At 37.4% G+C, this 57,671-nt stretch carries 52 protein-coding genes and 2 pseudogenes (1 of these 54 only partly in view); 33 read left to right on the top strand and 21 right to left on the bottom strand.

Annotation, left to right across the window (positions count from 1 at the left end; translation table 11 throughout):
- The 3 genes in view from CQZ96_RS18100 to CQZ96_RS18110 are tightly spaced (at most 51 nt apart) and all read left to right on the top strand, a layout consistent with a single transcriptional unit that may run on beyond the window.
- Positions 1–25, top strand: the end of a protein-coding gene (locus tag CQZ96_RS18100; RefSeq protein WP_105714649.1) for an alpha/beta fold hydrolase. Its footprint begins 839 nt before the window's first position; 25 of the gene's 864 nt are visible here — the last part of the coding sequence; its start codon lies beyond the left edge, outside the window; its stop codon occupies positions 23–25.
- Positions 26–76: 51 nt separating this feature from the next.
- Entirely contained in the window at positions 77–463 is a 387-nt protein-coding gene (locus tag CQZ96_RS18105; RefSeq protein WP_105714648.1) for a helicase, read from the top strand.
- A 9-nt stretch (positions 464–472) separates the two neighbouring features.
- Entirely contained in the window at positions 473–1,723 is a 1,251-nt protein-coding gene (locus CQZ96_RS18110; protein WP_105714647.1) for an NADH:flavin oxidoreductase/NADH oxidase family protein, read from the top strand.
- Between the two features lie 51 nt (positions 1,724–1,774).
- Here CQZ96_RS18110 and CQZ96_RS18115 read toward each other — a convergent pair whose 3' ends face one another.
- From CQZ96_RS18115 to CQZ96_RS18130, 4 genes are all read right to left on the bottom strand, one after another.
- A complete protein-coding gene (locus tag CQZ96_RS18115) occupies positions 1,775–2,215 on the bottom strand; it encodes a winged helix-turn-helix transcriptional regulator (RefSeq protein WP_105714646.1) in 441 nt (146 codons plus the stop codon).
- A gap of 391 nt (positions 2,216–2,606) precedes the next feature.
- Positions 2,607–3,947 carry a PepSY-associated TM helix domain-containing protein gene (locus tag CQZ96_RS18120; RefSeq protein ID WP_105714645.1) on the bottom strand — a complete coding sequence of 447 codons (1,341 nt, stop codon included), beginning with the start codon at positions 3,945–3,947 and terminating at the stop codon, positions 2,607–2,609.
- A 199-nt stretch (positions 3,948–4,146) separates the two neighbouring features.
- The gene (locus CQZ96_RS18125; RefSeq protein WP_105714644.1) at positions 4,147–6,237 is read right to left on the bottom strand and encodes a TonB-dependent siderophore receptor; all 2,091 of its coding nucleotides are present in this window, start codon (positions 6,235–6,237) and stop codon (positions 4,147–4,149) included.
- A gap of 382 nt (positions 6,238–6,619) precedes the next feature.
- Entirely contained in the window at positions 6,620–7,288 is a 669-nt protein-coding gene (locus tag CQZ96_RS18130; protein WP_105714643.1) for a TetR/AcrR family transcriptional regulator, read from the bottom strand.
- Positions 7,289–7,482: 194 nt separating this feature from the next.
- Here CQZ96_RS18130 and CQZ96_RS18135 point away from each other — a divergent pair, with 194 nt between their 5' ends.
- Both CQZ96_RS18135 and CQZ96_RS18140 read left to right on the top strand, forming a co-directional pair.
- Positions 7,483–8,337 carry a metal-dependent hydrolase gene (locus CQZ96_RS18135; protein WP_178283387.1) on the top strand — a complete coding sequence of 285 codons (855 nt, stop codon included), beginning with the start codon at positions 7,483–7,485 and terminating at the stop codon, positions 8,335–8,337.
- A 19-nt stretch (positions 8,338–8,356) separates the two neighbouring features.
- Positions 8,357–8,806 (top strand): limonene-1,2-epoxide hydrolase family protein, encoded by a 450-nt coding sequence (locus CQZ96_RS18140; protein ID WP_105714806.1) that lies wholly within the window; start codon positions 8,357–8,359, stop codon positions 8,804–8,806.
- Between the two features lie 365 nt (positions 8,807–9,171).
- Here CQZ96_RS18140 and CQZ96_RS18145 read toward each other — a convergent pair whose 3' ends face one another.
- Positions 9,172–10,011, bottom strand: a complete 840-nt coding sequence (locus tag CQZ96_RS18145) for a metal-dependent hydrolase (protein ID WP_151956889.1) — start codon at positions 10,009–10,011, stop codon at positions 9,172–9,174.
- A 744-nt stretch (positions 10,012–10,755) separates the two neighbouring features.
- Positions 10,756–11,361: a DoxX family protein gene (locus tag CQZ96_RS18150; RefSeq protein ID WP_105713409.1), complete on the bottom strand. Its 606-nt coding sequence runs from the start codon at positions 11,359–11,361 to the stop codon at positions 10,756–10,758.
- 165 nt (positions 11,362–11,526) lie between these two features.
- On the opposite strand from CQZ96_RS18150, the gene CQZ96_RS18155 reads away from it, so the two are divergent.
- The 5 genes from CQZ96_RS18155 to CQZ96_RS18175 all read left to right on the top strand — a co-directional run bounded on the left by CQZ96_RS18155 (position 11,527) and on the right by CQZ96_RS18175 (position 14,274).
- The gene (locus tag CQZ96_RS18155) at positions 11,527–11,835 is read left to right on the top strand and encodes a hypothetical protein (protein ID WP_096733471.1); all 309 of its coding nucleotides are present in this window, start codon (positions 11,527–11,529) and stop codon (positions 11,833–11,835) included.
- 70 nt (positions 11,836–11,905) lie between these two features.
- The gene (locus CQZ96_RS18160) at positions 11,906–12,769 is read left to right on the top strand and encodes a DUF692 domain-containing protein (RefSeq protein ID WP_105713410.1); all 864 of its coding nucleotides are present in this window, start codon (positions 11,906–11,908) and stop codon (positions 12,767–12,769) included.
- Positions 12,720–13,478, top strand: coding sequence for a DNA-binding domain-containing protein (locus CQZ96_RS18165; RefSeq protein WP_105713411.1), 759 nt, complete (start codon positions 12,720–12,722; stop codon positions 13,476–13,478). The genes CQZ96_RS18160 and CQZ96_RS18165 overlap by 50 nt, the downstream gene beginning before the upstream one ends.
- Positions 13,475–14,095, top strand: coding sequence for an RNA polymerase factor sigma-70 (locus tag CQZ96_RS18170; RefSeq protein WP_105713412.1), 621 nt, complete (start codon positions 13,475–13,477; stop codon positions 14,093–14,095). The genes CQZ96_RS18165 and CQZ96_RS18170 overlap by 4 nt, the downstream gene beginning before the upstream one ends.
- Positions 14,089–14,274 (top strand): zf-HC2 domain-containing protein, encoded by a 186-nt coding sequence (locus CQZ96_RS18175; protein ID WP_105713413.1) that lies wholly within the window; start codon positions 14,089–14,091, stop codon positions 14,272–14,274. The genes CQZ96_RS18170 and CQZ96_RS18175 overlap by 7 nt, the downstream gene beginning before the upstream one ends.
- Before the next feature lie 210 nt (positions 14,275–14,484).
- On the opposite strand, the gene CQZ96_RS18180 is transcribed toward CQZ96_RS18175, so the two are convergent.
- Both CQZ96_RS18180 and CQZ96_RS18185 read right to left on the bottom strand, forming a co-directional pair.
- Complete coding sequence (locus tag CQZ96_RS18180) at positions 14,485–15,879, bottom strand: heavy metal sensor histidine kinase (RefSeq protein ID WP_105713414.1); 1,395 nt, start codon at positions 15,877–15,879, stop codon at positions 14,485–14,487.
- Positions 15,879–16,550, bottom strand: coding sequence for a heavy metal response regulator transcription factor (locus tag CQZ96_RS18185; protein WP_105713415.1), 672 nt, complete (start codon positions 16,548–16,550; stop codon positions 15,879–15,881). The genes CQZ96_RS18180 and CQZ96_RS18185 overlap by 1 nt, the downstream gene beginning before the upstream one ends.
- Before the next feature lie 106 nt (positions 16,551–16,656).
- Between CQZ96_RS18185 and CQZ96_RS18190 the strand changes: the two genes are divergently transcribed.
- The 12 genes and pseudogenes from CQZ96_RS18190 (at position 16,657) to CQZ96_RS18245 (ending at position 26,853) form a co-directional block, all read left to right on the top strand.
- Positions 16,657–17,145, top strand: coding sequence for a GlcG/HbpS family heme-binding protein (locus tag CQZ96_RS18190; RefSeq protein WP_171287906.1), 489 nt, complete (start codon positions 16,657–16,659; stop codon positions 17,143–17,145).
- Between the two features lie 10 nt (positions 17,146–17,155).
- Complete coding sequence (gene uraH / locus CQZ96_RS18195; RefSeq protein WP_105713417.1) at positions 17,156–17,557, top strand: hydroxyisourate hydrolase; 402 nt, start codon at positions 17,156–17,158, stop codon at positions 17,555–17,557.
- A 159-nt stretch (positions 17,558–17,716) separates the two neighbouring features.
- Positions 17,717–17,971 (top strand): TIGR03643 family protein, encoded by a 255-nt coding sequence (locus tag CQZ96_RS18200; protein ID WP_105713669.1) that lies wholly within the window; start codon positions 17,717–17,719, stop codon positions 17,969–17,971.
- An 84-nt stretch (positions 17,972–18,055) separates the two neighbouring features.
- Positions 18,056–18,514 (top strand): annotated as a pseudogene (gene nudC, locus CQZ96_RS18205) (NAD(+) diphosphatase); the annotation flags it as partial.
- 167 nt (positions 18,515–18,681) lie between these two features.
- Positions 18,682–19,230: a lipocalin family protein gene (locus CQZ96_RS18210; RefSeq protein ID WP_105713418.1), complete on the top strand. Its 549-nt coding sequence runs from the start codon at positions 18,682–18,684 to the stop codon at positions 19,228–19,230.
- 134 nt (positions 19,231–19,364) lie between these two features.
- Complete coding sequence (locus tag CQZ96_RS18215) at positions 19,365–20,351, top strand: acyl-CoA desaturase (RefSeq protein WP_105713419.1); 987 nt, start codon at positions 19,365–19,367, stop codon at positions 20,349–20,351.
- Complete coding sequence (locus CQZ96_RS18220) at positions 20,348–21,631, top strand: NAD(P)/FAD-dependent oxidoreductase (protein WP_105713420.1); 1,284 nt, start codon at positions 20,348–20,350, stop codon at positions 21,629–21,631. Before CQZ96_RS18215 ends, CQZ96_RS18220 begins: the two co-directional genes overlap by 4 nt.
- A 9-nt stretch (positions 21,632–21,640) precedes the next feature.
- A complete protein-coding gene (locus CQZ96_RS18225; protein WP_105713421.1) occupies positions 21,641–22,435 on the top strand; it encodes a DUF1365 domain-containing protein in 795 nt (264 codons plus the stop codon).
- Positions 22,432–23,628, top strand: coding sequence for an SAM-dependent methyltransferase (locus CQZ96_RS18230; RefSeq protein ID WP_105713422.1), 1,197 nt, complete (start codon positions 22,432–22,434; stop codon positions 23,626–23,628). The genes CQZ96_RS18225 and CQZ96_RS18230 overlap by 4 nt, the downstream gene beginning before the upstream one ends.
- 25 nt (positions 23,629–23,653) lie before the next feature.
- Positions 23,654–24,433: a DUF1295 domain-containing protein gene (locus tag CQZ96_RS18235; RefSeq protein WP_105713423.1), complete on the top strand. Its 780-nt coding sequence runs from the start codon at positions 23,654–23,656 to the stop codon at positions 24,431–24,433.
- Between the two features lie 8 nt (positions 24,434–24,441).
- Positions 24,442–25,491 carry an SAM-dependent methyltransferase gene (locus CQZ96_RS18240; RefSeq protein ID WP_105713424.1) on the top strand — a complete coding sequence of 350 codons (1,050 nt, stop codon included), beginning with the start codon at positions 24,442–24,444 and terminating at the stop codon, positions 25,489–25,491.
- A gap of 39 nt (positions 25,492–25,530) precedes the next feature.
- Positions 25,531–26,853, top strand: a complete 1,323-nt coding sequence (locus CQZ96_RS18245) for a sensor histidine kinase (protein WP_105713425.1) — start codon at positions 25,531–25,533, stop codon at positions 26,851–26,853.
- Here CQZ96_RS18245 and CQZ96_RS18250 read toward each other — a convergent pair.
- The 4 genes from CQZ96_RS18250 to CQZ96_RS18265 form a co-directional block, all read right to left on the bottom strand.
- Positions 26,850–27,542, bottom strand: a complete 693-nt coding sequence (locus CQZ96_RS18250) for a response regulator transcription factor (RefSeq protein WP_105713426.1) — start codon at positions 27,540–27,542, stop codon at positions 26,850–26,852. The genes CQZ96_RS18245 and CQZ96_RS18250 overlap by 4 nt on opposite strands.
- A gap of 11 nt (positions 27,543–27,553) precedes the next feature.
- Entirely contained in the window at positions 27,554–28,054 is a 501-nt protein-coding gene (locus CQZ96_RS18255) for a chalcone isomerase family protein (RefSeq protein ID WP_105713427.1), read from the bottom strand.
- The gene (locus tag CQZ96_RS18260; RefSeq protein ID WP_105713428.1) at positions 28,030–28,605 is read right to left on the bottom strand and encodes a DUF2358 domain-containing protein; all 576 of its coding nucleotides are present in this window, start codon (positions 28,603–28,605) and stop codon (positions 28,030–28,032) included. Before CQZ96_RS18260 ends, CQZ96_RS18255 begins: the two co-directional genes overlap by 25 nt.
- A gap of 100 nt (positions 28,606–28,705) precedes the next feature.
- Entirely contained in the window at positions 28,706–29,602 is an 897-nt protein-coding gene (locus CQZ96_RS18265; RefSeq protein WP_105713429.1) for a LysR family transcriptional regulator, read from the bottom strand.
- A 102-nt stretch (positions 29,603–29,704) separates the two neighbouring features.
- Between CQZ96_RS18265 and trpB the strand changes: the two genes are divergently transcribed.
- Positions 29,705–30,916: a tryptophan synthase subunit beta gene (gene trpB, locus CQZ96_RS18270; protein WP_105713430.1), complete on the top strand. Its 1,212-nt coding sequence runs from the start codon at positions 29,705–29,707 to the stop codon at positions 30,914–30,916.
- Positions 30,913–31,698 carry a tryptophan synthase subunit alpha gene (gene trpA / locus CQZ96_RS18275; RefSeq protein ID WP_105713431.1) on the top strand — a complete coding sequence of 262 codons (786 nt, stop codon included), beginning with the start codon at positions 30,913–30,915 and terminating at the stop codon, positions 31,696–31,698. The genes trpB and trpA overlap by 4 nt, the downstream gene beginning before the upstream one ends.
- Before the next feature lie 119 nt (positions 31,699–31,817).
- On the opposite strand, the gene ribA is transcribed toward trpA, so the two are convergent.
- Together ribA and CQZ96_RS18285 are read right to left on the bottom strand one after the other, a co-directional pair.
- A complete protein-coding gene (gene ribA, locus CQZ96_RS18280; RefSeq protein WP_105713432.1) occupies positions 31,818–32,420 on the bottom strand; it encodes a GTP cyclohydrolase II in 603 nt (200 codons plus the stop codon).
- A 597-nt stretch (positions 32,421–33,017) separates the two neighbouring features.
- Positions 33,018–33,227: pseudogene (locus CQZ96_RS18285) on the bottom strand (site-specific integrase); the annotation flags it as partial.
- A gap of 535 nt (positions 33,228–33,762) precedes the next feature.
- Between CQZ96_RS18285 and CQZ96_RS18290 the strand changes: the two are divergent.
- The 4 genes from CQZ96_RS18290 (at position 33,763) to CQZ96_RS18305 (ending at position 42,798) form a co-directional block, all read left to right on the top strand.
- Positions 33,763–37,896: an RHS repeat-associated core domain-containing protein gene (locus tag CQZ96_RS18290; protein ID WP_105713433.1), complete on the top strand. Its 4,134-nt coding sequence runs from the start codon at positions 33,763–33,765 to the stop codon at positions 37,894–37,896.
- A gap of 1,158 nt (positions 37,897–39,054) precedes the next feature.
- The gene (locus CQZ96_RS18295) at positions 39,055–40,038 is read left to right on the top strand and encodes an amidohydrolase family protein (protein ID WP_105713436.1); all 984 of its coding nucleotides are present in this window, start codon (positions 39,055–39,057) and stop codon (positions 40,036–40,038) included.
- 63 nt (positions 40,039–40,101) lie between these two features.
- The gene (locus CQZ96_RS18300; RefSeq protein WP_105713437.1) at positions 40,102–41,448 is read left to right on the top strand and encodes an MFS transporter; all 1,347 of its coding nucleotides are present in this window, start codon (positions 40,102–40,104) and stop codon (positions 41,446–41,448) included.
- An 87-nt stretch (positions 41,449–41,535) separates the two neighbouring features.
- Positions 41,536–42,798, top strand: a complete 1,263-nt coding sequence (locus tag CQZ96_RS18305; protein WP_105713438.1) for an OprD family outer membrane porin — start codon at positions 41,536–41,538, stop codon at positions 42,796–42,798.
- 56 nt (positions 42,799–42,854) lie between these two features.
- Here CQZ96_RS18305 and CQZ96_RS18310 read toward each other — a convergent pair whose 3' ends face one another.
- Positions 42,855–43,742 carry a LysR family transcriptional regulator gene (locus CQZ96_RS18310; RefSeq protein ID WP_105713439.1) on the bottom strand — a complete coding sequence of 296 codons (888 nt, stop codon included), beginning with the start codon at positions 43,740–43,742 and terminating at the stop codon, positions 42,855–42,857.
- A 704-nt stretch (positions 43,743–44,446) separates the two neighbouring features.
- Here CQZ96_RS18310 and CQZ96_RS18315 point away from each other — a divergent pair.
- Together CQZ96_RS18315 and CQZ96_RS18320 are read left to right on the top strand one after the other, a co-directional pair.
- The gene (locus CQZ96_RS18315; RefSeq protein WP_105713440.1) at positions 44,447–44,908 is read left to right on the top strand and encodes a hypothetical protein; all 462 of its coding nucleotides are present in this window, start codon (positions 44,447–44,449) and stop codon (positions 44,906–44,908) included.
- A 238-nt stretch (positions 44,909–45,146) separates the two neighbouring features.
- A complete protein-coding gene (locus CQZ96_RS18320; protein WP_105713441.1) occupies positions 45,147–45,716 on the top strand; it encodes a hypothetical protein in 570 nt (189 codons plus the stop codon).
- Between the two features lie 662 nt (positions 45,717–46,378).
- On the opposite strand, the gene CQZ96_RS18330 is transcribed toward CQZ96_RS18320, so the two are convergent.
- Complete coding sequence (locus CQZ96_RS18330) at positions 46,379–46,846, bottom strand: hypothetical protein (RefSeq protein ID WP_105713442.1); 468 nt, start codon at positions 46,844–46,846, stop codon at positions 46,379–46,381.
- 446 nt (positions 46,847–47,292) lie between these two features.
- Here CQZ96_RS18330 and CQZ96_RS18335 point away from each other — a divergent pair, with 446 nt between their 5' ends.
- Together CQZ96_RS18335 and CQZ96_RS18340 are read left to right on the top strand one after the other, a co-directional pair.
- On the top strand, positions 47,293–47,874 hold the full coding sequence (locus CQZ96_RS18335) for a DUF4189 domain-containing protein (RefSeq protein WP_105713443.1): 582 nt from the start codon (positions 47,293–47,295) through the stop codon (positions 47,872–47,874).
- A gap of 570 nt (positions 47,875–48,444) precedes the next feature.
- Entirely contained in the window at positions 48,445–48,888 is a 444-nt protein-coding gene (locus CQZ96_RS18340) for a hypothetical protein (RefSeq protein WP_105713444.1), read from the top strand.
- Between the two features lie 127 nt (positions 48,889–49,015).
- Here the strand turns inward: CQZ96_RS18340 and CQZ96_RS18345 are convergent, their stop codons facing one another.
- Positions 49,016–49,354 (bottom strand): hypothetical protein, encoded by a 339-nt coding sequence (locus tag CQZ96_RS18345; protein ID WP_056513369.1) that lies wholly within the window; start codon positions 49,352–49,354, stop codon positions 49,016–49,018.
- Between the two features lie 187 nt (positions 49,355–49,541).
- Between CQZ96_RS18345 and CQZ96_RS18350 the strand changes: the two genes are divergently transcribed.
- Entirely contained in the window at positions 49,542–50,303 is a 762-nt protein-coding gene (locus tag CQZ96_RS18350; protein ID WP_105713445.1) for a DUF4882 family protein, read from the top strand.
- 278 nt (positions 50,304–50,581) lie between these two features.
- On the opposite strand, the gene CQZ96_RS18355 is transcribed toward CQZ96_RS18350, so the two are convergent.
- The 4 genes from CQZ96_RS18355 to paaZ form a co-directional block, all read right to left on the bottom strand.
- Entirely contained in the window at positions 50,582–51,814 is a 1,233-nt protein-coding gene (locus CQZ96_RS18355) for a hypothetical protein (protein WP_105713446.1), read from the bottom strand.
- A 215-nt stretch (positions 51,815–52,029) separates the two neighbouring features.
- The gene (locus CQZ96_RS18360) at positions 52,030–53,271 is read right to left on the bottom strand and encodes an OprD family outer membrane porin (protein WP_105713447.1); all 1,242 of its coding nucleotides are present in this window, start codon (positions 53,269–53,271) and stop codon (positions 52,030–52,032) included.
- A 20-nt stretch (positions 53,272–53,291) separates the two neighbouring features.
- The gene (locus CQZ96_RS18365) at positions 53,292–54,668 is read right to left on the bottom strand and encodes an MFS transporter (RefSeq protein WP_096734980.1); all 1,377 of its coding nucleotides are present in this window, start codon (positions 54,666–54,668) and stop codon (positions 53,292–53,294) included.
- Between the two features lie 774 nt (positions 54,669–55,442).
- Complete coding sequence (gene paaZ, locus CQZ96_RS18370) at positions 55,443–57,512, bottom strand: phenylacetic acid degradation bifunctional protein PaaZ (protein WP_228722813.1); 2,070 nt, start codon at positions 57,510–57,512, stop codon at positions 55,443–55,445.
- Positions 57,513–57,671: the final 159 nt, after the last annotated feature.

A 57,671-nucleotide genomic window follows, 5' to 3' on the forward strand; every position in this document is an offset into this window, starting at 1 on the left:
TGCAATACAGTTTCTAGAAGAGTAGTGCATCAGGATTCCCTAAGTATCTTCATATATTGATGAACTGAGAACTAAAATGATGAAATTTAAGTTATTACTGTGGATGTTGACTAAGCTTTTACAACGGGCTGTGAAAACTAACCCAAAATGTGCTGCTTATGTGAAAGACAAAAATGTCACATTTCAAATTCAAACAGCAAGTGGTGAAGGGCGTTATTTTGAAGTCAAAAATGGCAAAATAAAGTCTTATGCTGGACGAAGTAAATCCCCAAGTTTTACATTCACTTTTAAAAATGGCAGCACAGGTTTTGCTGTGCTATCAGCTAAAGATAGTGTCAATACATTTTTAACAGCCCTTAGAACACAGGATCTGGTAATTACTGGAAACTTTGTCGATGTCATGTGGTTTCAAAGTCTAGTCGACTTTATTCAACCTCAGCCTAAATCATCTTCAACTGTGTGAGCGAAGCCCATGACTGACTTGCCATTAAAAACAAATCTACTGAATCAGCCTTTAACGTTACCGAATAGTTTCGTAATTCCAAATCGTTTGGCTAAAGCAGCAACTAGTGAAACGTTAGCGACCTATTCCAATAACCCAACTGAAAAGCATATACGACTATACCAGCGTTGGGCGGCGTCAGGGATTGGCATGATTATCACGGGCAACATTATGATCGACCGACGTGCTTTAGGGGAGCCTGGGAATGTTGTTATAGAAGATGAACGGGATTTTGCAATTTTACAGCAATGGGCGAAAACCGTGACTAAGCAAGGCTCTCAATTATGGGCACAGCTCAATCATCCTGGAAAACAATCACCAAAAGGATTAAATGTACGAAACATTTCTTCGTCAGCAGTGCCATTTGGGGCTGAAATGCAATCTTTATTTGCAACGCCAGATGAAGCCACTCATCAGGAGATTATAGAGATTATTCAGCGCTTTGGTCGTAGTGCCCTGATATGTAAAAAAGCTGGATTTAGTGGTGTTGAGATACATGCTGCACATGGATATCTGATTAATCAATTTTTATCACCATTACATAATTTAAGAACTGACGAGTGGGGTGGTACTCCAGAAAAACGTCGCAAGTTTTTAATGGAAGTCTATGCAGAAATTAGAAAACAAGTAGGTGCAGATTTTCCAATTGCAATAAAGCTTAACTCAGCAGATTTTCAAAAAGGTGGGTTTACAGAAGAAGATTCTTTAGCAACCATCAAAGCATTGTCGAAAGCAGGAATTGATTTAATTGAAATTTCAGGTGGTACTTATGAGTCAGGAGTAGCTAAAGCACCTCAAAAAGCATCGACTATTGCCCGTGAAGCATTCTTTATTGATTTTGCTGAAAAGGTTAGAGCACAAGTAAAAACACCTTTAATGGTGACAGGTGGTTTTAGAAGTGTCGAAGGAATGAATCAAGCTTTAGGATCAAATGCTTTTGATGTAGTCGGGATTGCTAGACTGATGGCAATTGATCCTGATGCTCCCAAATATCTATTAGCTGGAACCAATAGCAACCAAACAGTTCAACAAATTAAGACAGGCATAAAAAAAATTGATCAACTTGGGATTATGGAAGTACTTTGGTATACCCAACAACTTAGTCGCATTGCCAAGGGAAGTAATCCAAAACCTAATGAAAGTGGCTTATGGGCCTTTATCAAATCAGTTTTAAGAAGTGGTTGGGGGACGTACAAGACACAGCGTACTCGAATGAAATAATAATTCAGCATATAAATTTATAAAAAGCACTTTAACGAGAGTGCTTTTTAATTATTTAGCTTTTTGGTGAATATTTCGAGAGCCAATTTCAGCACCTGTCACTTGATCAATCACAATCGGTACAATTTCTGTACCTTGTTCAGCATCAAGAAATATAGGCATTTTCTCTGGATTTTCAAATGGTTTATGCTTACGGCCCCATGCTCCGATTACAAATAAAACGGGCAAGAAATCTTTACCAGCTTGAGTTAATAAATATTCTTCACGTGGTGGGTGTTCAGAATATTGTCGTTTTTCAAGTAATCCTTCATCTACTAAAGCTGATAAGCGTTTAGTTAGCATCGTGGGAGCAATGCCTAAACTTTTACGAAACTGATCAAATCGTGTAAATCCTGCATGAGCATCACGTAATATCAACATGCTCCAAGCATCGCCAAGAACGGATAGACTTCTTGCAATAGGGCAGATTTCAAGGTTAGTATTTTTAGTCATAAAATTAATAAACTTTATAGTTACTACTCAAATGATATTAACACGATTGGTTTTTATAAACTATGAAAATTGGTGATCAAGAGCAATATACATAAATTGTATTTAGATTGATTGCATCCACTTAACTGTATCTGATGGAATCAATTAGTAAGAAGTTATTAGATCAACCAAACAAATTGATGAAGCAAGTAAGGCAGCAGGATTTAATCAGGAAACTTTAGATCATGTAGCACGGAAAGGTTATAGCATCAAGCGACTTACTGTCATGTGAATAGCCACCAAAATTCTAGACACATTTAACCATCTTTTGATGGGTCTTTTCATAATCTAATGGAGAACGTTGGCCATTTGAAGAGTAGCTAAGCACAGTTTTTAGTGCCTAGCTAACTAATTATAATAATCTGGATTGATACTGTTTAAGCATTATGAAAGTAATAGCCACGGCTATGCTGATTGCGAAGGTTGGCAAACAAATTAGAAAAATGAGCAGCGACAGAAGAAGAAAAAATCTCTGTTTTATGTTGCCGATTCTCCAAAGTTGTAAGCTCTGCTTTACGAAATTGTAGATTGTCTGCTTTAAATTAAATGTACGGCTCCACAGCCATAAAGCCAAAAGAATCATAAAGCATAGAGCAAGCGAATAGATCATTAAGATGAGTTGATTGATCCAACCAAATAAAATACCAATATGCGCATCCACTCCCCAACGGGTTAGTTTGGCTGCTAGTGGAAAATCTTCAAATTTTAAATGATCAATAACTTTATTACTTTGCAGATCAATCGCGATACTATCTGCTTCTGTAGGCCAGCGACGACGTATTTCTGACACGGTCCATGCTGTATTTATCCTTGTAGGTGGCTTTATTTGAAGTTCAGAACTATGAATACCATTTTGTTTAGCAACCTGTAGCACTTGATCAAAATTTTCTGCTTTTATGAGCGGCTGATGATTCATTTGACCCGTATCGGTATGATGATGTACATGTCTATCAATCAAATGCGTACCCGAAAGAGAGCTGACGAGCACTGGTGTCTGCCAACTCAAGGCTTGGCGAAGTATACGGATATTTTCTCCAGTCCATTTAGACCATGTTAAACCTGTGATCGCAACAATCAGCAAGAGTGGAAATAAAATAATTCCAATCCAGCTATGCCATTTTAAAACTTTATTTCGGACAGTCTTGCTATGATTAAAATGTTTTCTACGTATATACCAATGATAAAACCCTGACAGACTGAGAATTGCTAACCAACTTGCGGCAAGCTCACTATAGAATCTTCCAACGTCACCCAGAAGTAAATTGCTGTGGAGTTGATCGATTAGCGTTCTTAAGGGGAGTACACCGCTCGTACCATAAACAGGTAATTGCCCCATAACCTCTAAAGTATACGGATTCACAAAAACTGCTTGGTTATTCAGTTTATTTTCTGGATCTGAATAAATAACCCGAGTGGTTTGATCCGATGCAGGTGCTGGACGTACCTCAGTAATTCTTGCTGATTCTGCCATCTTTGACTGAGCTGCAAGAACTTGCAGACTCAGTTGTTGTTGAGGGCGATTTTCACTGTGTATATACAACTGCTCCTTATAAAGATATTGCTCTAATTGCGGACTGCTGACATACAGGAAGCCAGTAAACGCAGCAATAAAAATAAATGGTGCAACAAATATTCCTGCATAAATATGGACTAAGCGGAATAGATTTTGCCAATAAGAGGGTTGTTGGGGCATGGCAATCTGAAGTTAATGATGAGCTATTGGGGGGATGAAATTATAACTGTTTAGACCATATAGCACGACACGGTAATGTTAATGTGTATTATAAGGTTGGCGGTTATATTCGATGCTGACAATATGTTTACACTTTCATAAGTTTAATGGTTAAGGCTATATCAGCTTAGCTAGCCTTAACGCATTCATTCAAACAAGTTTAAAATTTCCATTGCACTGCCAATGATGCATTCAATGGTTCACCTGGTTGTATCCACATCTCACTATAACTCGCCGTGTAATAGGTTTTGTCCAAAAGATTATTCAGGTTGAACTGATAACGTATTTGCTCTCTTGGCGCATAGTAAGCATTTAAATTAATTAATGTATATTCAGGAAGATTGAATCCGTTATCGGTGCTATAACCGCTACGTTTCCCAACATAAACAGCTGTTGCCCCAACGCCTACATTTGAGTTGTTTGATAACGTCCATTCATAGTTTGTACTGATTGAACCGCTATGTTTGGGAACGTTGCTTAAGCGGGAACCTTTAGCAAGCGTTTGATCCTTCTCAATTTGAGCATCTGTGTAACTATAGTTGGCGCGGAGCGATAACTGGTCATTCAGTTGTGTTTCGACATCTAGCTCTATCCCTTTGCTAGAGACCTCTCCAGCGGTTATCTGGAAGTTGTTATCTATTGGGTCTGTTGTGAGCACATTTTTCTTATCCATTTTAAATAATGCAACACTGATCAGACTTTGTGGGTTAAGTTGGTATTTACTGCCGATCTCATAACTTTGACCTTTTTCTGGGTCGAAGGTTTGGTTATTGCGATCCATTCCGCTATTAATTGCAAATGATTGGCCATAATTGGCATAGAGAGACCATGCATCACTCAAACGATAGTTCAAACCAAAACGCGGACTGGTTTGTTGTAAGTCTTTTTGATTTGAGGTTGTGGCAATCTTATTCACAAATTCTTGTGTGACATGATCAAAGCGTAGACCGAGTAAAACACTCCATTGGTCATTAAAAAAAACCTGATCTTGAACATTGAAGGCGAAGTATTTTTGTCGATCCTCAGTATCAATAAATAGAGGAAGGTCTGGTAAATATTTTCCATAGGTAGGTTGGTAAATATCAATGGTGTTGGGTATATCTGAACTGTGATTACGGCGTAGTTGCAATTGGCGATATTTCATTTGTCCTGTTTCTGCACTCAACAATATTTCATGTTTTGCCCAGCCTTGCTGTATCGTGCCTAACATTTCTGTTTGGAATAACACATCATCACTTTTATTATCCCGATAACGTCGCTGCCGCTCTAAAGTACGACCATCGCTTTGTATACGACGAGGTTCACTTGAAAAGCCTTTTAACAAACTATCTTTCACACTCACAGCACTTTTGACCTTCCAATCATCATTTAACTGATGCTTGAGCCGAATTTGATAAAAATTATCAGTTTGTAAATGATCTCCATCGCTTGGTTCACCTGTATAGGTTTTTGGATTCATTACAATTTTCTGCTGATAAGCACTAATACCACGATCAAATAACCCTTCTACACGAGTGAATTCTGTGTCTAAGTCCAATTGAGTTCGATCAGATAACTTCCAGCTTAATTGCGGAGAAAAAAACCAGCGTGAATTACTCACATAGTCCCGAAAACTCTGATTATCTTCATGTGCAATAGCAAAACGATATGCTAATTGATCGTTAATAGGAGCGGTATGCTCAAAGCTAGCACGATATTTTACTAGGCTATTCGCTCTTAAATTAATTTCACTAGATGATTCCCATGCCGGCTTTTTAGTATTGATATTAAGTAAACCACCTGTTTCTCCTCGTCCATATAGTGCAGCCATTGGACCTTTGAGAAACTCTAAAGATTCAATATTGACCATATCCCGAGACGCACTGAGACCCCGATTCACACTTAATCCATTTCGAATAATTTGCGGTCCGATATTGGGATCAGTACTAAATCCACGGAATGAAAAGTTATCCCAAAAGCCACCACCATAATTGGTTTGACTGAATACACCACTTACTTGGTTTAAGGCATCATCTATACGTTGCATATCTTGCTGTTTTAAAATTTCCTGAGAAAGAAAGCTGCGACTGGAAGGGGTATCAAGTACATCATGGGTAAATTTTGTTGACGCAGATGTTGTTATGACATTCTGATCTGTTTCTTTCGCTTGTATGACAATTGTGGGAAGGGAACTCGTTGGATCAGATGTTTGTGCCCAGACTAAGTTTGAGAGTAATGAACATGAAGAAATTAGATAAAATTTGGAAAGCATAGGGAGTAAATATCAATCAAGTGTAATGTTATATTATTACAACAAATTTGATTTTGCATTTTATTTCTCAATTATTTCAGAAGATTGGAGGTGCTTTCTTGTTCTAAGCACTCCCAATCACATATTTTAAAAAGAGCGAAATTCACTTTCAATTAAAAATACTTAAGTAAGGTGATATGCTTGGTTCTATGTTTAAATTCAGAAAATTTAACAATAAGTGGATAGAGTAATTCACTGAGTACGATAGCAATAGCTCAAAGCGTCCAAACGCCTTCTACACCGTAATATTTGCCGTAATTTTTACCAAAAATATAGAAAGTAATAATGATATAATTTTACTAGTCATACTTTACAATTGATTTATCAATAATTTTGATATTATTTATATATTTTGTTTGTAGCCGATCGAGAATTTAATAAAATCAACTAAATCATCTTCAATATTTAACAGATCATCAAATTTATTTTGACAGATATTACGAAAAATAATTTCATAAGCTCCGCCAATCGCCGCGTCATAGAATAAATCCGGAACAGCTACCCATAATTCAGGTTGTTTGATCTTTATAGTACTATGAATTAATTTAAGTCTCTTTCCTAATTCTGCAAAAAATAAATTGCGTTGCTCTAAACATCGACTCCCAGCTTTCGGGAATTCAATTGCCCATGCCTTAGTGAAGTCCTGTTCAGTAATACACAGTTGTAAATAGGCACGTAGAGAAGACCTGATCCATTGATCACCGTTGTTCCCATGAGCTTTAATATCCGTAAGTACTTGTTCATACAAGGCTTTTCGGCCTAAATCATCAGCAGCAAGAAAACAATCTTCTTTATTTTCAAATATTTCATAAAATGCCTGTTTAGACACTCGTGCTGTTTTAACAATGTCTGCAATCGTTGTGGCAGCAAACCCCTTTTCAGCGAATACACTAATTGCTGCTTTAACCAAACGTCGACGTTGCTTTTCGCGTGTTTCTTCGGTTAGCAGGCTGGTACGTCCTCTGGGTAAACCTGCAGCTTGAGTATCGTAAGCACCAGAAAGTTTTTCCACACTAAATCTTCTACAAATTTATAATTTTACCAAAGCTATCATTAACTAGTTTATTGCTCAAGATTGTTTTGTTTAAACAATCTTCAATTAAAAATAAATATATAAATTTCAATTATATAAGAAATATTGATTGACTAAGAATGTAAAGCAATTTACAAAAGAACTATTGGGTACTTTTGTAAATTGGAAAAAATATGTCCACCTTAGAAGCTATTAAGATTAATCAATCTTCCACAGCACATCGTATGAAAGCTTCATTTCCTGTCAGACGCTTAAGATTTGATTTCACCAGTTCAAAGCGTTATTGGTTTGATAATGATGCATATTTCACCCATTTGATGAATGCAATGTCTGCTATTTTTCCTCAGGGGGAATTGATGCTAATAGAAGCTTTGAGAAATATTCGGGACAAAATTGATGATCCTCTACTTCAAGCAGAAATCAGTGCTTTTATCGGACAAGAAGCCATGCATGCTAAAGAGCATCTGGCATTCAATCGTTACGCTGATGAACAGCATATTAATATCGATAAATTACAGAATGAAGTTAAAGACTTGTACGCCATAATGCAAAAAATATTGCCAAGTATGCATATCATGTCAATTGGGTGTGCGATTGAACATATTACTGCAACCTTAGGGGCTGAACTTTTACGCAATGATGATTGGAATAATCGTTTAGTCGGTCCAGTTGCTGAACTGTGGCTTTGGCATGCAGTTGAAGAAAACGAACATAAAGCAGTATTCTTTGATGCTTATGTCGCCTCAGGCGGGGGATATGTATCTCGTATTTTTTATATGACCATCGCAGGCAGTATTTTAACTTTCTTAATTGCAAATAACACACGACGATTGCTTAAAGCAGATCGAATGCTTTCTCTGAAAGGTATAGCGCAGTTCCTCAAAGAAGGAGTCGGCCATCGAGGATTATTAACCTTACAAACCGTTAAAGACTTTCTTGATTATTATCGACCTGATTTTCATCCTTTTGATCATGATACCAAGGCTTTAGAAAAACTTTGGCAGCAACGTTTGGATCTCAAAATTTAAATCTTAGGGAAATACATAAATGAAAACAACATCAAATATTGATGTAACAAATATACAAGTACAATCAGAAGAGGTTGTAGAACGATTCCTGACTGCTTTGGTTGAACAAGATCATAATGTGATTAATGAACTCCTTCACTCAGATGTGCTTTATACAAATGTTTCTTTACCGACTTTTAGAGGTGGTAAAAGGGTTGCTAGTTTAATCAAAATTGCGCTCAGTAGCTCAAGAAAATTACAAGTTAAAAATCATCAAATCGTTGCAAAAGGAAATATAGTTCTCACCGAGCGTACGGATATTCTAGAAATTGGACCACTGCATATTGGATTTTGGGTATGTGGCACATTTAAAGTTGAGAATGGAAAAATAATTTTATGGCGTGATTATTTTGATTGGTTGAATATGAGCAAAGGGCTGCTTAGAGGAGTTTTCGGGATAGGAATAATTGGTTTACGTCCCAAAATATAGATTTTTAACACATGTTTTTGAAATTTATAACTTTTGGGATTGCTTTTTCTTGAAGTTAAAAAGTTGCTTACATCCTTCGATGTAAGATGTCAAATCAATATGTATAGTATCGTTACTATATAAATTGTTTCAATATGAGAAACTTAAAGGAGTAACAGATCAATTCATAGATGTGTTTGTTTTAGCCATTACTCCATTTAAAGCGCCTTATACAGCAATAATTAAAACCGTTATTAAAGGGTAAAGGACAATTATTGAAAAAATCAAAAAGGTTGCCTAATAAGGCTTTGGGATTACTAGAATTTGAAAGAATTCTCTTGAATGGAAGAGCATTCTTTTTTGAAATACTCTTCATAAATTTACCTTTATTGAACTTTAAGACTTAACTCTTTCTGCCAGCGTTGTTCTAATTGTTTTGTATCATAGTCAAATGGATGAAATGATGGACGAATATAATCGAAGAATTCTTTAAGGACTATAATATTAAATAGCCCTGTTTTCGGGTGAGCAATTTGACTGATAGATTGCAAGTGTTTTTTTGATAGAAACTTCTTATCTGCGATTAAGAGACGGGCTGTTCCATAGGTCATTAATCCTGCAAAAATACTACATCCAAGTACCATCCATACAATTCGTCTAGTATATCCACCACCTGCAGCATGATAGGCATCAAAAAACACTGCTTTATGTTCATTCTCTTCAACTGCATGCCAAAGCCATAAGTCACGTAGAGGACCAACCATCCTTTGATTCCACACATTATTACGTAATAACTCTGCACCAAATGTTCCATTACAATGTTCAATTGCGCAGCCGATTGCCATACGATCCATTAATGGTATAGTTCGATCTAGTAGAGTATATATTTGAATTAATTGTTGCTCAAAAGTTTCAATATCAATTCCATTTTGATCAGCGTAACGATGATATGCGGTATGTTCTTTAGCATGCATGGCTTCTTGACCAATAAATGCGCTGATATCAGCTTGTAATACTGGATCGTTAATACGTTCTCTAAGCGTACGAAGCATTCTTATTAAAAATAATTCTCCTTGTGCTGTTATTGCTGATAATGTATTTAAAAAATGACTATAAAGAGGATCTTTATCAAACCAATAACGTGTAGAAGGATCAAAATTAAATTTAATATTTCGAACAGGAAAAGAGGATTTAACTTTTTGTATAGCGTTAATTGTAGTAGACATGATAAATATTACTCCATTAAACGGAAACGATGTACCTTACGAACTATTAATATCGTAAATAGGACATAATGAATATTTCTTAAAAGTACTATAGGGTTCTTTTGTAAAATATAAGGGATGCATTTGTCAATATATTTTTGACAATAAGTATTGTCATAATTTCCAGTATTAGTTATATTTTTATATATTCCTTATATTTGATGTGATATTTTGCATAAATTTTTTTAGAGACTTTTAATGAATACTGTCATTTTCTGAAATTGGCTTGAGACATGTAGAGTCTTTTACATATTACAGTACGATTTTTCTTACTCATCTTTTTACTTATGCGATTGTTAATTTAGTTTTGGAATATCGACTGGACAACTCAATCGTATACTTTGTTTAGTTATTCTGTATTTACGCTGGGCAAACTTTCACTCTTACGAATCATGCACGTAAAATTGGTGAACTATGGTTGGATGTAACCAATGGCTATGGAGCAGTTTCATTTGAAGAACATAATTTTAAAGGCATTTCGTAAATTGGTTTGATGACAAGCAGATTCAGCTTGTTTTGCAAGCTGTAAAAACCCATTTAGTAAACAGTTATGCTTAATATCATTATTTAAGAGCGATAAGGCATCGTCGAAAGACCTTTGACTGTGAGTGTATCTTTCTGATTTTGGTTTAAAGCGTAATCCAAGTTGCTTTAGTATTTACTGGTGAATGATATGAGGGAATAAACTTTATTCCCTCATTCATTTCATTTTAAGAAAAAATGCTTCACCCAGTAATCAAAACTTAGATAACGTCCACCGCCAAGCACAATTAATGCTAACAGCATGACTAAGTAGGTTACGGCAAACTCAATACCATTATTTAATATGACAAATGATCCACTTGAGGTTAACCAATCATAATTTCCATATATTTCTAAGATCTGACGAGCCTTTTCTAACTTTTCAGATGAAGCAATCACCTGAGCGCTAGCAAATGGAGCATTGGGATCAGCAATTGCTTGCCATCCATTCGGTAAATGTACTGTAACGATAGCAACTAGCATGGTGATAATGAGTGGAATACTGATTAGGCGGGTTAATAAACCTAGCGCTAACAAAATAGCTCCTAAAATTTCAGCAGAAGTCGCAAGCGTAGCTAACAATGTCGGGAATGGTAAACCCAAGCCCCAATCGGTATTACCAAACCATTCCACTGTTTGTTGAAAATGCGCAAATTTGTTTGTACCTGCCATCCAGAATATAGGGACTAAATAAAGTCTCAGTGTAAGTGCTACGATACCGTCACCATGTTTTATGAGACTACAAAATTTTTGGTATTTTTCAGATAAAGCATAGATAGCGTTATTCATGAAAATTTCACACCCATTAAGATTGAATAGTAATTAGTCGATTGGTAACTGTGTTTCTTACATAATTCATAATTTTTAATTTGGACTGTAATAAATGGTAGTTTAGGTCGTCTAACTATATGTACCTAAGTACAAGCAAGTAAATTATCTTAAAGGAATAGAACAATGAATAAACTCAACTCAATCACATCAGTCGCAGCACTGCTAGCTTTATCTGTTGCTGGTGTAACTCAAGTATCAGCAGCCCCAACAACGCATGCGACAGAAACCCATGCGAAGAAAGCCAGTGATGCAAAATGTGGTGAAGCCAAGTGTGGATCGAACAAAATGACGAAATCACAAAAAGCGGCAGAAGCAAAATGTGGTGCTGATAAAAAAGCAGCAGATGGTAAATGTGGTGCAACGAAGAAAGCAACGGATGCGAAATGTGGTGCTGATAAAAAAGTTGCTGATGGTAAGTGTGGTAGTAAATAGTCAATCAGTTAAAGAATGATGTCGCTGTGAATCACATAGACGGCATCATTTCCAAAGTTGGAGTATCACCATGGTTAATTTGGCTGGTGTAGGGCTTGGGCTAAGAAGGGATTTTATTGATGAGTTTCTAAGTGCTAAAAAAGTGCCAGACTTTATTGAAATCGCGCCTGAAAATTGGATAGGTTTTGGTGGTCGGCATGCAAAGTTATTAGCTCGGTGTGTGGAAAAAGCACCTTTAATCTGTCATGGGCTGTCTTTATCCATTGGTGGGCCACATCCACTCAATTTAGAGTTTATTCAAAAAATTAAAGGGTTTTTAGAAGATTATCATATCCCGATTTATTCCGAGCATTTAAGTTATACCCATGATCGTGGCTACTTATACGACTTGATGCCAATTCCAATGACTGAGGCGGCAGTTAAATATGTAGCCGAACGTATTTTACGTGTCCAAGATATTTTAGGTAAAAGGCTGGTGATCGAAAATGTCTCAACCTATTTGATGCCAAATGCTGAAATGAGTGAGGCCGATTTTGTATCTGAAGTACTTCAGCAAGCAGACTGCGAGTTATTACTCGATGTGAATAACGTCTATGTAAACAGTATAAACCACGGCAGTGATGGGTATGCCTTTATTCGAGCAATGCCAAAAGAGCGGATTCGTTATATACATATTGCTGGTCATGAACAAGTTGAACAAAATCTATTGATTGATACGCATGGTGCTGAAGTATGCGATTCTGTCTGGCAATTATTACAATATACTTATCAAGTGTGTGGTGTAAAACCAACATTACTTGAGCGTGATTTTAATATTCCATCATGGCAAGAGTTACAAGATGAAATGACGAGAATTAAAACAATTCAGCAGCAGGAGGGCGGTGATGAAAACAGAGCAAATATCATTCCAAGCTACACAGCAGCAGTTTTGTAATTGGATTCGCTTTCCTCAATCTGAGTTACCAAAAGCTCTTCCTGCGGAACGAATGCAGATTTATCGAGATTTACTTTTTAATAATGTTTGTTCTTTTATTGACTTGGTCTATCCCATTACTCGTGCAATATTGCCTGCGATACAGTGGCAAAAGTTATTAACTGAGTTTTTCCAACAAGCGCAATGTGAATCACCGTTTTATAATGATATTTCCCTACAATTTAGAGAGTATCTGACAGATTGTCAGCATCCCAGCTTACATGAATACCCCTGGTTAGCTGAGCTATTACAGTTTGAATGGCTTGAACTTTATTTAGATACAGTTCAAATTGAAAAAAAACGCCTTACTCGGCAGAGTGAATGGCAGTTAAATACTCAAGTCTGGGTGCTCGTTTATCAATATCCAGTCTACCAATGGTCATCAAGCACGATCATTGCTGAAGTTGAGCCTATGCCTAGTGCCATATTGGTTTGGCGAAATGATCAAGATAATATCTGCGTAGAAAGCTTATCTGTTTTATTCGCTGTGGTGATTGAACAACTCAATCAACAAGAGTTAGTTGAACAAGATATTAGAAGTTTAATAAAAGCGACGTTTCCTGATTTTTCTAGTGTTCAGATACAAACCCAGATCGATGAGTTAAAAGTACTATTAATTCGATTGAAATTGTTAGATCTACCCTATACAAATGATGAGGAAAATGGATGAGCATAGAGCCTGCAAATGCGAATCAAGAAATATTACAACAACTACAAAATCCAGCCTTTGTAATAGAATTACGACAACAAATGCTGAAGTTCGCAATTCTACAACTGTCATCATTACAGCAGGCTGAAGATGCTGTTCAAGAAGCATTAATGAGCGCATTTCAATATATTGATTCTTTTACTGGCCGAGCAGCTTTTAAAACGTGGGTTTTTGCGATTTTAAAAAACAAGATTTTTGATTTAATTCGGCAAAAATCTCGTTTAATGACGATGAGTGAATTGTTTAATGACGAAGACAGTGAACAAAGTATAGATGCATTATTTGATGCTTCTGGACATTGGAATAAATATGAAGCACCTCAAGCATGGCCCAACCCAGAAGAAATATTGGAACAACAAGATTTTTGGATTATTTTTGATGCCTGTTTGAATCATTTACCAGCCAAATATGCACAAGTTTTCATGCTTAGAGAAATGATTGAACTCAGTTCAGATGAAATTTGTGAAAAGTTAGGACTTACTGTGACTAATTTAAATGTGCTCATGTATAGAAGTCGAACAAGATTGCGTGAATGTTTAGAAAATAAATGGTTATTGAAGGATGATTGCTCATGTTAACTTGTCGCCAAGCCACCCAGTTATTATCTGAAAGATTAGACCGAACACTTCAATTTCGAGAGCAGGGTAATTTACAAATTCATTTATTGCTTTGCCGTTCATGCCGCCGCTATGGAAAACAAGTTAAAACACTCAGTCAGCTTTCCAAAGAGTTTAAAAACTTTGATGAGGGTAAGTAGCTCGTGTCTGCTGTTTCCAAAAACAAAGTCCTCAGGCCAAGTTGATGTGAGCAATGTAAAAGAACTATTAATTCGATTTTTTGTATATAATTGATTATGTTGGTTTTATTTAATCTGTATTTTTTTAAAGAAAAATATTTTATATCGATTTTTATTTGTGATTATTCCGTATATTTACTAGTCAAATTCATGTTGTGAAGAGGTCGGTATTTATAACTTTTCTATATACGCTTCAGGAAAAATTACCTCAAAACTTATACCTTCTGCCCTATTTACTGCATGATAAGTTCCTTCATGAAGCGTCATAATAGAGGCCACAATCGACAGGCCTAAACCGCCGGTTTGATGAGTATTCTGTCTGCTGGAATTGCACTGATAAAATCGCTCAAAGATATGAGACAAATGCTCTGGAGAGATTTCTAAACCACTTGTGATTACTGATAATGCAATCATAGACATGTTATTGATAGTTTTTCGATGGCTATGCACATAAATAGTCCTATGATTGCCGCCATGAATCAGTGCGTTGGAGATCAGATTATACAGCGCTTGTTGTAACAGTTCTGGATCTGCTACTAACTCAGTTGTTTCAAGCTCTAAAACAAAATTGCAGTGTTGTTCTTCGGCTTGATACTCGAAAATGCTAAATATATTTTCTATAAATAATTGAAGCTGAATCTTCTGCTTGTTTAAGCAAACCTTTTGTGTATCTGCGCGGGCTAGAAATAACATACTGTCAATCATTCTTTTTAAACGTTGATAGTCCTCCAAGTTGGAAATCATGACTTCCTGATACTGTACGGGACTACGTTCACTCATGAGTAAAATTTCGGTTTGGCCGATTAAATTATTCAAAGGAGTTCTAAATTCATGCGCAATGTCTTCGGAAAAACGATTCAGCTGACTATATCCTATTTCAATACGGTCGAGCATGGCATTGATATCGGAGGCGAGCTGTTCAATCTCACCAGGAGGATGAATCAGATTGAGTCGCTGTTCAAGTTTGTGAATACTAATGGCATGGGTTTGTTCGCGCAGGGTTCTTAATGAGTTCAATCCCAGACGGCTGGTAATAGCACAAAGAATGAAAATGGCCAGAATACCAGTAACTACGTAGATAAAAAGATGTTTTTGAAAAGGCGAGATAATGTCTTTTCTTTCCGACCACTGCTTGCCCGCAATTAATAGATAGGGCTGTCGATTAATTTGAATGGTTTTCCATGCAATACGGGTGGGGTAAGCATGAACAGATAAATCACGGAATTGGATTTGGGGCTGAAGGGTAAATTTAGGCAGAGGAATGCCAAGAGGATTGATGTTAATCAGAATCTGATCGCCGTGAATCAATAAAAACAGATTGTCTTGATTTCCGAGCATGTTTTGATACAGCTTTGGACGCGCGATAATCTGTTCAATATTGCGACTGTCTTGCAGCAAAGTTTCCAGACGTTCTATTCGGTCAACCAAAGCCCGATCTTGCTGCGAAATTAAAATCTGGTTGATGCCTAGATAGGTCATCAATGCTACAGCACACAGGACCATTGCAGCACAAGTTGTAGCCAGTAGCGTTATTCGTAGTTCTAGCGAACGAATGGATTTAAACATTACTTCTCTGCCGAAATTTTATAGCCTAAACCGCGAACTGTATGAATTAATTTTATATCATGCGCCTCATCAATTTTATTGCGTAAGCGTCGCACCGCGACATCAATAAAATTCGTATCAGTATCAAAATTGATATGCCACACTTCGGAAGCAATTTGCCTACGCGTAATAATTTCATTTGGATGCCTCAGCATAAAGTGCAATAAATTGAATTCTTTTTTGCTGAGTTCGATTAACTGCTTATTACGCCAAACTTTATGATTGATCAAATCCAATTTTAGATTGGCAATTTCTAATTGGTTTTCCTGCACATACTGCTGGCGTCTAAGCAGGCTCTTAATTCGGGCCAATAATTCAATATAAGAAAAAGGCTTAGCCAGATAATCATCGGCGCCCAGTTCCAGACCTTTGACCCGATCGATCACCTGATCTTTTGCGGTAAGAAAAATAACGGGAATCTTGGAAAACTGTCGTAATACTTTCAGGACAGTCCAGCCATCAATATCGGGCAACATTACATCTAATATAACCAGACTATATGCATGCATCTTTAACTTTTCCAAGCCTTCTAGCCCTGAATGGGCACATTGCGCCTCATAGCCAGACTCATTTAACCCTTTAACCAGATATGAGGCGATCTTCACTTCATCTTCGATAATTAGAATACACATTTTGTTCAGACTCATTTTGAATGATGACAACTCTGTAATGTAATTGTCATCATTCAAATCATTCAAGTTGTATAAGATTTTTAAAACTTAATTCAGGGCAATCATGATGAACAAACTCAAAGGGCTTATTGCAACAGTAATGCTGATGAGTATCAGTACTTTTGCACAATCCATTCAATTGAATCAAGTTTATTCACTTGATTCCCAATCAGCACGAACTCTTCTTGATGCTGCAGTGGTCGCGTGTCAAAAAATACAGCACAACATTGCTGTGGTTGTAGTGGATAGGGGAGGAAATACCTTGATGGCAAACAGGCATGAAACTGTCGGACCGCATAATTTGGGCGCAGCCGAAAAGAAAGCCTATACCGCTTTATCCACCAAAATGGAGACCTTGTTGTTAAGCCAAAATGTCCATGAAAACAAGGATGCAAAAAATTTAACCACTTTATCAAATTTACTGTTGTTAGGCGGAGGCATACCTGTGCGTTATGAAAATCAGGTGGTCGGTGCCATTGGTGTTGCTGGAGCAGGTGGAGCAAAAAATGACCATTACTGCGCTGAAACAGCTGTTCAGTCTATTTTCAATCCTTAAGGAATTCATTATGTTTAAAAAATTATTGCCACTCTCAACGTTATTATTGACATCAATGACTTTTGCACAAACTAACCCCTTAAGTGTGCATGTATTGAATTTGGAAAGTGGCCTGCCTTCCGCTCAAGTCATGGTGATACTTGAAAAAAGTACCGGCGAAAAATGGGTAAAATTAAATCAGCAATATACTGGTCCCAATGGCCGTATCACTGCGTTGTTTCCTGAAAATCAGAAGTTTGAAGCCGGTATTTATAAAGTTACCTTTAAAACCGAGGACTGGTTTAAAAAAAATAAGCAAAATACTTTTTTCCCTGAAGTTCCAGTCATTTTTAAAGTAGATGGAAGCGTCAACCATTATCATATTCCTCTACTGTTGAGTCCTTATGGATATTCGACTTATAGAGGTAATTAATACTCAAAAGGGCTGGTAAAACTGGCCCATTTATTTGTTTTTAGGCCTTAAAACTAGAGAAAAATCACAAAAAATTCATGATTGTATTGTTATGCTTTTAGTTAGATTAAAGTTGACAAAGCTTATTGACGCTTAATGATTATTAAAAACGAGAATGATATGAATCAATTTTCTGAAGAAGACTTATCCAGAATTATCGAAATGGCTTGGGAAGATCGAACCCCATTTGAAGCCATCCAGACTGAGTTTTGCCTGAATGAAGCTGCGGTGATCCGGTTGATGCGGCAAAATATGAAACCGAGTAGCTTTAAAATGTGGCGTGAACGCGTGACTGGACGAAAAACCAAGCATCTGCAACTGCGTTCGCCCGAGGTGATACGGGCCTATTGTTTACGGCAATACAAGCATTTTTAAGCGTTTGATTTTGGCCGCCGTCTGGACTGATGTTTACATCGTTCAGAACAGTAACGTACTTCCTCCCAGCAGCACGCCAGCTAATATGCCATGATCTATCCATCCTGTGGTTATAACTAGTATCCTCGGGTGAATCCCTATGTGATTAACTTCATTACCCGGGGTACAGATGAAATTCTGATGGCAAAAAATGCTAGCAACAAAACCCAGAGATACAGCTTGATTACAGACTTTGTTTAAGTCGGAGAAACCTTGGAAGAGGTAGTACGCGGTGAGATGCTGGAAGAAAAGGGGCGGCAGATCAAAGATATTCAATATCTGGCCAGTCAGTCGTGGCCGTTTCCCAGCAATCTGATGATGACTTTCAAGGCAGAATATCATGCGGGTGAAATTCATATTCAGGAAAATGAACTAAGCGATGCGCAATTTTTCAAATTTGATCAGTTACCAGAGATTCCGTTCAAGGGCAGTATCTCCTATGCCATGATTCAGCATGTGATGTTTAGAATACCTGTTGTAGATGACAGCAAAAAGTGGCTTTGAAACAGTAATCATGTTTGGGTTTCTCAAAAAACTGCAATAACGCCCGGATTCTGAATATTCAGATGACATTTCCTGATGTGGAGAAACTGAATAGCATCATTTGGTCTTCACGCTTTGTTCACACCTGCATGGGTTATCTTAAGACTGTGATAAAACTAGGCGAAAAAATGAAAATGCTATTTAAGTCTGTTTTTGCAGCGACCGCACTGACCATCATCAGCTTAAGTACAACGACTCGAGCAGAAACTGTTGCACCTCAGCCAGTCGATCAGGTGGATATCCAGCGGTATGCAGGAAAGTGGTATGAAATTGCGCATTTACCGATGTATTTTCAACGTAAGTGTGTCTCGAATATCACGGCGCAATACAGCGTCAATGCTGATCAAACCATGCGTGTCTTGAATAGTTGCAGGATTGCCAATCATGAGATGATCAGCTCTGAAGGGGAGGCCTATCCGCAAAATGCGGGCAACAGCAAATTAAAGGTCAGTTTTTTGCCACAAGGTTTAAGATGGATACCATTTAGCAAAGGTCATTATTGGATATTACGAGTAGACCCAGAATATAAAGTGGCATTGGTAGGTGGCCCAAGTATTAAATACCTGTGGATTTTGTCACGTGAACCGCAGCTGGATGAAGCCACTTATCAATCCTATCTGCAAACTGCAAAACATTATGGTTATGACGTGACAAAACTGATCAAATTGCCGCATTAATCTGTTACCCTTTTGCCGAACTGCATTTCTCTCTATGGTTCGGCTTTTTTTATTGACTTCACATAAAATTCATACCTGACTGATTACACTCATCAAATAGAATAAAGACAATCGCTTGAAAGTAGGATGAGTCCATGTTGAAAATTCTGATGCGATGGATAGACAGCTGGTCTACACCCACAGCACCCGAAACACTGACGGCTGAAAACAGCAAGATTCAGTGGCTGAGGATCTTGCCTTTTACTCTGTTGCATTTGGCATGTCTTGCCGTGTTCTGGGTGGGAGTGTCGTGGTTTGCGATTGGCTTTATGCTGCTGTTCTACCTGATCCGCATGTTTTCCATTACCGCTTTTTTTCATCGCTATTTGTCACACAAAACTTTTCAGACTTCGCGCACGGTACAGTTCCTGTTTGTGCTGATTGGCACCATGAGTGCACAGCGTGGCCCACTGTGGTGGGCGGCACATCACCGCTATCACCATCGCTATACCGATACCTTGCAAGACCCACATTCCTCGACGCATGGTTTTTGGTACAGCCACATCGGCTGGTTTTTAAACGAATATAACTTTGCTACGCGTAAAGAAGTCATTAATGACTGGCTAAAATATCCAGAACTGATCTGGCTGGACCGTTTCAGCTTAATTGTAGTGTTACTGACCGCGGGCGGAATTTATGCATTTGGGGAATGGCTGACCATTATCTGGCCGCAACTCGGTACGTCTGGCCTGCAATTGCTGGTCTGGGGCTTTGTCATCTCTACCGTATTATTGACCCATGCCACCTTGTGTATCAATTCATTGGCGCATCATTATGGCAGCCGGGATTTTGACACTGAAGATCACAGCCGCAACAACTTATTCCTGTCCATCATTACCTTGGGCGAAGGCTGGCATAACAACCATCATTATTATGCTGGCAGTACCCGGCAGGGCTTTTACTGGTGGCAGATTGATGTGACCTATTACCTGCTGAAACTCATGTCTTGGCTCGGGCTGGTCTGGGGGCTCAAGCCAATTCCCGCACGGGTCTATGAAGCAAGTAAAATTAGACAGGCTCGAAAACAGAAAAAACTCACCACGACGGGCGCTCACACGATTCAATCGAAGGAATCACCATGAAAATCGCAATTATTGGTTCAGGTATTTCCGGTTTGTATGCGGCTTGGAAATTAAGTAAAGTGCATGAAGTTACCGTCTTTGAAAAGAATAACTACTTTGGCGGTCATACTGACACCCATCAGTTGAATATAGAGGGCGAACAGGTCGCAGTAGACAGTGGCTTTATTGTGTTTAATGAACATAACTATCCACTGTTCTGCAGAATGTTGAAAGAACTCGGGATTCAATCGCAAAGCAGTGACATGGGTTTTTCGGTGAATAATCAGGTCACTGGCTTGCAGTACAATCCTTCAAAAAAATTCTCGCTGTTGTTCCGACCGCAAAACTTTTTTAACGCCGATTTTCGCGTGATGTTGTCGGATTTATTCCGTTTTTATGCTGCGAATGTAGATTTGGATGTCGAACAGGTTGATGCAAAGCTAACTATTGATGAGTATCTGAATCAGCATGGCTACTCGAAAGCTTTCCGTCAGGAACATCTCTATCCGATGTGCGGGGCGCTGTGGTCCTGTCCAGTGGAGCAAGCTGGACAGATTCCGTATAAATTTGTGGTGAGCTTTTTTCAGCATCATCGTATGTTGCAGCTGAAAGAACGCCCGTCGTGGCTTACCGTCAAAGGTGGATCAGCTCGTTACGTCAATGCCATTAAGGCCCAATCGAATATGACTTTCCGCAAAATGGGTGTTCTCCATGTATCCCGTAATGCCAATGATGTACTGATTGAAACGGTACAGGGCAGTGAACGTTTTGACTGGGTAATCTTTACCAGCCATGCCGATGACAGCCTGAAACTGCTGAAAGACCCGTCAGTAGCGGAACTAGACGTACTGGGTAAGTTCCGCTATCAGGATAACCGCATGGTGGTGCATTCCGATACCCGCATCATGCCTAAATCCCGTCGCCAGTGGGCCAGCTGGCATGTGCATGTGACCCCGAGTCAGGCATCCGAACAGAACACGTTCCAGCACAGTGGCATTCATTATGGTTTCAGTTACTGGATGAACCAGCTGCAAAACCTGAAATGCAAAACTCAGATCTTTGCCACCCTGAATCCTAATTTTGCCATTGATCCGAAAAAAGTCTGGGTAGAACGGCATTACCGTCATCCGGTGTTTGATGCCTCCGCGATTGAAGCGCAACAACGTTGGAACGAAGTCAATACTCAGAACCGCACCTCATACTGTGGTGCCTACTGGGGCTGGGGCTTTCACGAAGATGGGGCGCGTAGTGCTTCATGGGTTGTAAATCAGTTGCTGCAACAGACTGAGCAGGTAGCCTAGGAGCACATGATGCAGATGTATCCATTGGCGATCGCCGCTGCTGAAATTCGACATCGCCGTTATTTGCCCAAAGCCCACGCTTTTGAAAGCAAGCTAAGCTATTTATGGTTTGATCCGGATCAGCTTGCGAGCTTTAACCGAAAATCCTGGCTGTGGTCTTCTAGCCGCTGGAATCTACTGACCCTGGATGAGCATGACTTTCTGACCATGGAATGTGGTTCGATCCGGCAAAAAATTGTACGCCTGCTGATCAAACGGGAAAACTATCTATTGCCGCATGCCGCTTCCATCCGGGTGCTCGCTTTACCACGCACACTCGGCTTTCGCTTTAATTCTGTAGTGTTTTATCTGGTCTTTGATGCCACCGATCAATTGCTCTTTGTCCTCAGCGAAATCACCAACACACCGTGGAATGAACGTCAGGTTTATATCCACGACTGCCGGAAAAATGCAGCTGAACATGCGCCCTACCAGAGTCACCAATTTGATTTTAAAAAGGCTTTTCATGTATCGCCGTTCATGCCGATGGCACTGGATTACCGCTGGCGCTTCAGCTTCTCCGATCAGCAGAACGTGATTCATATGCAGTTGTTTCAGCAGGGCGTGCTGCAATTCGATGCCACCCTGAAATTTTCCCTGCAGGCCATCACTGTTCCTTCACAGCAGCATCGTTATGCTGTGCTGAAAGTTCTTGAACCCTTCAGGATGGTCAGCGGAATTTATCTGCATGCCTTTCGTTTATGGAAAAAGAAAATTCCATTTTATCGACATCCTAAAAAAGAAAAAGGAAACACATTGCGATGAAGACACTATTCATGGGACAGCAAAGCACACTGCCGGTGGTATTACGGCATTTGCTGAAATTACGGCATGGTCAGCTGATTTTTAAAGGCGTCTGGAACGGAGACGTCGGGGAAAGCAGTGATCTGCAGGCAGTGATTGAGGTGCATGATTCCCGTCTGATGGAACTGTTGTTCCGCAATGGTGTGCTCGGTGCAGCAGATGGTTTTATCCGCGGTTACTGGAGTAGTGAAGATCTAGTGGATGTGATCCGCATTCTGGCACGCAACCGAGATGTATTGGACCGGATGAACCAGAATGCAGTGACCAAGGCCAGCCAGTTGCTCTTAAAGGCCTGGTACCAATCGCGCAAGAATTCGATTGATGGCAGCCGCAAAAATATTGCCGAGCATTATGACCTGAGCAATGACTTTTTCAAGCTCTTGCTGGATAGCACCATGATGTATTCCAGTGCGGTGTTTAAAGAGCCCAGTATGAGTTTGGAACAGGCTTCGGATTATAAAAAAGAGCTGATCTGCCAGAAACTCAAGCTGAAACCGATGGATCATTTAGTCGAAATTGGCAGTGGCTGGGGCGGTTTTGCCATTTATGCCGCACAGCAGTATGGCTGTAAAGTCACCACCATAACCATTTCTAAGGCACAGTATGATGAAGCCGTGGCTCGGGTCGCTGCAGTTGGACTGTCACATCGCGTCACTGTCCAGCTGAAAGATTACCGTTTATTGGAAGGCAAATACGATAAGCTGGTGTCGATTGAAATGATCGAGGCCGTGGGTGAACAGTATTTGCCGACCTATTTCCGTAAATGTCATGAGCTCCTCAAGCCGAATGGTCTGGCCCTGATTCAGGCTATCACCATTGAAGATGCACGCTATTCGAAAGCCCTGAATACAGTGGACTATATCAAGCGCTATATTTTTCCGGGCAGTTTTATTCCCTGTATTAGTGTAATAACCCATGCTGCTTCTGAGCAAAAATTGCGTCTCAAGCATTTGGAAGATATCGGTCAGAGCTATGCTCAAACCCTGAACTGCTGGCGTCAGCGTTTCTTGGAACAGCGTGATCAGGTTCTGCAGCTCGGCTTTGATGAGCGCTTTATCCGCATGTGGGATTTTTATCTGTGTTATTGCGAAGGTGGCTTCCGTGAAGGCGTGATCAGTGATGTACATCTGGTGTTCGAAGCCAGTGCTTACTAAGCCGAAATAAAACAGGAGGGCTGACATGCTGCTGAATTTACTGGTACTGAATGTCTATATCATGTTCTGTAGCTGGCTGCTGGTGACCTATAACCAGCGTGCCGGACTGGTCGATGTGGCGTGGAGCTTTTGTATTGGACTCAACGTCATTATCGCGGCCTGGGTGATGGAAACTGCACCGCTGTTAGTTCGGGTATTTCTGGGCGTGTTTAGTGGCATCTGGTTTTTACGCTTGACATGGCATCTACTACGACGTTATGCCAGTGAAACTGCAGAAGATACCCGTTATGCCAATATGCGCCGGGCCATGGGCGATTATCAGCATCTCGGTTTTCTGGCCTTTTTTATGTTTCAGGCTGGGCTGGTGGTGCTGTTTTCCTATCCGATGCTAGAGCTGCTGAGCATTCCTGTCCAGCAGTGGAATGACTGGACACAGCTCACAGTGCTTTTGGCAGCCATAATCATGCTGCTGGCCCTGATGGGGGAAGGCACGGCTGATCAGCAACTTTACCGTTTCAAGCTTGATCCGCAAAACCAGGGCATAACCCTGGATCGGGGACTATGGAAATATTCACGTCATCCAAACTATTTTTTTGAATGGCTACACTGGTTTGCTTATCCAATCCTTGGTCTGGCGGCAGGTGTTTATGAATTATGGTTGTATCCACTGTTGATGTGGCTGTTTTTGTACTACATCACCGGAATTCCCTTTAGTGAACAACAGGCGCTGGCACATCGCGGCGATAACTATAAAGACTATCAACGACGAACTTCAATGTTTATTCCGTGGCCACCCAAAGAGTAGGTAATTAAATGGACTTTATGATTCAACAATCTTTAAAACTAGTCGAAAGTGGCAAACTGCCCGATACTGTGATTCGGGCCGGCATTCGCAGCTTAAGCAAAAAACGTCTGGCGCAGGAAGGGCGCTTTGACCCGGCACTGGCTGCCCAGCGCTATATGGATGTGCTGCATATGCTGAAAAACAGCAAGATTGCCATCGAGACTGACAAAGCCAATGAGCAGCACTATGAACTGCCCACCGCATTTTTTCAGGCGGTGCTGGGCAAGCGTCTGAAATACAGCGCCAGTCTGTTTGAATATACACATACTACGCTGGATCAGGCGGAAGAAGCGGCACTTGCCAGCTATTGCCAGCGTGCACAGCTACAGGATGGACAGGATATTCTGGAAATAGGCTGTGGATGGGGCTCTTTAAGCTTGTACATGGCCGAGCATTATCCCAATGCCCGCATTACCGTGGTGTCAAACTCCTCAACCCAGCGTCAGTATATTCAGGAACAGGCCCATCTGAGAAAACTGGAAAACCTGACGGTGATGACCTGCGACATCAATGTACTGCAACTGGAAGCCGCTTATTTCGACCGTGTGGTTTCGGTAGAAATGTTTGAACATGTACGTAATTATCAGAAACTATTTGAAAATATTAGCACTTGGCTGAAAGCGGATGGCTTGCTGTGGTGTCATATTTTCTGTCACCGTTTTCTGCATTATCCGTTTGAAGTAAAAAATGAATTTGACTGGATGTCAAAATATTTCTTTAGTGGGGGGCTTATGCCTGCCGCCTCAACCTTTCTGCATTTCCAGCAGCATTTGCAGCTGAAAATGCACTGGCAATGGGCCGGCACCCAATATGAACGTACTGCAAATGCATGGCTAGAGAATATGGACCAGAAGCACGCCGAGCTGCAGCCCCTGTTTGAACAGACCTATGGCGCAGATGCGGCAATCTGGTGGCAGCGCTGGCGGATTTTCTTTATAGCCTGTGCAGAGCTGTTCGGTTATGACCATGGCCGTGAGTGGGTGATCGGTCACTTTCTGTTTAAGAAAAAAGCCATATAATTGAATGATAAATCGGATGGGACAGCGAGGAATATAGCAATGTTAAGGCTGTTTAGGGACAAACGCGATCATCCTTTGGGTGAAGTGTTTAACCGCTACTACTGGCTGCAAATCGGATTCATTGCCTTGTCTGTGGTGATTGGGATTGCCTGTAGTACCTGGGTGATCAAGGGTTCCTTGCTCAGAACTGCGCTGGAACAGGAAATGTCACACTACTGGCAGCGGATGGAACGTAATCAGGCAGCTGAACTGCCCGACACCAAAAACTTGTATGGTTATCGCTGGAGCGATGTGCCACCAGTCCAATTTCGCCACATGCAGCTTGAGCAAGGGGTGAACCGGCATTTTGTAGATGGCAAAGAGCGCATGACCGTTTATGGTGAAAAAGACGGACAGCATGTGCTGCTTGTGTTTGGTGAAAGTAACGTTAATAAGCTTGTCTGGCTGTTTGGTCTAGCACCGCTAATGGTCAGCCTGTTTGTGCTGTATAGCGTGCTGTGGTGGTGGAATCGTCGTGCCCGGCGCTATTTTTCCCCGATTACCCGACTGGCCAATGCTCTGGAGCATATTGATTGGGAACACCAGAAAAATCAGGCTTCGCCGTTTCAGGACATCCGTACTGATTCCAATCTGGAAGCGGAATATCTCAAGCAGGCGCTCGAAAAATATCATCAGGTACTCAGTGAGTTTATTCAGCATGAACGCGAATTTACTGGTGATGTCAGCCATGAGCTGCGTACTCCTTTGACCATTTTAAAGGGCAATGTGCAGCTCTGTCAGGCACGCTATGGTGACAATAAGTCCTTTACCCGCTTGCACAATACCATTGAAGATATGCAACTGCTGGTCGATACATTGCTGGCCATCGCCCGCAATACCACCAACACATTAACTGCTGAACCGACCATGCTTTCAGAATGTCTAGACAATCTGGTGCAGGATCTGGAAAGCGTTAGCCATAACAAAGGTATAAAGATTGACCTGCAAAAGGACCTCAATGAACAGCCGCGTAAACTTTATCCGTCGATGACCAAAATGGTATTTGGTAATATTCTGCGCAATGCGCTGAACTATTCACAGGGCACAGAAATTGATGTGATTCTGCAAAAAAATAAAGTGCTAATTGCTGACAACGGAATAGGTATTCCTTTACCGAATAACGCCAAAGTCCAGGAGCTTTCCGGACACCAGCTGCAACTGGAAATCAAAGGACATGGCATTGGCCTGCAACTGGTACAGAAGCTATGCAAGCAACTGGGCTGGCGTGTGGAGCTGTTTGACAGGCAATATTATCTTGGTACCCATCAAAATGTTGATCTGACAATGACCACTGGGTTGATTGTCGTGGTGTACCTAAATTAAGCTTCATCTTCGAAAGCAATTTTTAAACCGATACCGGATATGGTGTGAATCAACTTTTGTTCAAAGGGTTTATCGACCATTTTGCGTAAATTATAGATATGACTACGCAGAGCATCACTTTCTGGCTCTTCGTCACCCCAAAGCTCCATCATAATTTCTTGTTTAGTTAGTACTTTAGGGGAATGACGCATAAGTAGCTTCAAAAGTTTAAACTGAATCGGAGGCAATTCAATGTTCTGCCCAGCTCGAGTTAGTTGTTGTGTTGCGGGGTGCAGAATTAGGTCATGAATTTTTAGATGACTGTTAGATACTTCACCCAAGGAGCGTTTGATCAAGGCCTTGACCCGGACCACCAGCTCGTTAAAGTCAAAGGGCTTGACCAAATAATCATCTGTCCCAGAACTAAAGCCTTTGAGTTTATCATCCAACGTATCCCGAGCGGTGAGCATCAATACAGGTAAGTCCAAACCCTCTTCATTACGTAACCACTCGCACAATTCATACCCAGAACCATCAGGCAAAATAATGTCTAGTAGCAAGATATGATAACGTTGCTGTTTGAGTAATTGTCTAGCAGCATTCAGATTGCGGGCATGATCGACCACAAAGCCATGTTCTTCTAGAAACTCGCATAGGGTAGAGGCCAGTTCATAATGGTCTTCAACCATCAGGATAAAATGTTTCGACATAGCGGTAGATACTAATTTAATAATTGCTGTTTTAATTTAGCACTAAATGGCTGGGGACCCAGCCAAATATTGAAATATTGTTGTGCCAGAGGATGTTTAAGCTGCCCTAAACCTTGCTGGTTCAATGATAAGCTCAGAGTCTGTGTAGCATGGTTGTATTTTAAACGGTACAGGTCTCCTGATTTTACTGGACGATATAATTCGGTAATAGGGTTAAAGATAACTTGGGTGTTAGGGTCTTTGACGTTACGCTTGAGCAAATGCGTGGCCGCACGCTTAAACGCCCATTCCGGAATATTCTGTATATAGGAAAACTCCATCTGTATATTTTGTTTTTCCCAGGACTGGCTACAGTTTTGGGCAAAATAACTGGCCATACCGACCTGTTTTTGCCCCACCATTAGCGGACCATTGCCGCATTGATTCATACTTTGTGCCTGCGCACATAGATTGAAGTTACATCCTATCAGTAACGTGGTGCTGAGCACTAATTTTTGAAAGGCAGTAGCCATGAATAGACCCCTCCAAGATAAGGCAGGGAGCGGTAAAGCCCATTCGCAGGGTCCCAGAAATCCTGCTGGAAAATAATCTTATTGTTCGAATCGATTTTGATTTCACTGATACCATAAGAGTCCATACTACGAGTCGTGCCGAACATTTTAAAGTCATAGGCCATATGCCAGTGAACATAGGCAGAGTCCTGATGATAAGAGGTGTTTAACAGCTTAACGCTAACATTACTGACTCTCTTATTCATACCTTGAAAATGCTCCAGCAGATTTTGGCGGGATGAAAATTGCGATAACGTATCGTTAATAAACAGTTGGTCGGAATAGAGCGATCCTGCTCTTTCCACAAATTCTGGTGTGCCCAAGGTGTTAAAGGCTGAGGTAAAGCGGAGGCCGATATTTTGGGCTTTAGCCTGATCCAGTGCTATCCCTTGAATACTATTTCTAGATTGGGCATAATCAGCTGAATAACTAGGAATACTTTTACATCCTGCTAACAACAAAAGCGGTAAGGATAAGGCTGTAGCAATTACTCTTTTTACAAGTCTCATCATCAGTTTCCGTATTAAGTTTATGTTAATACTTTAGGCTGCACACCGTGAACAGAATGTGAAATAGACGTTATAGATGAACAATTAAATAAGGTATTGAAAATTAAAGATTAATTTTTTTGACTTTTTCTTCAGCCATTAACCAATCAATAATATTCATGACATCACGATTTTCATTATTTTTTCTGACCATGGCATAAAAATTATAGTCACAATAGATAAAACCAAAAGGGGCAAAGACTCTTTCATTTAACATTTCTTTTTTTACTAGAATTTCAGGCACTATGGCAATTCCTAACCCAGATACAGCAGCTTCTATCATTAAATTAAGACTATCGAAATAACGATCATTCGGTTTTTGGGAAAAGCTCATTTGAAACTGAGTAAACCATGTATGCCATGCACTTTTATTTGAGTAGGTATGAAGTAATGGATAATTTAGAAGATCATTTTTTGTATGAAGAGGATTTATTTCACGATTACAAATAGGCCCCATGTTATCCGGAAATAAAAGATATTTATTCAAAAAGTTAGGAGTTATATGGTTTTTATTTATGCTATTGATAAATATGTCAACTTTCTCTTTTTCTAACAATTTTAAGTCATTACATGTCATTAATTTGATATGGATATTGGGATAAATTATTTCGATTTTTTCTAATCGGGGAATTAGCCAATTTGCCATAAAACTATGAGAAGCTCCTATTATAACTTCTACCTCTGACGTTTTATTAGTTAACTCAAAGACGCATTCTTCTAAACGATTAAAAAGCTGCGTACAAACTAGCGATAATTCTTCGGCGTCCGCCGTGAGAGAGATGGTAGAGGAGTGTCGAATAAACAATTTTTTATCAAACCATTCTTCTAACTGCTTTATTTGGTGGCTAATTGCACTATGGGTTACACACAATTCTTCCGCAGCTAAGCTGAAACTTTTATTTCTAGCGACTGCCTCGAATGCTCTTAAAGCATTAAGGGGAGGTAACGTTCTGCGTTTCATGTTGTAAAATTTTCTAACACCATAAGCTTAAAATATATCAATTATCAGAAAAATGAAAATATCTTAAGATCAAACAAGTTTTGATTCTAAAAGAGATATGAGATGACAACCCCTTATACAGGTAACGGTCCTGATGACTTGGGATTTTTTGGTAAATTTGGTGGATGTTACATGCCAGAGAACTTAATGCCGGCACTTCAAGAATTAGAGCAAGCCTTTAATAATGTTCGGGGAAAACCTGAATTTTGGGCTGAATATCAACATATTTTAACTGACTTCGTTGGTCGCCCTAGTCCTCTTTTTTATGCAAAAAACCTAACAGCTTATGCAGGAGGTGCTCGAATATATCTCAAGCGGGAAGATTTGAACCATACAGGTGCACATAAGATCAATAATTGTGTTGGGCAAATCTTATTAGCCAAAATTATGGGCAAAACTAGAATCATTGCAGAAACTGGTGCTAGACAACATGGTGTTGCAACAGCAACTGTTTGCGCGCTGTTTAAGATGAAATGTACCATTTTTATAGGAGAAACAGATATTCAGCGCCAACAAATGAATGTTGAACGCATGAAGTTACTCGGAGCTGAAGTCAAAAGTGTTCAAAAAGGTCGTGGTACTTTAAAAGATGCGATGAATGAAGCACTACGTGACTGGATTAGTCATGTTGATACAACCTATTATCTGTTGGGTACTTGTGCTGGTCCCCATCCATATCCCGCCATGGTCAGAGAATTTCAAAAAATTATTGGCCTAGAAGCCAGAAACCAAATACTACTCAAAGAAAATAAACTGCCAGATGCCTTGGTTGCTTGTGTTGGTGGTGGATCAAATGCATTAGGGTTGATGCATCCTTTTCTAGAAGACTTGAATGTCAAAATGTTTGGCGTTGAGGCTGGTGGAAAAGGAACAAATAGCGGTGAACATGCCGCCTCTATTTGCAAAGGTCAAGTCGGTGTGTTGCATGGCAATTTAACTTATTTATTACAAGATTTAGATGGGCAAATTTTAGAGGGACACTCTATATCAGCTGGCTTAGATTATTCTGGCGTTGGCCCTGAACATGGCATTCTGTTTGAAACAGGACGTGTAACATACACAGCTATAACCGATCAAGAAGCTGTAAATGCATTTCAGCTTTTAAGCCAACATGAGGGCATTATTCCTGCTCTTGAGAGTTCCCATGCGATTGCGCAAGCGATTCAACTTGCTCAAGAAATGCAGCCAGAACAGATCATTATTGTAAATTTAAGCGGCAGAGGTGACAAAGACTTAAACACAGTCCAAAAATATCTTGCAGGAGCTACAGCATGAATCGTCTAGATCAAAAATTAGAGCAATTGAAACTGGAAAATCGGAGCGGTCTGGTCTGTTATTTTACTGCTGGAGATCCTAATTTTACAGAAAGTTGTCGTCTGTTGAGCCAATTAGGACAAGCTGGGGCTGACATTATTGAAGTTGGCATTCCTTTTTCAGATCCAGTGGCAGATGGAGAGATCATTCAGGCAGCACATCTTAGAGCTTTAAGTTCAGGACAAACCGTAAAACAGACCATTGAATTGGTCAAAGAAATTAGGCTACAAGATGAAAAAACACCAATAATTTTGATGACTTATTTAAATCCGATTATGCAATATGGTTTCGAGAGACTTATCGCTGAAACAGAAAATCTTATAGATGGAATATTGATTTTAGATGCCCCATATGGATATCGAGAAGAATTTGAAGTGCAATTAAATGAAAATAATATGCATTTAATAGCAATAACAGCGCCGACTACCCCAGTTGAAAGGTTAGCGCAAATCTCAGCGCGCACGACAGGGTTTTTATATCATGTTGCAGAAAATGGCTTAACAGGAGGAGACTTAAATTTGACTAATCTTGAGAAAAAGATTGCTGAAATCCAATCTATTTTTGATATTCCAGTTGCAATTGGCTTTGGGATCAAAAATGAAAGTCATGTTAAAGCATTAGCCAATAAAGTAGGTCTTATTGTTATCGGTTCAGCACTCGTTGATACTTTTTTTAATAAGGGGGTGAATGCGACTTTAGAGAAGATCACAGTTTTTTCACAAATACTTAGAGAAAATCAATAATATCCTGTTTTTAATTAGTATCTATAAGTTAATTTATCAAGAACCATACGTGATAAAGCCGTCTCCCGTAAGGGAGATGGAATTTTATATGTGGATTTTTTACTGAAAGTGATGGCTTGTTAAAAATCACTATTATTATACAGGTGTGACATACGTTTTTGCTTTGTCTCTAGATAAGCTTTGTTAAAGATATTTAAGCCAACTTTTAAAGGAATACGTTCAACAACATTAATTCCTAAATCAGTCAAAGATTTAATTTTAAGCGGATTATTTGTAATGAGTTTTACATTCTTTATTTTTAAATAATCTAACATAATGGTACACATGTCATATTTACGAGCGTCTGCTGGTAAATTTAATAATAAATTGGCATCAAGAGTATCATGTCCTTGGTCTTGAAGTGCATAGGCCCGAATTTTATTGGTTAATCCTATGCCACGGCCTTCTTGGCGTAGGTATAAGATCACACCTTGACCTGCATCATTAATCATTTTCATGGTTGAATGTAATTGGGGCCCACAGTCACATTTGAGTGAAGAAAAAGCATCACCTGTTAAGCATTCTGAATGAATTCTGACGAGTACAGGTTGATTCGAAATAGTATCCATGCCTTTGGTAAGAGTGATATGTTCTTCACCAGTACTCTGGTCTTGAAACGCTATAATTTCAAAATCACCAAACGCAGTAGGTAACTTTGATTTGGAAACAAATTCTATAGCCACTGGACTATCCACCTATATCTTGATAATAGATAAAATACGCTTAATTAAACTTTTAGTTAGATAATATTCATCTAATAGTGAATTTTGTGTGAAACAAGCAACTGTATTGCATAAAAAAAAGCTTTTGCATGAGGTATCTTTATTGCAAACCTTATTGTAGAAGCCTTATTCAGTAATATAATTCTCACATGAATAAGTCTGCACCTAAAATCTAATGCACAACGAAGTGATCTTCTTATAATTGGACCTTAATCAATCGGTGAAATATTTCGATTTGGTTTGATCATGCTTCTACATGGACCTGATCCATCCATAGGATATTCAAAAAGGGTAAAGGGTCAAGATTGGGTAAATTTGATTTATTTAATAATAAAATTCTAATAAAACAGAGTCTTATTGATCTAGTTCAACTGACGCCATCTCCACCAAATTTGTAAATCATGATCTGTCACTTAGTTATACGATGTATCATGAAACTTAATAAAGCCTTGAAATTTAACAGTTTCAGGGCTTTTTTAATGCCACATTTTTGCCACACTTCCAACTTTTTGAGCCACATTCTTTTAAATATGAAAAAGTCACTTTATTAAGTGCCACTGTTGTATTTAGCTTTGATATTTCTATCCTATTCTGTTCTCCATGAATCCATTTCACATATCTCTTAATTAGCATTTGCAAACTATGGCCAAGTTGATTTGCAACAAATATTGAGTTTACACCATCCATAAGTAACATCGTTGCATATGTATGCCTTGAATTATATATAGACTTATGACAAATCATACAGTTTTTCATTGCTTCAACCAAACTTTAAATATCAAGAAATAGGTTGAAATCAAAGGGCTCTGCAGAGTGATAATCTATTCACTTCTAGACCCCAAATAAAAGTATTACGATGCCAATTTTCCTCAGTAGATTAATCTGAGTAGCAATCGGCTTGGTTGTACATGAAGTAAATACATAGATTCGTTAGAAGATTAGTGTACGTTTAATCACTAAAAGTTGAAGTTTAATAAATTTTTTTCATTAGGTTTTTGCAATGAAGAATGCTTGTGGAGGGGGGGAATTTAAGACTTTGTTGCGGTAAAAGGTTTAATTACCTGTCTGTTGAATTAAAGATGAATCCGTTGTAGTCATCAAGAAAAATAAGAAAGGGGAGTAATTAATACAGGTGATTCTTGGTTTGAGTCTACTTAGGAAACTATGTAATTCAAGTGAAGATATGCAATTTTTTTTAGCAAGTCTATTTCAAAGATGATTTTAAGAATTAATTTCAATTGATAATGATTTTTATTTACATGTATAATTATGTAACTTATTACTTTATTAATACATAATACTTATGAAGATAAACTTCAAAAATTTTGGTGTCGTTTTAATTGCTTATGTTGGACTTGCTCTCCCTTTGCAATCTTATGCCGTTAGTCATGCAGAGTGTGAAGAGGCTGATAGAAAGTGTTGGGGTGAATGGGATATGTCAACAGGTACTTCAAGCGGAAATACAGATTGTACTGATTGGCTTAGAATAAAAAATACTTGTATGGTATTACTAAAACCTGTCACCTCATTACCAACAATAGTTGTACAAGCGAGAAAATCACAAGTAAGTGTCGTTACTCAAGGCAGCTTTTATGTTCCAATGCAATACCCTTCTGCTGGAGTTTCTGGTTTATCATCAAGGCAGGGAGTTAAGCCTAATGGTGGATCTGATACACAGGATTGTTCAACTGAAAACCCAGTTATTATTTCAAGCGGTAAAAAAGTACAACAAGAATTAGATTTTTTAGATAATGGTGATATGCCATTAACTTTTACTCGTTATTATGACTCTAGTATGTCGCGTAATGCAGATTTTACCCCATGGGGTGGAAAGTGGCTGCATAGTTTTGATTATAAATTCATTCCTGCTGATATTCCTTATGTTAGCTTACCTGATGGCACCAATAGAAATATAGATTATTTTTCAAGTGCGCGAATAGATACAAAAAAACAATTGTGGACTGTAAGATGGTCTAATGGCGAAGTTGAAGTCTATCATTATAAAGGAGACAAGGGACATTCTGGTTCATTAATCAGTAAAATGAATACGCAGGGCATAGGTTGGACACTTACATATTCTGGTGAAAAAGTTACTAAGATCACCCACACGAATGGCAAAACAATTCAGCTCATTTGGTCTGGTAATCAAATTACTAAAGTGATTGATCCAGCAGGTAGTGAATACTTTTATAGCTATGATAATAAAAACCGGTTAACAGGCGTAACCTATCCAGCAGGATTAGGTACAAAAACTTACCACTATGCAGAAAATGGTGCTGGAGAACAGATTATTAGTGGTATTTCAATAAACGGAAAACGTTATAATACTTATTATTTCAATGGCGATAAGGCAATTCAAAGTGGTCGTGCTGATGGTACAGAAAATGATAAATTAGAATATGGCAATGACTATACTTTAGTGACAAACCCTCTGGGTGCAATGTTTAAGTATATTTATAAGGATAATAAAAAAGACAAGTTAATTAAAATTGAGCGAAGTGGTATTAATAATTGTCCCAATAGTAATATGCAAACGACTTATAATGCCAAAAACCAAGTTTCTTCGGAAACAGATTGGAATGGAGTAACAATAGAGTACGAACGTGATAATTATGGTCGTATTATTCAGGAAACCACTGGTATTAAAGGTGGTGATCGTAGTCAGGCACGAATCACAAAATATGATTGGGCAAATAATCCTAATCGTCTGATAAAAACAACAATGTATGGAAATAGCATAGATAAACCAATCAGTGAAATTACTTATGATTACTATACTGCCACTGATATTGCTAAAAGTCGGATTAAAAGTATTAAACAATGTAGTAAAACAGGAACTACAATTTGCTCAATCACAAGCTATACATATACATTCCATAATAATGGCATGCTTAAAAGTATGTCAGAAAATATGAATGGTGGCATTACAGCATACCAATGGGATGAAGTAGGTAATTTATCTAGCACTATTAATCCATTAGGTCAAACAACACAATTCAGTGGCTATAATCAATTAGGTTTAGTTGGCAAAGTGAAAGATCCTAACGGATTTGTTATTGATTACGAATATGATGCACTTGGCCGAATAACGATTAAAAAAGAAATGCTCGCAAGTGCTCAGACTCGTACGACAATTTATAAATACGGGCCCTTTGGCTTAATTCAAACTGAGGTTAATGGAATCCGAGAAACGATTAACTATAATGATAATGGAACTATTGCTAGTATTTCACACGGAATTGGCAATCAAATTATTAGTCAGCAGAACTATACTTACTCTAATCTTGGAGTATTGCTGAAAGTTGAATATCGAGAGTCAAATAGTGTGCGATATTCTAAAAGTAACAACCATAATCAACTCGGATGGGTAACAGCAGATCTAGGCAATAATGGGCAAAACTTACGTTATGAATATGATGGTTCAGGAAACGTTACTAAAGAGACAGATTCTCAAGGTAATGTAACAACGTATAATTATGATTCATCAGGAAATGTTGTTGAAACAAGACACTCTAATGGTGCGCTAGATAAATATGAGTATGATTCTTTTGGAAATCTTATAAATGTTAAAGATAGTAGTGGGAACAGTACGTACTATACTTACAATGGTTTTGATCAAAAACTTTCTGAAAATAGTTCTGCTACAGGATTAACAACTTATCAATATGATATTAATGGTAATTTAATATCTATTATTAGGGCTAATGATACAAAAACTATCTATAGTTATGATGCATTAAATAGAAGAACAAAGGCACAGACAGGTAATCAAATTCAACTATGGACTTATGATAATTGTACAAATGGCTTAGGGCGTTTATGTGCTACTTCAGACGGTGTGATCAGTAAAGGATACGGCTATACAAAAGCTGGAAAACTATCTGTACAAATTACTGATGTTGAAGGTACAAAATATCCATATTATTGGTTATATGACTCTCAAGAACGCTTGATTGGAGAAGGTCATAATCTGGATAATTACATAACTTTGTATGAGTATGATGCTCTTAATCGTATAAGTGCTGTTAAGTTTAAAATAGGTGAGAATATTCAGCCTGTAGTTAATAATATTACCTACGAGCCTTATGGTGGGATTAAAAATTGGACTTATGGGAATGGATTAAATCGTCAAGTTAGTTATGATCAGGATTATCGTTTAACAGGTATTTCTACAGGAAATTATCAGAATTTAAGTCACAACTACAATACCAATAATTGGATCACCCAGATTAATAATGGTTTAGATTATAGCAAATCTACAAGCTATGCTTATGATGTCCTCGGGCAATTGACTCAGGCAAATTCAAATGCATTCTCCGAAAATTGGAACTTGGATTCCAATGCTAACCGCTTAAGTCGAGCAAGCAGTTCAACGGGTTTAACAAATTATTCGATTGGTATAGGAAATCGCTTAGTAAATACTACGAACTCAGAACAGCAAAACTTCATTTATGACAAGCTAGGAAATTTAACTCAAAAATCTGGTCATGGTGGCACTTTTGATTATGCTTATGATGGATTTAATCGTTTGAAAACAGTTTCTTCTGCTAAAGGTATAACTACCTATGACTATGATGTTTTCAATTTACGTAGTCGAAAAATAAATAATGGTAACCGAACTGATTATATCTATGCACCAAACGGTAACTTACTGGGTGAAACTTATCAGGTTGGTGGTCTTGGAAGCATATATATTTGGGTCAATGGTGAGCCTGTAGGTTTAGTGAGAAATGGTCAGGTTCACTATATTCATAATGATCATTTAGGACGTCCAGAACTTATTACTAATTCAGGTCAGACTATTATTTGGAAAGCACAGAATACAAGTTATGGCCGTGCAATTGTTCAAGAAGATATAGGTAAGTTCAACATAGGTTTTCCAGGGCAGTATTTTGATGATGAAAGTGGGCTTTGGTACAATTGGAATCGTTATTATGATGCTAGTCTCGGCCGTTATACTCAAAGTGATCCGATCGGGTTAGCTGGTGGTTTGAATACCTATTCTTATACTGGAAATAATCCAATTACTAATGTTGATTTATTAGGATTAGCATATTTTGAATATAGACCATTAGCAGGAATGGAAAAAATAGGTGTTATAACTAGTAAGTTGGATGAATCTCTAAATACTGTGATTGGTCATGAACAGTTATTTTTTGAAGATGGTAAGTATCCCCAAAATATGGGATATATGGCAAGTTCTAAATTAGAGATAGATAATCCAAATTTGAAAAAATATTATGGGAATAATACTAAACGGAAAAAATATAATGATTGTGTAATGCGAAAAGCAGCTGGGTTGGCACCTACAGGCAACTACAGTTTATTGGGAATAGGTCGTGAGAAAAATAATTGTCAAGATTGGGCAGATAGAGTAAAAGCTCAATATAATCAATTAATAAAAAATCCAGTTATTAGAAAGGAGTGTGGGATATGATTTTTAGTTTGATTTTAGCATTCCTAGTAATATTATTCTTAGGTGTTATCTTATTTTTTTTGAGAAGGAAATATAAAAATGTTTGGCTTTATAGATTGATATTAATAATAATTTTTGTTATTTTTTTTGGTTTTTTATATATTTTTTTATCATATGTTTATTATGGAAATAAAGTGACTGAAGGTACTATTCCAATTAATATAGAGGATATAAAGAATCCCAAATAGGCTATCAACTGAGTGAAAATAATTTGTTGCATAAATACAATTAGGCAGAGTTTACTTGTTCTATAAATTTATGCAACAGCTAATGTATTGGATGTAGCGGATTGAGTAAGTTGTCAATGAATATTTAACGTTTATAGGTTTAGTTATTTTTATTTCTCTATTGTCTACGTTAAAAGTAAGATGAAGCTTAAATAATTGTCTAACTGTATGCTATGTTTTTATAGGACATTGATACTCTAGAATTTTCCGATTATCGGAGTGATTTGGCTTAAATATTATAATTGTGAATGTAAATTTACATATAAGTAGTAAGAGTGAATTATTTAGGCAAAATTTCTTTGTTAAATTCCGAGAAAAGACGGGATTTCACATCATCATTTTATCTACCACAGCGGTGAAATTTATTGTAAATATTCAACATGCAAATCATGTTATTCACTAAACTCGTAGTTGGAATACGGGTAAAGAAGACCAAGCAACTGACTGTATTGGTCAAGAGGAAAAAGTTTTTTTATTATCCTACACTAAGGGCTGATGAGTTCGTGACATTCGAAGTAAAATTGAGCAGCTTTTTATTAAGTAAGAGAGAACTTGTAGATGATATACTGAAGCTAAATTCTGATGTTAGTAAGGAATTGATGCAGAACCTACATTTTTACTTATGAAAGATTATGTAGTTGGACTTAGCTAGGCACATTTAGATATGCTCACTCCTTATTTTAAATTTTTATAAATTTCAAAGTGCTGAATAGTCATTTAAAACAGACACCACCTCTGAGCAAGATTGTCATTTCAAATGAAAAAGCTTTTTAAGTCGATCAAAATAGTTTAACTTTCATAAAATGAAAGTTAAGTTTCCATAATTAATGTTCTCGTATTCTTTTAACCCACCTAAGCTACCTCTATACCTTTATAAGTTATGGAGTCGTAAATGAAAGGGAAGATTGCTTTAGAAGAACATTTTGCAATTCAAGAGACACTAGGTGATTCAGAACGATTCTTTGTACCAGATGTTTGGAGAACTAAGCGGAGTCAATTACTAGATATCACAGGGGAACGTTTACGCCGTATGGATGAAACGGGTATTGAATACTCAATCATTTCTTTAAATGCACCAGCGATTCAAGCGATTGCAGATCCCAAAAGAGCTGTTGAAGTTGCAAAAATTGCAAATGACACCTTAGCTGAATTAATCGCTAAACATCCCGATCGCTTTGGGGCCTTTGCTGCCTTACCATTACAAGACCCAGAAGCAGCGACAAAAGAACTCAATCGCTGCATAACAGAACTTGGTTTTGCGGGTGCTCTAGTAAATGGTTTCTCAAATTTAAATAATGATGAAACAGCAAAATATTATGATGCTGAGGAATATTTAGATTTTTGGGCTGAGGTTGCTAAACTCGATGTACCATTTTATTTACACCCACGTAATCCACTTTTAAGTCAGCAATTGGGTATCAAAGATCATCCTTGGTTAATGGGGCCTGCATGGTCATTCTCAGTTGAAACAGGTGTACATGCACTACGTTTAATCGGTTCAGGTTTATTTGATAAGTATCCAAATATTAATATTATTTTAGGACATCTAGGTGAGCTAATTCAAAATAATATTTGGCGTACATCGCATTGGGCTTCAGCGAATGGTCGTAATCCACTCGGTGTAAAAGCAAAAAAGCCATTTATTGATTATTTTCGTAAGAATTTTTATTTAACAACAAGTGGTAACTTCCGCACAATTACCATGAAAAATGCAATTGATGAAATTGGATCGGATCGCGTTTTATTCTCAAGTGATTATCCATTTGAAGACATGGAAGAAGCGACGCATTGGTTTGATCATGCCGAAATTGGTGAGAATGATCGAGAAAAAATAGGCCGTCATAATGCACACAAATTATTCAAGTTAAGCATTTAAAGTAGCTCAAGCCAATAACAATGATTGTTATTGGCATTTTTAATGCAGTAAAAGGATTTTATGATGAAAATAATACTAGATATACAGCAAGCCGTTGATACTAGAAAATTATCTCTGCAGCAGTGGATAATATTTATACTTTGTTTTTTAGTGATTTTAGCAGATGGGATTGATACGGGGGTAGTCGGGTTTATCGCTCCTGCATTGTTAGATGATTGGGGGATCACTAAAAATGATCTACCCCCAGTGATGAGTGTTGCCTTAATAGGAATGGCGATTGGAGCAATATTTGCAGGAATATTAGCAGATAAGATTGGACGAAAATGGGTCATTATCGGTTCTGCATTTATTTTTGGTGTTTTAACAATCCTGACAGGTACTTCAAATAATACGACTGAAATGGTGATATATCGATTCCTAACGGGATTAGGGCTTGGTGCTGCAATGCCAAATGCTGCAACACTGGTATCTGAATATATGCCAGCGCATCGCCGTGCATGGATGGTGAATTTATTATTTTGTGCACTACCACTTGGTATTACGATCGGTGGTGTTTTATCAGCAGGACTTCTATCAAATCATGGTTGGAAAATGGTCCTCTATATAGGCGGAGCTATCCCTGTAGTGGTTGCCGTTGTATCAGTTTTTCTTTTAAAAGAATCGCTACATTTTTTGATTAAAAAACAAGGACAAGTCGAAGCATTAGAAATTGTAAAAAATATACAGGGTAAATTTATCGATGCACAGTTAGTTCCTGTTAAAAGCCTAGATGCTGATTCAACTGAAAAAAATACCAATCCCGTGGGGCTTGTCGTCGGCAAGTTTATTGTACCCTCTGCAATGATGTGGCTCTGCTGCTTTATGAGTTTATTGGTATTTTATGTGCTTACAAGCTGGATGCCCACGCTTCTTAAGGAATCAGGATTTACACCAGAACAGTTTAGTTTAGTCACAGCAGTTTTCCCATTTGGTGGCGTTGCAGGAACAATCCTCATTGGTTGGTTTATGAGTAAATATGACGTGAATAAAACCATCACTTTTGCATATTTTATATCAGCCGTATTATTCGTCATAACAGGATTTCTTACACAAAATATTTATTTACTCGCATTGTTTATTTTCTTAGCAGGCGCTGGTTTGGTTGGCGCACAATCCTCATTGCCATCTTTAGCTGCGATATTTTATCCTGCAGAATGCCGTGGAGTTGGTGTTTCATGGATGCACGGATTAGGCCGTTTTGGTGCTATTTTCGGGGCATTTTTTGGCGCTTATATTTTCACATTTAATCTCGGTATGAGCGGCATTTTCTTCGTACTTGCAGTGCCTATTTTAATTTCGGCGCTAGCGCTTTATTTAAAAGGGCGTTATTCAACTTCTAAAGTGACAATTCCTCAAACTTCAAAAGTTTAAATAAAAAACAATAACGACTACCTCAATTATTTTTAGGTAGTCAGGATTTTTACACCTTAAAGATTTAAGTAAAAATAGGTACATATCATGAAGAATATATTTTTTCTTGGATTAGTCGGCCTCACGACTACGCTGCCCACAATTACAAATGCTGAATTTATCAAAGATCGTAAAATATCGTTAACGACAAAAAATTATTACTTTGATAGAGATTACATAAATAATGTTCCATATCCTGCAGCAAGAGATTGGGCTCAAGGTTTTATCCTAAATGCTAAATCTGGATATACCAGTGGAAATGTAGGATTTGGTTTGGATGTTCTTGCTTTAGCAGGTTTTAATCTTATGGGAAATAACAAAGATTATGCTGCTTCAGGTTTATTGCCTGTAGATAGAAACAATGAGCGTCCTGATCAGACAGGAGAGTTGCGCTGGACCCTGAAAACCAAGGTAAGTGATTCGACAGTTCATATCGGGACACTTTCGCCGATGTTCCCAGTAATTTTTTCAAGTCCCGCGCGGTTATTCCAACAGAATTACCGCGGTGCACACTTGCAGTTTAATCAAGTAAAAGATCTTAAGCTTCATGGATTATATGTCGATCGAGTCAATCATAGGGACTCAACGAACTATGAAAAAATTCGTATAGGAAATATCAATGGGCGATTTAAAACAGCTGCTGAGTCTTCAGGCTTATATATGCTTGGTGCTGAATATCAATTTAGTGAAGGCTTTAAAGCAGATCTATATCACGCAAATTTGCATGATGTATATTCTCAAAATTTTATTGGTGTCAAAACTAAACATGATGTCGGAATCGGTCATGTTCTTGGCGATTTTAGAGCGTTTCTCAGTGAAGATGCGGGAAAAGAATTAGCAGGGAAAATAGACAATCAACATTTAAGTGGGATTGTAGGTTTAAATATTCATACTCATACCTTGAGTTTAGGATATATGCACTCTTTAGGCGATACCGCAATGCCAACATTAGGTCATGCTGAACCCGCAGTATTTATGGATAGTATAAGTGCTGATTTCACCAATCAAAATGAAAAAGTTATCAGTGTTCGATATGATTATGATTTTAAAGATACTGCTTTAAGTGGCTTAAAATTTATGGCGAGATATAGTCATGGAACTGATATTGAAATTCCTCGGTTAAAGGGGGAGTTATTTGAAGAAGACTCTTACGATTTTGATCTAAATTATCGCATACCTCGTGGAATCCTCAAGGGTGTTGGTATCCGTGCTCGCTATACGCGTTATCGTAATGATTTACCTAATGAGAGAATCGTATTCAGACCCGCCAATGAGACGAGGGTCAATGTTGATTACACGTGGAAATTTTAAAGCATAAAATAAATGGAATGTTATCGGTGGATTAGCTTATAACATTCCAAGAAAATTCAGTAATTAATATTGTCTTTGGTAAAGTTAATAAAATCTTTGACAACAGCTCTCTTTTTTAATTTTGAATACACCATGTAAAGTGATAATTCAGATGAATGATTGTCTTTAAAACACTCAATTAATACACCATCTTCTAATTCTTGTTTCACCTCGTGATATAAACGATATCCGATACCAAATCCTTGAATCATCCATTGGTGTGTAACTTCAGCATTATTACTCTTTAAATAAGGGTGTACATGAACTTCAAATATTTCGTCATTTATGCTGTATTTCCAATCTTGATATATGTGACGATTTCTTATTAGGCAAATGCAGCGATGATTGAGTAAGTCTAAGGGATGTGTAGGGTAGCCAAATTTATTAAAATATTTGGGTGAAGCACAGAATATACGTCTAGTGTCGAGTAAAACTTCTGAATTGTAGATTACATTATTGGGTTGTTCTAGTTGAAAAAGGATATCGAGTTCATTTTCCACAAGATCCATTTTCGAGTCAGAAAGAATGAGTTCGATTTCTAGATTTGGATGCGGTACGCTGAATTTTGCTACTAGATCACCTAACTTACTACGCCCAAGATAATTTAAGCTACCAATACGTAATTTACCTGCAAAAGAATTCACATTTTGAGAAACTTCGTCATGAACTTGTTTCATTAAAGATGATATGTAAATACTACGATCTAATAATAATTTACCAGCCTCTGTTAAATCAAATTGTCTAGCAGATCTGTTAATAAGCCTCTTACCATAAAAATATTCAAGTTTTGCTAACTTTCTACTTACTGTTGGTAGGGGAATATCCATTTCAATGGAAGCACGCGTCATTGATTTTGATGAGGCTAATGTTATAAAGAAATCTAAATCACTAATTTCATCTTGCATAATTTGCTTTCCGTAGCATAAATCAATTTAATTTTTGCATAGCACACGTCTGCCCTAAATATAATCGATGCTTTTTAAAATTAAATTTGAAGTGTTTGATGAGTTGTTAACTTTTTATTTTTTTCAAAAATCCCATTTTCATTAAAATTTAAAAATAACGATTTGACTTGCAATGGTCATTATAACAGTAGTTAGGATGAGTATGAGGAAAATTAATATTTTGAAAAATATAAATTTAATTTAGAAACTGTAAATAAAGTTGAATAAAAAAGTGTTATGGCTAAATATGTCATAGAAAAATATAATATTAAATATAGAAACCTATTTGTCTTGGTATTTTTAGGTTCAAAGTTAATTATTTTAGCCAATCACAAGTCGAATGTAACTTTGAAAGTTTATGCACTTTTCCAGCCAAAACTCCATATCAACAGATTCATGGAAAATTTACCTTCTATACAATTGTTTTTTGACTATTATTCTTGAGAAATTCAATTTTTCGCTGAGGATCATTTGAAAGCATGATGGCTTCAAACTATCTTACTAACTCAGTATTTTCTAAAAAATCCTGGTCTCGAATGTTTCCTAAAATCACGAAGAGATGTAAGCAATAATATAATTACAAGTACAATTTGAAAATCACGCACATTACAAATAAGGTATGATACGTAGCGATGACTTTCACTATTTTGAGTTGAGTATACTTGATGAAAAAAATATTAATGTTGCTGATCAGTCCTGTAATTGCTGGTTCTGTGTATAGCGCTGAAGATTGGTCGAAAAAGCCTCAATCCTATGTATTTTTACAAAATGAAGAACCTCAATATGGGAATAACAATAGTGAACATGTTGATTTTTTTGAGTTGTCAAAGCAACAAGAGCAAGATCGTATCGCTCAACGTGAGGTAAATGTCGCAAAAATGTATGAAAGTCGGGCAAATACTTCTAATATGAGTCCATTTGAAAGATCTCAATATCTTCTGAAAAATAACGATACTTATGCTTTGAATGCACATGAAAATGAACAGCAGTTAAAATCATTGCAAAAGGCACGCAATAGAGGGGTAATTTCAGAGCGCGATTATCAACAGAAAATGATTAAGCAAAATCAGATGCCTTTAGAACAGAAAAATAATCAACTTAAATATTCAATCCCTGTAGGGGAGTGATGATGAACATCTTTAAAAGTGATTGGTGTTGAACGGGTTTTCTAATGAGTTATGCTTTTAAAGATTAATAATTGGAAAGCTAGTGCCACTTTTTATTTAGTCTCTACAAGTGAATAATAGTTGGGATCTTGTTGGGCAGAATCTAATTAAAAACTAAACCTTCTTTGGAGTGTTTGGTTTTTTAATTAATTATTAGTAACTTATATAAACTTTAAAGTAGATCAAGCTTAATAAAATTATGAATATATTTAAGTTGGCGCGTAGAATTTCACTTGTTGTAGCTGGCCTTGCAATTATTTATGCAATTTATTATGCGACAACGTATAAACCATACTTAATGGTTAGTTACTCCATTTCAGATCCATTATCTAAGCCGATAAAAATAAAAAATGAAGAATTATGTCCTGAAAAAGGTGAATATGTAAATTTTATCAGATCAACAAAGCTAGGTGCCCCTTATATAGTCTATATTTGCTTATTACCAATAGCGTTTGGAGAAGATCAGCAATTGTTGATTCCTTATAAGGTTGATAGTGACAATACGATATATGGGGCAGAAAACTTCAGTGCTGAAGTTCACAACTATAAAAAGAAAGTTGAGGACAGTTTTGTTTTATCTAAAACAGAAAATGCTTCTATTGAAAGAGATACTTCTCATTTGTATTGGAAAAATTGGATAAAAGTTCTTTTATTTCTAATTTTTAGCTTACTTGTATTCCGTAGACTCATATGGTTCATAGGGCTGATTGTTAGGCGAAAAATGGAAATTCCAAGTGGAATGGATAAAAAACCAATGTGCGATATTTAGATTAAATTTTACAAAAACATTTAACCAAGTGGTTTTTATTGGGTGTAATTTGTGAGAAATGAAAATTTGAATATTATAAAATTTAGCTATCACATAGGTAGTTTAGAAATGGAACATAGTGAATCTCAGTTATCATGATTTCTTCACTAGGCAGCTTAATCAAACCGCCCAACTTATTGGGGGCAGGTCATAAGATGCTTTTTGCTTGATTTTGCATAGCCCTCAGAGTAGGGGGCTACTTAAAATTTAGAGAAAGTGATGGTTCACTGGATGCTTACGGCTTTACTGAATTAAACCAATAATTATGCATGGCTTGTAAAAATTCTGGTTGTACAGAATATCCAGATGCATCACCAAAAATTTCATCATAATCAAACTCATTAAACAATGGAAACACCCCAGCTTTCGCTATCTAACAATTCATCTCTATGATGTGAACTGTATTTATGTGCATTGATTACTTGATTCAATGAAATATCGTTATTATTTTACATTATTAATTTTTCTTAAATCACTGACAGCTCCTCACAAGGAATGTGCTATCGGAAGATTGCAACTGAGTTAGAAGTATTCAAGTTGATTGTTGCTATGTGGATACAATTTCCAGTTGAGCCTAAATCAGATATAAGCTCATTTGAAATTATGGGCTTTAAGCTACGCTATCACTTCTTTTTATCACAACCGATCACTATGGCATCGGTGATGATGTTCTTTTTATCGGTGTACAGGGTGATATTGCAAAAGTAATCGATAACAGTCCGATTTTCTGTATATCCAGTCTTCCGATATACAGGTTCGCTACCAACTGGCATTTGGCCAACCACGCCACCGCCACCGATTCCAACCATGGTCGTCTTTTGGCCAATATACTTAACACCTGTCTGCACGAAAACTTTTTCTGGTGTTACATGAGTTTGCACTCGATTCCACCCATAGAAGCCACCACTACCATACGACGATGGACCTAGACCATGATCAGGTTTGCCAAATATTTTAAATGCATTATCGGCTGGTTGCCCTACTAGTTTTTGTGCAGCCACTTCGACTTCATTGGGTTTGGTGGCCAAGGTGGCGCAAGCGCTGATACTAAGCACCATGAGGGTGACACAACTATATTTGAATAAAGGCATGGAAAAGACTCCTAAAATAATCAATGTTATACGTACAGAGCAGAGCGAGATATTAATTCATCATAATTTATTATTTGGTATATATTTCACACGATTATATCGCATAACTATTGATAGTCAAAAGCCCATTCTCACTAAAATAATTTGGTGTTAACTTTCCTCTGCTCATAGTCCATTGATGATCTTTTTAGAAGGCGCGATCCTCGTATTGAGCGCTGTTTTGAATAAACGTTATTATATTGGGTTTGTTAATCAATATATTGATTTAATTAAAAATATTATATAGATCTCAAGTTGTGATGAGCACGATCATCAGAATAAAAATAAGTAATGCCAATTCAAAATTTGAGTTTAGCGATGAATTATTTTAAGATTTAGAACAACTAAAAGTTAATTTATAAATGATAGATATTTCACAAAATAATTTACGGCATGGATGAAAAATTATGGCTAAATACAATAGACCGCAGATCATACAATTTTTTATATCGTTAGTTTCTCTTACTCTATTTTCTTTAACGATGTCAGGTGTTGCGTATGCTGAGGGGAATTGTCCTCCAGACTATTATCCTGTCGGTGGTCAAGGTGTACAAGGCTGTGCGCCTATTCCGAATTATGGAAGCAGTGGGGGATATTCAGCTCCAAGCTATCGGACACCAAGCACAGAAGGTTATGTTGCTTCGGGTACAAATGGTGTAATCGGTGTGGCTACTGCAAAAATTTTCCGTGGAAAGTTAGAAGAGAAAGCATTACAAGCTTGCGAAAAAAAGGGTGGGACTGATTGCAGAATTTGGTTTACTTATGATGACAACCATTGTGCGACTGTAGGTCAAGCGGAAGGAACAAATAGGTTGTATAAAGCACGAACAACGGCGGGTGAAGTAAGCGATGTTGTTCCAATGTTAGTCCCAGGAAGTAGAAAAGCTTTAGGACGGAAAAAAGTTTTAGAGGCGTGTCGTTATGATGGCTTTCCTGAGACTCAATGCAAAATTATTTATGAAGATTGCCGTAGGCTTAATCTTCCATAAGCGTTTTATTTTGCGATTAAAATATGAAATACAAAGCTTGGGAAGACGTTTACGGAGTCGAGCTGAAGCGAGTTTTTAAGACAAATAAAACTACCTTCGGGTGGTTTTTGTTTAATGGATGATTCTAGCTTGGTACTAGAAATACGTGCTATTTCTTATAAGCATCATTTTGTTAATGGAGGAAGTTTTGAGCTAGGGTGATCAAATTTTGTATAGTTTCTTTCTTATACTTTAATATCAATGTAATGGGCAGAGGACTTATGCTACAAACATTAGAGTGGACTTTACCTGATTCTGTCTATGACCCATATGATTATGAATTAAATAAAGATACAGATTTTAAAAATTGAATCCTGAGCAACAGGCTAATATTGTAGCTGATTATTTTGGATGAATTGAAGGATATAATCAGATTAATTTCAGTTTAGCTTGGCGAAATCATATAGCTGATAATTCACAGTATATAAGACAGGTAATGCAACCGATTATAAGTAATCCTTCAGGATATACACTGGTTTCTAATTCTACTCCGACTCCATTAATTCCTTTAATTTACTGAATTATCATCTCATGAAAAATATTAATTTATTAAGTGTTTTTTTTATATCAATAATATTAATTGGTTGTAAAGAGAAACGTGTAGCTGATTTCCAATATGAAATATTAGAAGATAAGAGCATTTGTTCATTAAAACCCCAAGAAATTTATGATTCTAATGAGTTTTCAATGTTTGACACATCATTTAAAAATGAAAGTGGAAGTTTCAATGATGAATTATCAAAGAAAATATATGCACAAAGTTTAGAAAATTTGTCTAATAAAGATAGTAAGTATATTTTTTGCTTTTCAAAAGATATGCTTATGTCAAATTATTTAGAGACTCAGATCCGTATTGAGTTAAAAAAAGGAAAATCCTTTAGACAATATGAATTTATAAATTACTTCTGTCTAAGTAAAAAAAATTCAATTATGAATTTCAATAGTCGGGATAAGAGTATACAAGAATGCCAATAATTCTGATTTCTGTAAAATTATCATAATATAGGTGACTTGAAATCTTACTTTCAACATCTATATCTTAGCCAAAGCAGTTCTAGAATTCGGCATGATGGAATAGTTTTACCGAGTAAGTCTTAAGTTTTTAAAAGTGGACTTTGATCTGTTTATCTGCCGTTCTGCATCGTATTTTTTGCTGTTCTATAGGTAAACCAATGAGTTCATCATAAGCATTCATTACCTGTTCATCTGTAGGGTCAATCTGTTCACGGGAAACCTTACATTTCTTTTGATTTTTTAAAAACAAAGCACTTAAGCTTTTTCCGTAAGTTGAATTTTCATCTTTATCACAAAGACTACTAAGAGCAACTAAACGAGCAAATTTTAATTGTTGAACTTGGATTTGACATGATGATTTGGATTTTGGTAACTCAGCCCAAGTTCCACCACTAATTAAGAGGGTGAGAAGTAGGAATTTTTTCATTTTTTGATCCTTTATTTTGTTTATTCAATGATAGATTTTTTATTGGAAATAACAAGATTGAGCTACTAGGAAATTAGAAAACTTATTTTTATTTTTTATTGAATAGTTAGTAAATTTTTATCGGATTTATTTCATATAACTCATTTTCTGTTCTATATTTTATTTTCAAAATAACTAGGAATGTATAATGAAAAAATTAACAATAGCACTAGCAACTGGATTGATGAGTATGAGTGGGTGGAGTGCTTGTACTTATAATTTTGATGCGACACAAGCTCAAATATCTGCAGTTTTCTCAGGATTTCAGAAATTCCCCAGTATAGTTGGACAAAAGACATCATTTACAACAGCTGTCACTCCAGAGAACTCTCAACAGATGTATATTGCAGCAAATGGTAATGCAATTTCAGGTCAAAGTAATGGTAGTGCTGTTCCACAGAGTGGAATCTTCGCTTATGAATACAAGATTAAAGTGCCAACAACCTTGCTTCCTAATAATGAACAGATATTTATGTATCCTAATTATGCTGATGCTTATTACGATAATGGAAAAGGTCAAATAGTAGCTCTATATGCAAATCATTTACTCGGTAGTACCACTCCAAATAAAGTCACAATTGGCGTGGGGAGTACTGTTGATGGTGCAACAGGTATGATTGAGCTGCCTTTGACAAGTACAACTGATGGATATCAAAAAATTGGTATATATGTAAACCAAGATACAAAGCAGGTTGGTGTCATTTATAATGGCGTTAATAAGGGTTATGTTTCAACAAATCCAAGTAAGATTAATAGCTTAGCTTTTACAAATGGAATGGCTTACTATGGAACAGATTCGACTTCACCTAATATTGGAAAGGTCCATTCAGTAGAACTTATTACTGATAAAAATCAATTCCAATTTACTTATCCAACAGGTACGAAAGACATTTGTGGAAATGTAATTTAAACCTTAATATTTATTTAACCTTCTATTACTGAAAATTCTCTCTAGTCCGTTTATAGTTTTTTGAATTTTGTTTAAAAGAATTTCTTTAACCGATATCAATTAATGGCAAGAGGTTTTTTAATAGCTTTTCAAATCCATTTTCTTTAAGTACATCGATAATCCCCTTAAAATTTAATGTATTTAAAATAGAGAGGAGATAAGAGTTGAAAAATACTCTTATCTCTGACATCTTCTAAAGAAAGACACTTCTAACATTGAGATTATGTAAATCTTCAATATTAGTGAATGTTTGTCCTAATTGTACCTGTAACTTTGATACCGTTAAGCAATGTGCCATTTAACTTGATATATGTACCATCTTTTGAGATCTCCACATTGTTACATTCATTTAAAGTACATGAATAGCCATTGATATCTATTTTTATAGGATTTTGTCCCTGAACAAAGATCTGACCAGACCCTGATGTTGATGTAATAAAATAAGTCAGTTCTTTATTCGATAATTCATACGCATAAACTCGTTTAGTGTCAATTTTGCCAACGTTAGGAATATCAATTTTAGCATAACTACCAACTAAAGTGATTTCACCTGAAACTATTTTCGTCCCTGCTTCAGAGCTAAAATAGATATCATTCAATTTAATATTGACTCGATCATTAGCTAATGTCTTCAAGCTAGCCATAGTCGAAGTAGAAAAATCTCCATCTGTTCCGTAATACTCACTTATTAATCCTGATGATTTTCCAGTAAGTAAGTATAGACTTTCACCATTAGTGAATTGGATGACGAGTTGGCTATCTCGCATAAAAGCTCTGAAAATATCGAGCTGTTTACCGTTGACTATAATATTTCCAGTATGTGTTTTGTCAAAATCAGAAAAGACCAGTGGTTTACTGGTTATATTGCCTTTAACTGTTCCATTCACTGCCACCTGATATTTTACTTCCTCGCTTCCAAATGGAGCGGTTGCAGATTTTTGATAATATGAATTCTCAAATTGTTGTTTATTGAACAAGATTGTTGAGTCTCCTGTGCGATCATCATAAATCACACGAATACCATCACAAGCTGTAGGTGATAACTTATTGCTATAACAAGAAAGTGTTGAATCCGCTGTATCAATTCGAGCATTAATCACTTTGTCAGACAAACGATCATAGTTAACAATCACAACTTTATTTGTATCAAATGTATAATAAAAAGAAAGCTTTGAAGCATCATAACTTTTTACACTGTAGCTTGGGTTAATCACGCTTTTTGTTGTTAGATTCGTCGGACTCAGCTGAACTGTTGTGCCAGTATTCTTTTCATTAAATGTGCTGAGATTTTGTTCAATCGAAGTCGTATAAGTAACGACAGGATTTGATGATGCCGTAGGTGTTTCATTGGTATTTGTAACTTGAGGGACTGATTGATTTGTAGTTGAATTTCCACCACCGCCTCCGCATGCAAAAAGGGTCAATGTGGACACAAAAAATAGGCTGCGAGAAAATAGTCTAAGAGAAGCCATTTGAGATACTACCCATAATAAAATATTGTTGTAATGTAAAACTCTTCGATTTTCATAAATGAAAAACGAGTTTCAGTGATTTTAAACAATTAGGCCTAGTCAGACAATATGGCCATATATTAAGCGACAGTCAGTTGAGATAAACGTTTTTTCCTCACATCCATGCTTGATGAAATTCATCAGGCATGGATTGACGCTATTTCGAGACGAGATGATTAGAATTTATATTGATAATTGATAAAGAAACGATTTTCTGTAAAATCACTCCCATAATCTTGCTGGTAACGTGTAAATAAGTGCTGTAAAGACAGTCCTTTTAGCGCAGGTTGCTGAAAATTATAAGTCGTCAGAACATCAAGTTCGGACTCTTTATTTTTATCACCATTACTCATTTTAATATCTCGCCCAACCGCATATTTTGCAATGCTGTTTAAACCGAGGATGTAATCTTTAAAGTCATAACCATAAACAAAATGCCATGATTTTTCATTTTCTTTAAAAAAGCCGGTGACATTCCAGTTAATAAAATAAAGCTCAGGTAAAAAACCATCAGGCAAAGGGTAGGCGTCCCCAATAATTCGTTGATAACCGACACCTAAAGTGTGATTGTTCAGTTTCAATGTTTCCAACAAACCTACATTTTGGCTATCGATGTCTAAAGCATTACTATTATCTTGCGAATTAAAATATCGTAATTTTGAATGCAAGGCGATATTGTCAGCAATTGGGTATCGATGCTCCACGCCTAAATAGTGTTTATCATATAAATTTTCTAAATGCCCATAGTAATAATTGATATTAAAATCTTTATTCACATCATAAGATAAATTCAGGTAATCCAATCCATCTGAATAATGTTTTATACCTTTCTGCGTATAAGAAAATTTATAAAAATCCTCCTCATTGCGAGGAGAGTTTTTCGACACATGACCAAGTTCGACTTTAAGTTTTTCCTGAATTGGAAATTTTAAGTTCACACCTTGATAAGTCGTTAAAAGCTGACGGCTTGTGTCGATTGCGGTCATGGGTAAATTGAGCCATAACTCACCCACTCTTAATTCTGCCTGATCATATTTAAGTTTAAGTGTACCCCCATATTTTAAATAGTCTGCTGCTTGTTCTTGTTTGACTGGGTCAAAAGGCAATACGGTATCATTGACATGTTTGTCATTGCTTAGACGTACTGCATATTGCATTGAACCATCAACTCCAATTTGTAGGGGATGTTCTAAAATTTCAATGGGTGTGTCATAAAATTGTGAGTGATAAAATAATGATACGCCTTGTGACCAACTCCCCGAATCTTTGACATTTTCTTGGTCAAAATTGCGATCAATATAGGCATTTTTTAAAGTTAATTTCCATTCATCTTTGGCTAGTGTTAGTTGTGTAAAAGCACAAGTATTGATGAATATGAGCGTAGTAAAAATCTTTGTAAATGGTGTATTGAATAACATAAGGCATCCTTGACTTAAGTTTATTTCCAGATGAAAGGTGATTTTTTCTGGGTTTCTTCAGCATCAGGTTCTAAAGCAATACCTGTACGGTCTTTAAAAATACAAATCGCTAAAAAAGCAATCACGGACATCACGGTTAAATATGCACTGACTAAATAAATACCGTTTACTTTGCCGATTAATGCTGCTGCAATTAATGGCGCGAACGCACCGCCAATGATTGAACCAATCGCATAAGTGATGGATATACCTGAAAAGCGAATAGAAGCAGGGAAGAGTTCAGAATAAAAGACAGCTTGTACACCATAGGTGATTCCAATACCCATTGATAACAAGGCTAGACCTGACATGATGTAGCTATAGTTGCCTGTACTGATCAGTGGGAAAAGTACCAGAGCGGTAATGATTTGAATCAATGAACCGAAAATATAAACTGGTTTACGTCCAAATTTATCTGAAAGCACTGCAGATAACCAAGTAAAGAAGGTCCAAATAACGGCAGAAATACTGATCAATGTTAAAATGATAGGACGCTCTAAATTCAGACCATTTGGATTGGTGGTAAAGCTTTGAATAAAGCCACCAGCAGTCATGTAGCCCAGCGCAGTTGTACCAGCTATCAATAATGCTGAGCTAAAAATGACTTTTTTATACTGTCCAAAAAGTTCACGGATCGGTTTCTGTGTGGTGCCTTTCTGTTTTAATTCCTCAAAAATAGGGCTTTCTTCAACAGAACGGCGAATCCAGTAGCCTAAAGCAAAGAGGAAAATACTGCATATAAATGGAATTCTCCAACCCCATGCTAAAAACTCTTCTCCTGGTGAAACATAGCCAGTCATGATCACTAAAACCAGTGATGCCAGTAATAAACCAAGTGGAACACCGAGTTGTGGGAATGAGCTAAATAATCCACGTTTGTGGGTTGGTGCATGTTCAACGGCCATCAATACAGCGCCGCCCCATTCACCGCCTGCGGAAATTCCTTGTAAAATACGCAGTAAAATTAAAATGATAGGCGCAATGATACCCACGCTGTCGTAAGTGGGTAATAAGCCAATCAGAGTTGTGGTTCCACCCATCATGATTAACGTAGCGGCTAGAACGGTTTTACGTCCAAACTTATCGCCAAAATAACCTGCGATAAATGCGCCAAAAGGCCGAAAAATAAAACTAATACCTACAGATGCAAAAACCAACAGGGTGGCAAAGGCCGGACCTGCGGGTTTAAAAAACAGTTGATTAAAAACTAAGCCTGCTACAGCGGCATAAATAAAATAGTCATACCACTCTATTGTGGTCCCAACAATCGTTGCTATCGCAATTTTGCGAGTACGTGATGCCGATGAAGTGGGAAGTGCAAGCGTCGAGCCGTGCAATTCTGCTTGAGAGTTTTCCATAGCTTTTCCTTTTTGTATTTCACTTATGCTTCAATCTATTCTTGGTTTTTTGATTGAAACAAAATCCTTGTCGTATTGACTCATCATGAATCAATCGAATAATTATGCTTGAATATTTTTTAAATGGATACACTATTTTTAAAATAAAATAAAAATGGTATCTTTTTAATTTAAATTGGTAATGTTTTGAATTTTAAATAATGATATTAAAATATTTTAAATCAAATGATTATAATTTTTATCGATGTATTGGTTTTAATTTTTATTTGTAATTCGATACTAAAATTAATTAAATTATAATTTTTTGGTATCTTTTAATGTCTTTTATTAAGTCTTTTGCAACAGGAAAACCCAAATAAACTGATTTGGGTAAATATGATTTTGCAGACGAAGTTGAATCAGGTTTTGTATAAACCCTTATAAGTTATAACTTCACTCAGTCATCCAATCGATTAAGCTGTAATGTGTACTGTCGTGTTATCAATCAACGTTGTATCCGTGTGAGCAATCACCTCATCTAAAGTTATTTTGGTCGCGTGTTTAATTCCATGAATTTCATCTTTATTTAGGCAAATACATCATCACGACCAACAATGTGATTTATTAATGCCGAGATCGCTAACTGAAATTGCATCTGTTCAGTATTTATTCTGAGATAATTTATTCTAGGATATGTTTGAAAAACTCTCCTAAATTGCTACAAAATGACTGAGGCTAACTTTGGAAATTTAGGAGAGCTTATTCAATAAAAATTATTTTTAAACAAACGCTTAATTAGTCGCGATTGACTAAGGTTAAAATATCGTAAGTGGCAACTAGTTCATATCGTTGGTTTTTTACTTTAATGTCCCAAACAACAACGCCGTGGGCTTTTTGGCTTGGGTCTTGTAAAGGCTTCGGGGTTTTTTGTTTACAGGTTAATTCGACTTGAATGGTATCTCCGATTTTAACAGGCTCTACAAAACGTAAATTGTCCATCCCATAGTTTGCAATCACTGGACCTGGTGCTGCATCTACAAATAACCCCGCAGCGGCGGATACGATAAAATAGCCATGCGCAACACGATCACCAAATATTGAGTCAGCCGCAGCAATTTTGTCCATATGTGCATAGAAGTGATCGCCACTTAAGCCAGCAAAATTGACAATATCAGCTTCTGTCACAGTGCGGCGAGCAGTCAATAGGCGTTCACCGATACGTAATTCATCAAATGATTTTTTAAAGGGATGAACTCGATCTTCAAAAACCTCTGAACCAATGGTCCAACTATGACCAATTTGTGTCATGGCTTTGGGTGAACCTTGGATTGCTGTGCGTTGCATATAATGTTTTACCGCACGTAAACCACCTAATTCCTCACCACCACCAGCACGACCTGGACCGCCATGAACTAAGTAAGGAAGAGGCGAACCATGACCTGTACTTTCTTTGGCATTTTCACTATCTAGGATATGTACACGACCATGCCAAGGTGCAATTTTGGCAATGATCTGCTCTACATTTTCATCCGCATTGCGCACCACAGAAGCAACTAAACTACCTTCTCCTCGTGCAACTAAATCAGCCAGCTCTTGAAGGTTTGCATAAGGCATTAAAGTAACAACTGGACCAAAAGCTTCTATTTGATGAATGGTCGTGGCTTGGCTTGGATTTTTACAGACTAAAACAGTCGGTGGATAAAATGCACCTTGTTCAGGATTTTCAGCTTGAATGGTGAAATCTTGACGGAGGTGGCTACCAAATACAATTTCAGCCTCTTGATTGAGTTGCTCTACTTTTTCTGCCACATCATGTTTTTGTTTTACACTGGCTAATGCCCCCATGGTGACATTTTCACGTTCAGGGTTGCCCACGACCACATTTTTTAATTTTGCGATTAACCGTGTTTGTACTGTTTCAAGTAGTTCTACGGGAACAAAAGCACGACGGATTGCAGTACATTTTTGCCCGGCTTTTGTGGTCATTTCACGGAAAACTTCTCGTACAAATAGATCGATTGTTTCCGTAGATGTGTGTTGAGTCAAAATAGCACTATTGACAGAATCTGCTTCCATGGTAAATGGAATTGAATAATGATTTAAATGCGGCGTTGTGCGTAATTTTTGCCCAGTGGATGCAGAACCAGTAAACGTCACTGTGTCTTGAGGGTTTAAATATTCAAATAAATCATAAGTTTGACCACAGATAAGCTGTAATGCACCTTCTGCTAAGATGCCGCTAGCCAAAATGTCTTTGACAACAGCGTGGGTCAATTCTGCGCCTTCCGTGGCCGGTTTAACGATACATGGCACACCTGCCAATAATGTAGGGGCAATTTTTTCTAACATTCCCCAAATTGGAAAATTAAAAGCATCAATATGCACAGCGACACCAGCCTTTGGGCTAAGAATATGCTTTGCACCAAAGGTACCGTTTTTAGACAGCGGAATCCAAGCATCTTCAACCAAGGCGGTTTCATCGCTGAGTTCACGACGAACTAAACTTGAATAGGCGAATAAAGTTCCGATCCCACCCTCGATATCAATCCAAGCATCTTTACGGGTACAACCTGTTGCTTTGGCAAGTTCATAATAGCTTTCTTTGCGTTCCAGCAAATATTGAGCGACTTGTTTTAATGCATTGGCACGTTGATGGAAAGTCAGTGATGCAAGTGCAGCACCTTTTTGTTTTGCATAATCAACAATGGCTTGCGTGTCGATTCCTTGACTACTCACTTGATAAATGGCTTCACCTGTTATCGCATGATAGACAGTACGGAAGTCTTGTTGAGCGAAATATTCTTGTCCATAAACCAAAGAGCTTAATGTTTTAATCGCAGGCTGCGTGGTTGATTTTGTGGTCATTTCATCGGGTTCCGTATGGGGTATTGCCGTATTTAAATCAAGCATTACTCAAACTCCTTTTGTGATACGTTTTAGATGGTTTTCTATTTTTAATGACTCATAATTTGTCTTTTAAATTTTAGAATGTCAAATTTTTTTAGCTAAATATTGTGATATTAA

This window comes from Acinetobacter sp. MYb10 (genome assembly GCF_002980175.2).
Lineage (GTDB): Bacteria > Pseudomonadota > Gammaproteobacteria > Pseudomonadales > Moraxellaceae > Acinetobacter > Acinetobacter guillouiae.

Bases quoted from the DNA above. Each gene is read 5' to 3' on its own strand.
- CQZ96_RS18105 (WP_105714648.1), top strand. From the start codon at position 77: ATGATGAAATTTAAGTTATTACTGTGGATGTTGACTAAGCTTTTACAA.
- CQZ96_RS18110 (WP_105714647.1), top strand. From the start codon at position 473: ATGACTGACTTGCCATTAAAAACAAATCTACTGAATCAGCCTTTAACG.
- CQZ96_RS18115 (WP_105714646.1), bottom strand. From the start codon at position 2,215: ATGACTAAAAATACTAACCTTGAAATCTGCCCTATTGCAAGAAGTCTA.
- CQZ96_RS18120 (WP_105714645.1), bottom strand. From the start codon at position 3,947: ATGCCCCAACAACCCTCTTATTGGCAAAATCTATTCCGCTTAGTCCAT.
- CQZ96_RS18125 (WP_105714644.1), bottom strand. From the start codon at position 6,237: ATGCTTTCCAAATTTTATCTAATTTCTTCATGTTCATTACTCTCAAAC.
- CQZ96_RS18135 (WP_178283387.1), top strand. From the start codon at position 7,483: ATGTCCACCTTAGAAGCTATTAAGATTAATCAATCTTCCACAGCACAT.
- CQZ96_RS18140 (WP_105714806.1), top strand. From the start codon at position 8,357: ATGAAAACAACATCAAATATTGATGTAACAAATATACAAGTACAATCA.
- CQZ96_RS18145 (WP_151956889.1), bottom strand. From the start codon at position 10,011: ATGTCTACTACAATTAACGCTATACAAAAAGTTAAATCCTCTTTTCCT.
- CQZ96_RS18150 (WP_105713409.1), bottom strand. From the start codon at position 11,361: ATGAATAACGCTATCTATGCTTTATCTGAAAAATACCAAAAATTTTGT.
- CQZ96_RS18155 (WP_096733471.1), top strand. From the start codon at position 11,527: ATGAATAAACTCAACTCAATCACATCAGTCGCAGCACTGCTAGCTTTA.
- CQZ96_RS18160 (WP_105713410.1), top strand. From the start codon at position 11,906: ATGGTTAATTTGGCTGGTGTAGGGCTTGGGCTAAGAAGGGATTTTATT.
- CQZ96_RS18165 (WP_105713411.1), top strand. From the start codon at position 12,720: ATGAAAACAGAGCAAATATCATTCCAAGCTACACAGCAGCAGTTTTGT.
- CQZ96_RS18170 (WP_105713412.1), top strand. From the start codon at position 13,475: ATGAGCATAGAGCCTGCAAATGCGAATCAAGAAATATTACAACAACTA.
- CQZ96_RS18175 (WP_105713413.1), top strand. From the start codon at position 14,089: ATGTTAACTTGTCGCCAAGCCACCCAGTTATTATCTGAAAGATTAGAC.
- CQZ96_RS18180 (WP_105713414.1), bottom strand. From the start codon at position 15,879: ATGTTTAAATCCATTCGTTCGCTAGAACTACGAATAACGCTACTGGCT.
- CQZ96_RS18185 (WP_105713415.1), bottom strand. From the start codon at position 16,550: ATGTGTATTCTAATTATCGAAGATGAAGTGAAGATCGCCTCATATCTG.
- CQZ96_RS18190 (WP_171287906.1), top strand. From the start codon at position 16,657: ATGAACAAACTCAAAGGGCTTATTGCAACAGTAATGCTGATGAGTATC.
- uraH (WP_105713417.1), top strand. From the start codon at position 17,156: ATGTTTAAAAAATTATTGCCACTCTCAACGTTATTATTGACATCAATG.
- CQZ96_RS18200 (WP_105713669.1), top strand. From the start codon at position 17,717: ATGAATCAATTTTCTGAAGAAGACTTATCCAGAATTATCGAAATGGCT.
- CQZ96_RS18210 (WP_105713418.1), top strand. From the start codon at position 18,682: ATGAAAATGCTATTTAAGTCTGTTTTTGCAGCGACCGCACTGACCATC.
- CQZ96_RS18215 (WP_105713419.1), top strand. From the start codon at position 19,365: ATGTTGAAAATTCTGATGCGATGGATAGACAGCTGGTCTACACCCACA.
- CQZ96_RS18220 (WP_105713420.1), top strand. From the start codon at position 20,348: ATGAAAATCGCAATTATTGGTTCAGGTATTTCCGGTTTGTATGCGGCT.
- CQZ96_RS18225 (WP_105713421.1), top strand. From the start codon at position 21,641: ATGCAGATGTATCCATTGGCGATCGCCGCTGCTGAAATTCGACATCGC.
- CQZ96_RS18230 (WP_105713422.1), top strand. From the start codon at position 22,432: ATGAAGACACTATTCATGGGACAGCAAAGCACACTGCCGGTGGTATTA.
- CQZ96_RS18235 (WP_105713423.1), top strand. From the start codon at position 23,654: ATGCTGCTGAATTTACTGGTACTGAATGTCTATATCATGTTCTGTAGC.
- CQZ96_RS18240 (WP_105713424.1), top strand. From the start codon at position 24,442: ATGGACTTTATGATTCAACAATCTTTAAAACTAGTCGAAAGTGGCAAA.
- CQZ96_RS18245 (WP_105713425.1), top strand. From the start codon at position 25,531: ATGTTAAGGCTGTTTAGGGACAAACGCGATCATCCTTTGGGTGAAGTG.
- CQZ96_RS18250 (WP_105713426.1), bottom strand. From the start codon at position 27,542: ATGTCGAAACATTTTATCCTGATGGTTGAAGACCATTATGAACTGGCC.
- CQZ96_RS18255 (WP_105713427.1), bottom strand. From the start codon at position 28,054: ATGGCTACTGCCTTTCAAAAATTAGTGCTCAGCACCACGTTACTGATA.
- CQZ96_RS18260 (WP_105713428.1), bottom strand. From the start codon at position 28,605: ATGATGAGACTTGTAAAAAGAGTAATTGCTACAGCCTTATCCTTACCG.
- CQZ96_RS18265 (WP_105713429.1), bottom strand. From the start codon at position 29,602: ATGAAACGCAGAACGTTACCTCCCCTTAATGCTTTAAGAGCATTCGAG.
- trpB (WP_105713430.1), top strand. From the start codon at position 29,705: ATGACAACCCCTTATACAGGTAACGGTCCTGATGACTTGGGATTTTTT.
- trpA (WP_105713431.1), top strand. From the start codon at position 30,913: ATGAATCGTCTAGATCAAAAATTAGAGCAATTGAAACTGGAAAATCGG.
- CQZ96_RS18290 (WP_105713433.1), top strand. From the start codon at position 33,763: ATGAAGATAAACTTCAAAAATTTTGGTGTCGTTTTAATTGCTTATGTT.
- CQZ96_RS18295 (WP_105713436.1), top strand. From the start codon at position 39,055: ATGAAAGGGAAGATTGCTTTAGAAGAACATTTTGCAATTCAAGAGACA.
- CQZ96_RS18300 (WP_105713437.1), top strand. From the start codon at position 40,102: ATGAAAATAATACTAGATATACAGCAAGCCGTTGATACTAGAAAATTA.
- CQZ96_RS18305 (WP_105713438.1), top strand. From the start codon at position 41,536: ATGAAGAATATATTTTTTCTTGGATTAGTCGGCCTCACGACTACGCTG.
- CQZ96_RS18310 (WP_105713439.1), bottom strand. From the start codon at position 43,742: ATGCAAGATGAAATTAGTGATTTAGATTTCTTTATAACATTAGCCTCA.
- CQZ96_RS18315 (WP_105713440.1), top strand. From the start codon at position 44,447: ATGAAAAAAATATTAATGTTGCTGATCAGTCCTGTAATTGCTGGTTCT.
- CQZ96_RS18320 (WP_105713441.1), top strand. From the start codon at position 45,147: ATGAATATATTTAAGTTGGCGCGTAGAATTTCACTTGTTGTAGCTGGC.
- CQZ96_RS18330 (WP_105713442.1), bottom strand. From the start codon at position 46,846: ATGCCTTTATTCAAATATAGTTGTGTCACCCTCATGGTGCTTAGTATC.
- CQZ96_RS18335 (WP_105713443.1), top strand. From the start codon at position 47,293: ATGGCTAAATACAATAGACCGCAGATCATACAATTTTTTATATCGTTA.
- CQZ96_RS18340 (WP_105713444.1), top strand. From the start codon at position 48,445: ATGAAAAATATTAATTTATTAAGTGTTTTTTTTATATCAATAATATTA.
- CQZ96_RS18345 (WP_056513369.1), bottom strand. From the start codon at position 49,354: ATGAAAAAATTCCTACTTCTCACCCTCTTAATTAGTGGTGGAACTTGG.
- CQZ96_RS18350 (WP_105713445.1), top strand. From the start codon at position 49,542: ATGAAAAAATTAACAATAGCACTAGCAACTGGATTGATGAGTATGAGT.
- CQZ96_RS18355 (WP_105713446.1), bottom strand. From the start codon at position 51,814: ATGGCTTCTCTTAGACTATTTTCTCGCAGCCTATTTTTTGTGTCCACA.
- CQZ96_RS18360 (WP_105713447.1), bottom strand. From the start codon at position 53,271: ATGTTATTCAATACACCATTTACAAAGATTTTTACTACGCTCATATTC.
- CQZ96_RS18365 (WP_096734980.1), bottom strand. From the start codon at position 54,668: ATGGAAAACTCTCAAGCAGAATTGCACGGCTCGACGCTTGCACTTCCC.
- paaZ (WP_228722813.1), bottom strand. From the start codon at position 57,512: ATGACCACAAAATCAACCACGCAGCCTGCGATTAAAACATTAAGCTCT.